The following is a 57,671-nucleotide window of genomic DNA, read 5'->3' as shown; positions in this document are numbered from 1 at the left end:
GGAACTCGACCGAAGGCGTCCAGCCGGCGTTGACCATGTCGAACTGGAGCGAGCGGCCAAGCATGTCTGCATGCTGGAGCGCCTTCGCTCGCCTGTTCCAGGGTTCGACCACCGCATTGAGGGTTAGCGAGACGCAGTGCGCCAACAGCGCCTTGCGGCTTGCTTCGTCGAGGCCGAGAAGGAAGTCCCACAGGCCTTCTGCCTCATCGGGCAAATCGCGATCCCACGCTTCGTGCCGCTCGGCGATCTCCTTGGCCCAGGGCGTCTCAGCAAGACCCTCGACCTGACTGAAGCTGCCGCTCTTCAGGCTGATCTCAAGGCAGGTGTCGGGCGCGAAGCGATAGAAGACCTGCAGGACGAAGGCGTGGAGTGCGGCGACGAAGCCATGTCGACGTCACCGGCGAGTGCGTTGCGCAGTGCCAGCGTCCGCTGCGCGGTCAGGTCGAAGACGAGTCGATCAGGCAGCGGCTTGATGCCATCGTCCTCGCTGTCGTCACTAGCGCTGTCGTTCACTGGATTGCCGTTGACGACAACACCATCGCCACAGTCGTCGCCACTGGATCGGGTTCCGCGGTCGGCGCGTCCTTCCTCGCCCTCATCGACGTCGCCGGTTTCGGTCCGCGGCTCGTCCTCCGATCGCACGAAACCGGCATCGACTTGAAGCTGACCATTCGCAGCGAGGGTCACGAACACACCGGCAATGGCCTTGTGGGCGGGATCGTAGCTTTGGGGACGATCATCGATCGCATCGAGCTCGGACCCAGCTGGTCGAGCTTCGCCTCGATCGCTTCGTCGGCATCGTCGGCCTTGGCATAGTCCGCATCCAGCTTGTCGTATTCGGCCTTCAGCGCATCGTAGCGTTCGATCTCCCCGGCGCTGAGTTCCTCCGCCTCGGCATAGATGCGCCGCATGCCGGAGGTATGGCCGTAGGGAAAGCTAATTGCCGCCTCGACCCATTTCCACCCTTCGGCGCGAATCGCCTCGGCATCCATCTTCAGCTTGTCGAAGACGAGCTGCTCGAGGAGCGCCGCATCCTGGAACCAGCCGCCGGAATCCTGCTCGAAGAGATCGCGCAGGATGACGCCGCCGGCCGCCTCATAGGCCCCGGCACCGACATAGACGGCCCGGCGATCATCGGCCCGGACCGTCGTCTCCGTCAGCAGGCGTCTGATGTAGTACGGCTCCTGCATGTGCGAGCTGGCAATTCGCTCCCAGACCTGCTCCTGGCGCGCGTGATCGTCCGAGATCGAGAAGGCCATGATCTGTTCGAGCCGGATTTCGTCCTTCTCGTAGAGGTCGAGCAGCTTGGGTGAGACCGATGCCAGCCGCAAGCGCTGCATCACCGTGGCTGGCGACACGAAGAAGCGCGCGGCGATCTCTTCCGGATCGAGGCCCTGATCGCTGAGTGTCTTGAACGCGCGAAACTGGTCGAGCGGATGAAGGTCTGCACGACGCAGGTTCTCTGCAAGCGAGTCTTCTTCGGCCGACGTCTCGTGCCTGCGGTTGACGATGCACGGGATCAGCTCATTCTTGGCCAGGCGCTTCTGCTTGATGAGGATACCGAGCGCGAGATAGCGCCGGCCGCCGGCGGGCACTTCGAACGTGCCGGTCTCCTCGCCCTCGCCGTCGAGCACGGGCCGAACGTTCAGGCTCTGGATCAGCTTCCGCCGTCCAATGTCTTCGGCCAGTTGCTCGATCGACACGCCGTCCTTGATGCGCCGAACATTCTTCTGCGACAGCATTAGCTTGTCATAGGGAATATTCTCGGCGGCGTTCATCGCGATCTTCTGAATGGCGTTCTTTGCCATGGTCTGGTTCTCCGTGACGGGCGGCCCGGGGCCTCTCCCTGAACCTCCAAACCCGTCTAGAAACTCCCTCCCTCCTCTGTCTCCAGGCCTCACGCCGCCGCCTGCCGCCTGCGGCCTGCCGCAGATTTTGATGGGTCGAAATAATGATGCCCGCCATGGTTTTGGCTTGCTGATCTCTTCGCGACGACGACGCCGAGGGCCCCAGGGTGTTGGCGTGGTCCATCTCCCGGCACATGACCGTCCGGAAAGAAAAGGCGCCGTCTTCGTGCTTTTGAGGACGGAGCTGGGATTAATGGAGATGACAGATGTGCGGCCGGCGCGCGGAGGTCCTCCACGCCAGGCGTCGGAAGGATCACGCAGCGAAATCGAGAAGCTTCTTGGCCTTGCCCGCCATCTCCAAACGATCAACCTGATACGACTTGTCGCGCGCGACCCGCGTGATGCCCTGTACGAAGTCGAAAATCGATTTCGGCGGCCAGCCTTCCTCAAGCAGCATAGTATCGATGATTCTTGCTGTGTCGGATTTGGAGAAGCAGCGCTTGCGCAGGAAGCTCTGGCGATCTTCATCATGCCGAGCGACGATCCGTTGCCGCGCCGTCTTGATGCCGTTGACGAACGGCGTAGGCGAGGAATCGGCAAACTGGATCAGCGCCAGTCCAGCTTCCAGAGCGAAACGGGAGGCTACGTACCTCAGTCGCTGCGTAGGATTTGATTTTCGCTTCTAACGCCGCTGCAACGAAGGCTCGTTTCGCTACCGGCGTCTGGGCTTCACCACAGGACCTGAAGACAAACATCCATAGCCAGTTTTGCGTTTCGCCAGACTCCAGCGAAATAGAACCAGTCACCGTCGGCGAGCGAGAAGCTATAGGCCTTGCCCCCGCTTTGGAGCCTGAACTCGGATGCCGGAACGAGGCAACGACGACTGGGAAACGTCTGACCGCGCAACGCGCCGTCGATACCAGCAGGGTCTCCTTAATGATCGCGCGAGCAGATGAAGACGCTGGAAATCGAGAACGGACGCCTCGAGTTGCGGGCGGTACAATCCGAACTTCGACATCTCCAGCGACACCACGACTCTCTACGCATCTGATCGCGATGGTTTTGTGTTCCTCGTCGACGATCTGAACCCGATGGAGCCCTTTTTGAAACGACACCTACCGCCGGCTCTTGCGTGAAAGAGTACCCCTCAGCGAAGGCGCTGGCAAATGGTGGCGCCCCCTCAATCGAAGCGGCTGAGTAGGATTGACAGGCTCCCGTTTTACGCCCGTGCTTTTCGTGGAGCGCTTATAGAAACGCCTGAATGTCAGCAGGAAATATCCAACTGCAATACAATAAGCGTGAGGACAGCCCGAGCGAGCGCCAGCCAAATGGAACCAGACGCCGTTGGCATAGGTGTCCCGCGCCCTTCGGCCGCGGGTTTACGGCATAGACCCGTCGTTCTGCGGTTGTGCATGGCCGCTTTACAGGTGGAATTGGTAGCGCTACGGTTTCAAGGTCGCGTGACCCAGGGGGATCTGGGGCAGACGTCGCCGACGCCAGTGGTGGATTGCCGCACTGCCGGCATCCGTTTCAAACCACGCCTGGTAGAAACGGCTCCCCATGACATTCGCAGGGGACCATCGGGAGGAGTTCGATGGCGTCTGTCGCGATTGGCGATGTCTACAAATCGTTCGGGGCCACCGAGGTCCTGCATGGTGTCAGCGTCGATATAGAAGACGGCGAGTTCGTCACGCTAGTCGGACCGTCCGGCTGCGGGAAATCGACACTTCTGCGGATGATTGCCGGCCTGGAAAAGATTTCGCGCGGCCATATCTCGATCGGCAGCCGGATCGTCAATGACGTTGCTCCGAAGGAACGCGACGTGGCCATGGTCTTCCAGAATTACGCGCTCTATCCGCATATGACGGTTGCGGAGAACATGGCGTTCTCGCTCATGCTCAAGGGTGTTCCGAAGGCGCATAGCGATGCAGGTGTCAAGCGGGCAGCCGAAATCCTCGGGTTGGTTGCTCTGCTGTCGCGCTATCCGCGGCAGCTTTCAGGCGGCCAACGTCAACGCGTCGCCATGGGCCGCGCGATCGTGCGCAATCCGCAGGTGTTTCTGTTTGATGAGCCGCTCAGCAATCTTGATGCCAAGCTTAGGGTGCAGATGCGCGCCGAGATCAAGGAGTTGCACCAACGGCTGAAGACCACGACCGTGTATGTCACGCACGACCAGATCGAGGCCATGACCATGGCTGACAAGATCGTGGTCATGCATGACGGTATCGTCGAGCAGATCGGGCCGCCGCTGGAGCTCTACGACCGGCCGAACAACCTGTTCGTCGCAAGCTTCATCGGTTCTCCCGCCATGAACATGCTCAAGGGAACTATCCTGACCGAAGGCACGCCGCGCTTCCAGGGCGAGGGAGGGATTTCGGTGCCTTTGTCCGGGCTGTCCTCCATCGGCAATGGCGAGCCCGTCGTGCTGGGGATACGGCCCGAGCATTTGCGGCTGGACGACAATGGCATTCCGATCACCGTGGTGGTCATCGAGCCGACCGGCTCGGAAGTACAGATCATCGGCCGGACGGCGGGAGGCGAGGACGTCGTGGCCAATTTCCGGGAACGCCATTCCTTCGCGCCGGGAGAAACCATCCGGTTGTCGGTCGAGCCTGGTCTCGTTCATCTCTTTCACGGCGAAACCGGCAAGCGCATCGATCAGCCCCCGCAGCGGTAAGCGACACGCAACGAGGAAAGACAGGAGGAAACGAGCATGAAATTCACCAGACGCGACGTGATCCGCACGACCGCCGGCGCCGCCGCTGGCGCCTTGGGGAGTCGGTTCGTCGGCTCCCCGGCCTTTGCCCAGGAGGGCTTGAAGTACAAACCAGAGGACGGCGCGAAGCTCAGGCTGCTGCGCTGGTCGCCTTTCGTGCAGGGCGACGAGGACCAGTGGCTGAAAAACACCAAACGGTTTACCGAAGTGACGGGGGTGGAGGTCCGCGTCGACAAGGAGAGCTGGGAAGACATTCGCCCCAAGGCTGCGGTCGCCGCCAATGTCGGCTCCGGTCCGGACGTGATGTTTGTCTGGTTCGACGATCCGCACCAGTACCCCGACAAGCTGCTCGACGTGACGGAACTGGGCGATTATCTCGGCAAGAAATATGGCGGCTGGTACGATGGGCCGAAACAGTATGCAGCGCACGAGGGCAAGTTCATCGGCCTGCCTCTGGCCACCATCGGCAACGCCATCGTCTACCGGGAAAGCTGGGTGAAGGAGGCCGGTTTCGCGGAGTTTCCGAAGGACACGGCCGGCTTCCTCGAGCTGTGCAAGGCACTCAAGGCCAAAGGCCATCCGGCCGGCTTCACCCACGGCCATGGCGTCGGCGACGGCAACAACTACGCGCACTGGCTGCTGTGGAGCCATGGCGGCCAGATGGTTGACGAGAAAGGCAAGGTCACGATCAACAGCCCCGAGACGCTCAAGGCGATCCAATATGCGCAGGAGCTTTACAAGACCTTCATTCCCGGGACCGAGAGCTGGCTCGACGTCAACAACAACCGCGCCTTCCTGGCCGGCGAAGTGAGCGTCATCGCCAACGGGATTTCCGTCTACAACACCGCCAAGGTCAACAAAGACAAGGATCCGAAGCTGACCGAGATCGCCAAGGACATGCGCACGACCAACATGCCGATCGGTCCGGTCGGGAAATCCGTCGAGCTGTTCCAGGTGACCACGGCCGTCATTTTCAACTACACGCCCTACCCCAACGCGGCGAAGGCCTATCTGCAGTTCATGTTCGAGGATCCGCAAATGTCGGACTGGATCGCCTCCTCGGCGTGCTACTGTTGCCAGACGCTCAAAGCCTTCGCCAACAATCCCGTATGGAAGGCCGATCCGAACAATGCGGCTTACGCGAAGGCCTCGGAGACGCTGCGTCCCAACGGCTATGCCGGGCCGCTCGGCTACGCCTCGGCAGCCACCATGGCCGACTATGTTCTGGTCGACATGTTCGCCAAGGCCGTGACTGGCCAGGCCACACCGCAGGAAGCGATGGAAGAGGCGGAAAAGCGCGCCAACCGCTACTATCGCGTTTGACCACAGCTGAGCCGGGCGGCCGACCGCGCTGCCCGGCTCGGTTTCGGCGGCGGCTTGCACCGCCATGCAACCAGACTTCACGAGGAGCCACCCATGGCCGTGAATTCCGCTGCGGTTCGGCCGCGCCCGTCGATCCTGTCGCGTCTGGCCGAAAGCCGCAATGTTCTCGGATTCGGCTTCATGCTGCCGGCGGCGGCGTTGCTGCTGGTTTTCCTGACCTACCCGCTCGGGCTCGGCGTCTGGCTCGGTTTCACCGATGCGCGCATCGGCCGCCCCGGCATCTTCATAGGCATCGAGAATTATGAATATCTGTGGAGCGACAGCGTCTTTTGGCTCTCGGTCTTCAACACGCTGCTCTACACGGTCAGCGCCTCGATCCTGAAGTTCGTGCTCGGGCTCTGGCTGGCGCTCATCCTCAACCAGAACCTTCCCTTCAAGTCGTTCTTTCGCGCGGTGGTGCTGCTGCCCTGGGTGGTGCCGACGGTGCTTTCGGCGATCGCCTTCTGGTGGATCTACGATTCGCAGTTCTCGATCCTGTCCTGGGCGCTGCAGCAGATGGGACTGATCGACCATCGCATCAACTTCCTCGGCGACCCGACCAATGCCCGCGCCTCGGTCATAGCCGCCAATGTCTGGCGCGGCATTCCATTCGTCGCAATCACTCTGCTCGCCGGCCTGCAGACCATCCCGCAATCGCTCTATGAGGCCGCCACCCTCGACGGCGCCAGCCGCTGGCAATTGTTCCGCCACGTGACCCTGCCGCTGCTAACGCCGATCATCGCCATCACCATGACTTTCTCAGTATTGTTCACGTTCACCGATTTCCAACTGATCTATGTGCTCACTCGTGGCGGCCCGGTAAATGCTACCCATCTGATGGCGACATTATCCTTCCAGCGCGGCATTGCCGGAGGCCAGCTCGGCGAAGGCGCGGCAATCGCCGTCGCCATGATCCCCTTCCTGCTGGCGGCGATCCTGTTCAGCTATTTCGGCTTGCAACGGCGCAGATGGCAGCAAGGCGGCGGAGACTGACATGACCGCGATCAAGCAAGCCGAGCGCATTGACACCGACGAAGGCGGCATGGGCTACCTGCAAAGCCTGCCGCGCCGGGTGGTGACGGTCTATCTGCCGCTACTGGTGTTCATGATCGTGCTCCTGTTCCCCTTCTACTGGATGACGATCACGGCGATTAAGCCGAATGCCGAGATGACCGACTACGCGAACCACAATCCGTTCTGGGTGGTTCATCCGACATTGCAGCACATACGCTATCTGCTGTTCGAGACCTCCTATCCTGGCTGGCTGCTCAACACGATCATCATCTCGACCGCCGCCACTTTCCTGTCGCTGTTGGCAGCGGTGCTGGCGGCTTATGCGATCGAACGCCTGAGATTTTCGGGCGCGCGCCAGGTCGGCCTCGCGGTGTTCCTGGCCTATCTTGTGCCGCCTTCGATCCTATTCATCCCGCTGTCGCTGATGGTGTTCAACCTCGGCCTCTATGACACACCGTTCGCGTTGATCCTCACCTACCCCACCTTCCTCGTCCCGTTTTGCACCTGGCTGCTGATGGGCTATTTCCGCTCGATCCCGTTCGAACTGGAAGAATGCGCTCTGATCGACGGCGCGAGCCGCTGGCAGATCCTCACCAAGATCGTGCTGCCGCTGTCAGTACCTGGCCTGATTTCGGCCGGCATCTTCGCCTTCACGCTATCCTGGAACGAGTTTATTTACGCGCTGACCTTCATTCAATCGTCGGAAAAGAAGACGGTACCGGTCGGCGTGCTCACCGAGCTGGTTCGTTCCGACGTCTATGAGTGGGGCGCGCTGATGGCAGGCGCGCTGATCGGCTCGCTGCCGGTGGTGGTGCTCTATTCATTCTTTGTCGAGTACTACGTTTCCTCAATGACGGGCGCGGTAAAGGAATAACGTCGTGCGACCGAACCTCAGCGCTCGCGAAGACGATGATCCCATCGTCGCCCGGGCAACAACGCCGATGCCCCTGCCAAATTGCAATCGTCATTTCCTACCTCTACCCAATCAGGAATGCGTCGGGCGATGGTGCTGGAGACCGCCCTCCTCATTTCCGGCTGCCATTTGGGCGATGTCGGCGCACGGCGTGGAGGCGAGCTAAAAGAGAGCCTCGTGGGCGGCGGCAAGCAGCGTGGGCGCGGCAATACGCTTGTCGCGGGTGATGGTCGCGGATCGGATCATCAACGCCGAGGTCCCCATTCGCACAGGAAGCATCATTCTCCAGATCCCAATTGCCCCTGTAACGCGATGCGCGTTCGTGGCAGAACTTTGGCATGGCACGCCTTCGCCCGCTGCTGGCCTTTTTAGCGCTCTATGCTGCAATGTATGCTGCATTCGGGACAGCGTCCCCGTTCTGGCCACGGTATTTTGAGGCGCGCGGTCTAACACCTGAAGAGCTGGGCGTTCTGTTCGGGCTAGGCAACGCAGCCCGGCTGATTGCCGGACCGCTCGCCAATCGAATAGCAGACCTTCTCGGCGCCCTGCGCATCACCCTGGCGGTCTGCATCGGGATCGCGGTGGCGGCGACGCTTGGGCTGGCCGCCGTGCAAGGCCTCTTCCTTCTGTTGGTCGTCTATCTGGCCCAGTCAGCCGGGCTGGCACCGATCACGACCCTCGCCGACGCCCTTGCGGCGCGCGCATCGGTGCGCGAGCCGGTTTTTGAATATGGTTGGGTGCGGGGTGCGGCATCAGCAGCCTTTGTTGCTGGCACTCTCGTGGCAGGCCAGGTGCTCGGAGTTTTGGAACTGGGTGCGATCATATGGATGTACGCTGCGCTGCTCGCCGGCGCGTTGGCTGCCGCCGCGCTGGTGCCGGAATCAGACACCGGCGCCGAGCGGGCAGCGGACCCTGTCGGGCAAAGCGTAATCGGCGGGCTGCGCGAGCTGCTCGGCCTTGCGATTTTCCGGCGCATCGTCGTGATTGCGGCGCTGATCTATGGCAGCCATGCCATGCATGACACCTTCTCGGTCATCCGCTGGACAGCGGCCGGGGTCGGTACGGCGGCGAGCAGCATACTTTGGTCGGAAGCCGTCGCAGCGGAGGTGGTGGTGTTCGTTGTGGTCGGGCCGATCCTGCTGCGCCGGCTTGGGGTGGCCGGGGCCGCTGCTCTGGCCGTGGTGGCCGGAATTCTTCGCTGGGTCGTGGAAGCAGAAACGGCGACGATTTGGATGCTTGCGCTCGTGCAACCGCTTCACGGCATTACGTTCGCCCTGCTGCATCTTGCCTGTATGCGTGTTATCGCCAGCAGCGTGCCCGCACATCTTGCCGCCACTGCGCAGGCCGTTTACGCGATCGGCCCGGGGCTGGCCACCGCGGGTCTCGTCTGGGTCTCAGGTCAGCTTTACGGAGCCTATGGCCCGCCCGGGTTCCTCATGATGGCGGCACTCTGTGTGCTGTCCCTTCCGCTGGTGACTCGACTTCGTGAAACGCCCCCATCATCGGATTGACATGTATGGGACGATGGTCGCGACGCCGGGCCTGTTCCATGCCTTCGGCTTCAGCGACACCGGCTCTTGCCCGGTTCAACCTTAAGCCCGTGCGCCAGTCGGCTTGGACGGTCACTTGGAAAGACAATCGAGCATGTGAGCGTAGATCGTCTGCGCATTGTCTCCGCGCTGATCGCCGTTACATCAAAATGTCAGGCTAATCTCACGCCTGCCGTGCGGGGGGGATCGTGAACCTCCGCCGGTCGAAGGCCCTATCATATTGTTCAACACCGTCGAGAACCTCAGGGCCTCTCTCAGTGTGAGGCCAAGAAGAATGCAGTCGCCGAACTCGGCCACGTTCTCTCGTACGGCATCCCAAACCAGCCATTCTCCGCTGGGGTCGCACAGCGGCTCGTAAGGGCCCCTGCCCATTAGGGTCACTTTACCGATCCTGACCTCCTCGACGCACCTGCAACGCCTCCTCGATCCATAGAGTAGAGCGTGCAGCCATGCAGCGGGTACGGCGTTGGCACCCCTGGTTTGGGGTGTGAGGACACGCTAGGCCGCCAGCAATAACGGGGCTTCGCCGTTTTTTCCCTCTGGCATCGCTCGCGCCCATTAGTATTATAAGTATCTAATATATTAATCTTGCGCTGCCAGTCAAACCTCGAGGCCACCTCGAGTTTTGTCGTAGGGTGCGACTGCGTTTTGTTGTCTGGCTGCTTGAGCCGCCTTTCGCGACCGCTGGTCCACGGACTGGCGTTGCGCGATTATTCACAGCGCGGCAGCGTGCTGAGTTTTGTAAAAGCAGCCGCAACGACAGCGAGACCAGTTCGGCCTCTTCACGAAGCAGCTTCGGTTCGTTCAGTGCGGCTTCGCAAGGGGTTCCGCATCTCCCATGGTTTCAAGCGATTCGACGGCCGCCGATCGTCCACCTGCCCGCGCAATCGCCGTGCTCGAAGACGCCGTTCGTCGCGGCATAAACATCAGGACTTCAGTCTTAGTTGAGCTATTGCTAATATGCCGATAGCTTAGCAGCGAGGGGGCGAATCCTAGCGCTCGTAGCTCAAACAGAACAGAGTGGAGGCTCGAATGGGCGATGACAAGCTCTGGCATGGTGCCATTCACGACCATCAGGTCGGATATTTCGCTTCAAAGAACGGTTTGACTACGGACCTGGCTTGGGAGTTGATCCTAAAATACGGCAACAACCGAAAGGCCGTGATTAAAGCTGCGCAGGATTTGCTCTGGCAACATGGCCGACCACCCGCATGCTCCCCTGTAGAGCCCCCACCGCCCTTGGCGAAGAGCGTGGGCCGACGAAAGCGGTAGCTTGCAACGCTAGCTGCGAGACTTTGGCGTTTGAAGACGGCCAAGGACTTCATAGGCAGAATGCGCTGTTCATCCGGTGGAACGGGACAAGTTGTGGCCGTTTGGAGGCTGAAACGCTCTAAAGCAGCCTACCGAGCGCAATGATGGCCTGGAAAAGCCAGTCTGAAAGCTTCCGACTACGCGGTAGCGTCCGACGTCGACCTTCTAACCGGCACGCTCGTTAGCTTGGGCGTGTGAATTTCCATCGGGGTCATGGCTGTCACTCCTCGACGGGCGCCGGGAGACTCTCTCCCGAACCTCCAACCCACTCTTCCTCTCTCAGATCGCGTGCCCCAGAAGCTCCGGCATTGCGGCAGCGGCCACGTCAGGGCTGACAGCCAGGGGAAGGCTTGGGCTTCAGGAAGTCGCCCACGGGACCAAGCGCCGCTTCACCTTCCGGAATCCGCTGTGCTTTCTTGCACAAGAAAACCGGGACCCACCGAGATATGGCGACCCTGCTGAAATTGCACAGGCAATTTGTGTTGAGATTGAGCAACTGCAAGTTCTCCCCGGCCCTAGCCAATGCATGTATAAACTGACCCAACGTCATGATACGCGAAGAGCGTGTCATGGTCGAAGCTGAGAGAGTGGTTGCATGTCGAGCAGGTTTGTCCGGCCCGTGGTGGTGCAAATTGGCCGGCATGACGGTGAGCGCGTCATATTCGATGTGAACGACGCAGCCACGATCCTGCTGCGGAGTTTCCCTCATCAGACGAAGAAGCGAAAACTGGCTATGGATGCATGTCTTCAGGTTCTGCGTGGTGAAGCCCAGACGCCGGTAGCGAGAGGAGCTTTCGTTGCAGCGGCGTTAGAGGCGAAAATCCTACGCGGCGACTGATAGCCAAATGGATAGCAGGCTCAATGGCTCCCAGAGTGACTGGCAGAGCCTCACGCCGTCGCACAGTGAAGACCGGGATTTGTGCAGATGAAGCAGAGCGCCGAGTCCTGCCGCCATGGGAAACAACCCGACGTTCATCTGCCTGACTCGACAACCGCCAGGAAGACGGCAATATTTGCGTCGATCGGAGATAACATATGCGAGATTTGCCAGGCGACATCGATGCGGACGTTGTGATCGAAGTCAGTCGGTTCCTCGATGATGCCGAGGATCTCGCGCCTTTGCCGGTGCATGAACTGGTCAAGCGGATTCGTACGACACTCCAGACCCGCCTTTCCGATCAAGCAATCGAAGAACTGGTGGTCGAGATGGCGTCGAAACGTGGTTTGCCTATGGTCTTCGACAAGCCAGCATAGTCAATTCTTCCAGAACACTTGGAAATATCGGCAAAGGCGGGCGGCGAATTGTCATTGCCTTCGAATGAGCGGCAAGAATAGCAGGTCGAGAAAACGGCCAGCCATGGGCTTGACAGCCTGTCATCATGGTTCTCATTTCACCGGTGAAGCGGCACAACGCGAGACTGCACAATCCTGGCAGCGAGATCGCCCACCAATCAGCGCTGGGCGTCGTCGTCAGTTTACCCGTTTCTCGCGCGCAAGAAAAAGGCCGGACCAAAGGTCCGGCCAAGTATGAAGGTCAAAAACCTCCAGAGGGGAACGCGCCGGACGATGGGAGGAAACATCCGACGCACCGCGCATGTAGGTCAGTAAAGGTGAGACTTCAACGACATGCCGGTAGGCCACCAGACTTGGTCATCTTGGTGCACTGAAGCTTTGCGTGCCTGATGCGCTTGCCGAGATCACATGGGTGGTTCAGCCAGCCGGGCCCAACAGCGGTCCCGGCAGGACGATCAGCTTCGCTGATGTTCGAGGGAGTGAAAGCATCGTTCCAAGTCGCAAGCGACACATGGCATCTGAAAGGCAAGAAGATCGGGTGGTTCGACTGACCCGGCTTGTCGGGCATCGCATCTCCTATGCGAGAGCAAAGCCCGCGCCGCTTGCAGGAAGCGCGGGCCGATCGGGAGCCCGGTGAAGATCCCGATCTTCGGCAACGATGGGGTTAGCATCGTCTGCCGCAGCACGAATAGTTAGAGATCACTAATGTTTCGTCAAGCCGACTTTGTAGGGGTGTCGAAACACGCCTGCAGCGTGCCTGCGTCCTGGCCGAGTGTCAAAGTCCGCAGCCCGCCACCTTAGAAGCGGTGACGGGCCAATCAGGAAGGGTAATGCTACGTTGCGCTACGTGTTCCTCAATCGTAGACCTTCACAATTTTTCGGGTTCCCGGATCCACAAGGACGGTTCGGTTGTCGATCACCGCATAGCGATATTTGACATTGGGGATTTCGTGAACCTCGACGGTTTCGGGCAGAGCCGTACCCACATTGAGTTCGACACCGGGAACCTTCACAGAAGCGAGCGGCTGCTTCTTAACATACTCCCTTATGACCGTGTCCTGTTCAGGCGTGACCACAACGTCCTGAGCTGCAGCTGCGCCGACGCCGGCAAGCAGCAGAACCGCAGCAGCGGCGATCTTGAAATTGGTTCTCATGTTTCAATGCTCCTATGGAGTGCGTTGCCCCGCCCAGCCGAACTTGATTGAATTCAAAATGTTCCTCCCCTGGACCTTAGTCCACGTAATGACTGGACCTAGGTCTGAGTTGCCACGGCAACGGTTCTGAGGTTCTGACCGCCACCTTGGTCGGCACTCGCCCAGTTCGAGCCGTCATTTGTCGCACTGTTGGGAGAACGTTTGCGCGCTTGTGGAAACGCCAAACAGGCGGCTTCATACCTGATGAAATTAGCTAGCTGTGAGCGCCTTTGCCGCTGGAAGCACTAAGAAGGGTCGAAAGCCTCTTAAATATCTCCGCGTTTCAATCGACCGCAGCCGCCTCCAATTTTCCAGCGCGGAGCAGGTAATGCTAAGCGACGGAGAGAGCGCCCGCCAATGCGGTGGCCAGGGACATCCTCTCTTGCCCTGTGTTTCAATCAAAACAAACGGTTATGAAGTTTTCAACTGTCCAGCGATGTCGATTGAGGTTCAACCAAATCCGTCTACGTTTTGGGGCGAGTTCGAGATCTTCGATAAAGCGTCAGGGCCAGCACACAGGAAAAGCAACTTAGCGCTCTCCAGCTCAAGCAGAAGCTATCTCCCGGCAGATACACCGATGGAAATGGACTTTATTTGGTTGTTGACCCATCGGGCGCCAAGCGCCTGGATACTCTGGGTCGTCGTCCAGGGACGGCGGCGGGACATAGGGCTGGGAGGTGTCTCGCTTGTCGGTTTGGCGGAGGCGCTCAAGGAGGCCAACCACATGCTCTATATGCTCAAGAACAAGAACCTCAGCGACGCGGAAGCCAGGATCACCTGATCCTCGCCACCTGAGATCGCATGGCGGGCAATCAGCGGCTGCAACCAAATCGACTGAAGCTCGTTGTACCTTGTCGAGTTCTGTACGTTTCCGACAAATCTCTTGCGATGTAGCGTACATTGGGTAAGATGGCCTGCGGGCGGCCTCTCGACTGGTCCTGCGATGAGGCGAGCCATGGGCAATAACGATCTGTCCGTCGTCCTGCGCGATGCTAGGTTTCTCCTGCTTCAGATCCGAAGGTCCGTCTCATCGGGCGGTCACATTGAGGCTGTGCCGGAGTTCGACGCGCTGGTTGGCGTGGCAGTTGACGAGGCCACGCGCAAGCTGTCCGCTTTGGACAATGAAAAACCAAAGCGAGGCGATTTGCCCGACTAGCGAAAACATATCCGGCCGAGCTGTCCGCAGTTGAACTGGCAGCGTATTGTCCCCGCTGATGGCCGCGAGCGCGGGATAACTGTGGGCGATTGCGAGGATTTTTGACATCAAGTTAACTCTCAAGGGGGCTTGACGGGTTCGAGAGATAGAAAAAGCGCGGCGTTGATCAAAACTGGCGATGCTCGAAACTTGCTGCGGGGCCAACCTTCTGGATGAGGCCTACCACGAAATGTACGTCCTTAACCGTTCATTGACTCTCGCCGCTTGCGATCTCTAAATCGTTTCTGAGGGAACGTTCTTGCACGTGCGTACTGGGAGGCGCTCGATGTTGAACCAGCTCGGCAATTCTTGCTTTTGTCCCGCTGATTTGCAGATCTGCCAACGGGTCTTCGACCGGCTTTGTGCCGAGCGAAATTTCGACCACACAAGCCAACAAGCAGAGCTCATAGCTTCGGCGGTGCTTGATCGCTTTCAAATCGGCCACTTAGATGAAGGCGAACTTTGGCTTGCCGTCCGTACGTGCAGCCTGTACCGGCGGGCCGTGGCAATGCTTCGAAGCGCCGACCACCCAGCTTTCTATCGAGGCGCCACCCGTGGCCCGGATTTGCCGAGCAGCCGGGCATATTCTGCTTCAGGCTCGCCATAAAAGCCACCGGCGGCAGCGATCAGGCCCTCTCGGTCGCGAACGGTGACTTCACCGCGGCGGGACTTGATGAGCCCGTCTCCCTCCAGCAGTTGCAGGGCGATCGTTACGCCCGGACGCCTGACGCCAAGCATCACCGCCAGGAAATCGTGGGTGATCGCGATTTCGTCGCCGATGATCCGGTCGTCGCACATCAGCAGCCATCTCGCCAACCGATCTTCCAGCCTCGCGCGGGCATTGATCAACGCCGTGGATCTGGTCTGGATGTGCAGGTAGTGAACATAGCGAAGCAGCAAGAGCCGGAGAGTTGGACTGCTTTCCAGCGCAGCCTTGAACGCATCCGCCTCGATGCCAACTGCCTCACTCGTCACCTGAATATAGCAATCGTGGGTTGCCCAGTCGACGCCCATGACCAAGGCGCAGGCGGTCATACCTTCGCGGCCGATAATACCTACCTCCGCATTCGCTTCCGGCCGAATTTTCGCCACGACAGATGCGATGCCGCTTTCGAGAAAGTAGACGCACTCAATGGGCTCGCCAGCCGATTCCAGCGGAGTCTTCAATTTAAGATGTCGGTTGTACATGTAGGGCTGAAGGAGTGCGAAATCGGCTCGGCTGAGGCGGCCTAACAGTTCGCTTCTGCTCTGGGTAACTTCCTGGTCCATGGCGCCCTCCCATAAAGGCAAGAGCGCTTGTCATCTCCCAGCCGCCTGCGCCCGTGGGAAATGCAGACGATGGCAAAGTGTACCATAATTCCGGCGAACCCGTACATTTTGCACTATTGCCGATTTGGGGACTCGCTGGACGCCTCCGAAACCCCGCTGTCTGTCGCTCGGGTCACGCGGTGATGTGATGGTTTTGCGTGTAGTGGTCGCCTCAGGCGACGTCCTCTGACCGCGCTTCGCCCAGCGCCTGCTCGACGGCGACATCCACCCGAAGTTCTTCGCCAAGATATACGGGCTGGTGGTCGACGCCGCCCAAGGCGTCTTCTGGTGCGTCATGAAGCGCTATCCGAAGAGTGCGCGGTGGCAAGAAGACGGCGGAGCAGATCAGCACCATGCACAAGGCCATCACCGGCAGAACCTAGGAGAGAAGATGTTCAAGAATGGTGAACCGGGCAGCCCAGGCGGTCCCAGGCACGTCCATACATTTCACGTCATTCAATCCAGCCTCGGCGTCGGGATCGGTGGATTTATCTCCCATCCTGGGCCCCCGCCGCAGGCGCTCTCTAGATCTCGGCTAACAGCCTGAGGCTACTGCCGCTCAAAACATATATTCAGGCCAATAACGCACCATGACCCACAGCGCCGCCGCGATCAGCGCCATGATGCCAGCGTATTCCAGTACGAGTCGGGGGGAAGGCATTGCCCTTTTTACGTACCGACATTTGGTTTAGCCAGTCATTTCCGGGCGAGTATCACCTAGAGTCCAGCAGCACCACAGCGGCCTTAAGCCCAAACCAAAGCCAAAGGTGCGCGGACATTGCCATGCAAGCTAATATGGCAGCAAGCTCGGCCCGCCGTGGCGGGCTTTCTGACTGGCCGGTGTCCAGGAGAGTTTGGCTACAGCAGCCTCACGGCTGGTTCAACACTTCTGCTCCGGTGGCTCCAGCAGCCTAGCGGCGCGCGATCAGCAGACAGAGCTGACGCAGGTCGCGATCATAAGTGCCGGCGCTGCCGAGCACGTCGACGCAGCGCTTCTTCATCCGCGTCAGCTGGCTGCCCGACATGTCGGCGACGACACTGGGCAGGCTGACGGTGCTCGCCTTGGAGGGATTGCTTGGGTTGGACAGACTATTTGGGTTCGTTCCAAGGCTCACTCCTAGACCGGCATTTTTGCCGTCGCCTACGCTCACTTTGGCACCGACGCCGATCCCCCTTGTGTCTCCAACTGTCGCTCCCAGTCCGGCGGTCACGCCGCTCGACCCGACCAATGTTGCGCCAGCGCCAGCATTGATGCCGCTGGAACCGCCGACCGAGGCGCCGAGGCCAGCGTTGACGCCACCGCTGCCGCCGATCGATGCGCCCGCCCCTGCGTTGATACCACTCGAGCCACCGATGGAGGCACCCGCGCCGGCATCGACACCGCCACTGCCTCCAATAGATGCCCCGGCGCCGACGCTGATTCCGGCGGCATTTGCGGGCATGCTCAAAACTGCAATGATCACACCACTCGCCAATATTTTGGCGGTTCTCTCGAATCTGGCCATGGCACTCTCCTGGTGGTTGCGTACTAACGACAACGAGCAAGCTGCCGGTTGTGCATCAGTACGCGCCGAGAGGCCTTCCGGTTTCCTAACGATGGATTGTTTCGGGTAACGCAGTTCTTAATCTCTGCACCAAATCCCTCACAATTAATTTCTCTTTTGTTAATATTTTAATCGTGGCTAATGCAGAGATAGCTTAAGTTTCGGCGGAGAGACATTTTCCGGAAATTCGGTTGGTTACCGTGCCATAGATTTGGACGCCGGCCGGTCTGTCATTTGGGTTAGAGGAGGATACACTCCGCCGGAACGTCGGCAGCCATTTAGACCGACTCTTCAATAAGTGGTTGTATTGAACAACCTTTCCGATATGCTTTGTGGCGCTTGGTCATCACGTGGGGGGCACCCGCGACAGGTGAAAGGGGCGTAATGGCATGCGTTAAGGGCACTCTGGAGAAGGGAACCGTGCATGCTTAAGAGATTTCTCGCATCGAGTATTGCGGCGCTTGCCGCAGTCGCGCCGCCGGGTCCAGCGTTCGCCGCGACGGCAACCGGCAACATGACGGTTCGCATCACGATTCAGGCCGAATGCAAAGTTCAGACTGCCAGCGATCTGGATTTCGGCACGAGGGGCGTCATTGATGCGAATGTAGACCAGACCAGCACGGTTGGCGTGCAATGCACGAGCGGCCAAACATACAATGTCGGCATGAGTGCCGGCGGCGGCGCCGGCGCGACGGTTGCCGTTCGCAAGATGACCGGCCCGGCGGCGGCGACTCTTAACTACACGCTCTATCGCGACACCGCCCGCACGCAAATCTGGGGCGTTACGATCGGCGCCGACACGGTCACGGGAACCGGCACCGGCAGTGTCCAGAACCTTACCGTCTATGGGCGGGTGCCGCCGCAGACCACACCGGCAGCCGGCGTTTATACCGACACCGTCGCGATCACCGTTACCTACTGACAACAGCAAAGCGAGAACGACATGCGAACCATGCTTTCAAGCATTGGCGCGGCGGCCCTTGTTCTGCTGTGCGCCGGATTTTCACAAGCCGCCTCGTTGAGAGTGGCTCCGACCAGCCTCGAAATGATTGCACCGGATAGTGCTGCGGTTCTCAACCTCCACAATGACGCGAAGCGGCCGATCAACGTACAGGTCCGCGTCTTCAGATGGACGCAGGTGGATGGCGTCGAACGGCTGGAGCCGACATCGGACGTGGTGGCCAGCCCGCCATCGACCAAACTCGGCGGCGGCGCCGACTACGTCGTTCGGGTCCTGCGGGTCGGCAAGGCGCCGGTTCGAACCGAGGAAAGTTATCGCGTTGTCGTCGACGAGCTGCCGGACCCGTCGCGCCGACAGGCTGGGACCGTGACCCTGGTCCTGCGGTATTCGATCCCGGTCTTCTTCCGTAGTCCCGACGCTTCGACGCCGAACGTATCGTTCAGTCTTTCGCGCGCCGGTGGTGGGCTGATCCTCAAGGCACGCAACGACGGTGATAGCCGACTGAGACTGTCGAACATCACTCTGAACCAGGGAGCAAAGAAACTCGGGAGTCGTAGCGGACTTGTCGGCTACGTTTTGGGTGGGGCATCAATGCAATGGCCGATCGGCAGCGGCAAATCGCTGTCCGGAAGCTCTGTGACGCTTAAGGCGCAGAGCGATTTTGGACCATTCGATGCCAAAGTCGCCGTCCAGGATCGTTAGCGCCGCGGTTGCTGCCGTGCTTGTGACTTTTGGTTGGTCGCAGGTGAACTCGCAAGAAATACCGTACGAACCGGCGAAGGACATTTCCAATTCGGTTCGGTCCCCTGAGCGCGATCTCTATCTGGAAGTGTTCATCAACGACGTTTCGTCCAAGTTGATCGGCAACTTCAAGGAACTGCCTGACGGCGGCCTTGCCGCCACGCCGGCAGAGCTGCAAGAGGTCGGCCTCAAGCCACGCGAGGAAGCGACCGGCGGTGATGGCCTGGCCAGGCTCGATCGATTGCCGGGCGTCTCCTACCACATCGATGAGACGGCGCAGCGGCTCCACGTCACCACCATTGATGATGCCCGAGCCGCCCGTACAATCGATGTCGGTCCGGCGGAAAAGCAGGATCGGCTGAAGCCGCAATCGGGCTACGGGGCCGTCCTCAACTATTCCCTCTTTGCAAGCTCGAATACCCTCTTCGACAAGAACGTCGAGTTGTTCCAGGGCGTTTCCGGCGCGTTCGATGCGCGCGCCTTCAGCCCATACGGAACGCTGGCCCAGTCATTCATTGCCGGCTACTCTGAAGGGGAACTCCAGGACTTCACCCGCCTGAACACCACCTGGAGCTATTCGGACCCCGAACGCTTGGTCACCTACAGAGCGGGCGATTTCGTTTCCGGCGGCTTGTCATGGACCCGACCTGTCTATCTCGGCGGCATCCAGGCGCAGCGCAACTTTTCCCTTCGTTCGGATTTGGTCACCCTTCCGCTCCCCTCGTTTGAAGGCACCGCCGCCGTGCCTTCGACCCTGGAGGTCTATACCCAGAATGTACGCACCTACGCCGGCGACGTGGCGGCAGGGCCATTCCAGGTCGTTAATTTGCCGGTGTTCACTGGCGCCGGAGAGGCACGCGTGGTGCTGCGAGACAGTCTTGGACGGGAAACCACGGCAACGCTTCCGGTCTACGCATCCAGCATGCTCTTGCGAGAAGGCCTGCTCGATTTTTCGGCCGAGGCAGGAATGCCAAGGCGGAATTTCGGGGTCGAATCCAACGACTACGACCAGCATGTCATGGGCGTCGCCACCACCCGCTACGGGCTGACCAACTGGCTGACGCTCGAGGGCCATTTCGAGGGCGGGCAAGACCTGCTCAACGGCGGATTGGGTGTCGCCTTCCCGCTCGGCCCATATGGCGCCGCCTCGGTAGCGGTCGCGGGAAGCCACCATGACGGGAACACCGGCTCGCTGGTGAACGCAACGCTGGAACTAAGCTACGAAGGTTGGTCGCTATACGGCAGGGTTCAAAGAGCATTCGGCGACTACGAGGACATCGCGTCGGTCACAGCCGAACCCGAATTCTCGGGACCGGATGGTCTTCCCATCTTCAGTCCCGGCGTTCCGCGCGCGATCGATCAGGCAACCTTGTCAGTGCCGATGCCGCTCGATCTGTCGAGCCTCAATCTTTCCTATACCCATCTCAAGGACGCCGCAGGCCAACGCAGCCAAATCGTCGGCCTCTCCTACAGCCAGCAAGTGTTCAAGCGCAGCACGCTCTACGCGACAGCGTTCACGGATCTTGAAGACCGCAAGAGTTTTGGTGTGTTCGCCGGTATCTCGGTCGCGTTCGATGACGGCATCACCGCCTCAACCGGGGTCGAACAAGGCCCTGATGGCATGAATGTCGTCGCCGACGTCGCCAAGGCCGAGCGGCTTGAGAATGGCAGCATCGGCTGGCGCGCGCGGACCTCGGAAGGAGATGTCCCCAATCGATCTGCCGCAGTCAGCTATCGCGCTCCCTTCGCGCGCTTCGAGACCGGCGTCCAACAATACGACAAGGATGTCCGCGCGACTGCGCAGATGGACGGAGCCATCGCCGTGGCAGGTGGCAGCGTATTTGCGACGAACCGCATCGACGACGCTTTTGCCGTCGTCGATGTCGGCACGCCGAATGTGGAGGTTGCGCGTCAGAACAGGCCTGTTGGCAAGACCGACAGTCGTGGCCGTATTCTTGTGCCCGATCTCAATTCCTATGAAGCCAACGCCATCTCGATTGATCCGAAGAACCTGCCGGTCGATGCCGACGTTCCAGCGACCAAGGAAACGATCGTTCCAGCCGACCGCAGTGGGGTGGTGGTCAAATTCGGGGTATCGGAGACGCCGGCGGCAGCACTTGTCACCTTTGTCGACAGCAGCGGTGCGGTACTTGAGGCAGGTCTGAAAGGCAAGCTGGACGGCGCCACCGAGGAATTTGTGATCGGCTATGACGGTGAGGCATACGTTCGCGGGCTTGCTTCTCACAACGCAGTTGTCGTCGAGCGGGCTGACGGCAGCACGTGCCGCGCCGAATTCACTTTCAAACCAGCAACTGGCCAGCAGGTCGTGATCAGGAACGTCGTGTGTTCGTGAAACTGTCCAACTTCCGGAATTTCGTCGTCGCGGTGCTAATGCTGCTGCCCGGCACCGCCTGGTCGCAAAGCTGCAGCTTTGGTGTGTCGGACCAGAGTTTCGGTTTCATCGATACGCTCTCCGGCGCGCAAACGAATTCAACCGGGACCATGAGCGTCACCTGCAGCGGCACGCCGTTGGCACGTATCCTGATTTGTCCCAATCTGGGCGCGGGCAGCGGCGGTGCGACGGCGGCCGCGCGCCAAATGCTCAGTGGATCGAACGTCCTCAATTATCAGCTCTATTCCGATTCGGCCCGTAGCGTCGTTTGGGGCACCTACTCCTGGGCATTCCCGGCTCGTGCGCCCGCACTTGCATTGACGTTGAATGCTATCGGAACCGGATCGGGAACTGCGACCATCTATGGCGCCGTCCTTGGCAGCCAACCAACGACGCCTCCCGGAAGCTATCTGTCGGCTTTCTCCGGCAGCAATGTCGAATTCCGATACCGATACACCACTTCCAGTTCCTGCGGCACCGGAACGGGCACGATCTCGCGGCCAAGTTTCAACGTGACCGCCACCGTTGCGGCAAACTGCCTGGTCGCCACTCAAAACATCGATTTCGGTGCTGTCGGAATTCTCGACGCAGATATCGACTCGACCGGCCAGGTATCGGTCACCTGCACGCCGGCTACCACTTATACTGTCTCCTTGAGCGGTGGCACTACGGCATCGCCGCCAACTTCGCGCAAGATGTCGAAAGGCGCCGAAACCGTCACCTATGGCCTTTACAAGGACCACGTGCGAACCCAGCCCTGGGGAGACGCAGCGACACCGGGAAGCACTGTGGCGGGGACCGGCAGCGGTGCGGTACAGAACCTGACCGTCTACGGCCGCGTGCCGCCGCAGGCGACGCCCTCGGCCGGTGTCTATACGGATACGGTGGTGGTCACGGTCACGTATTAGGTCTGATGACCGGCTCGTGTGATTTGGAATTCCGTTCATCCTTGTTTGTCTGCCGACGTTGCTTGCGCGGCCGCAGCCCCGGTCAACCCCAGAGCTGCAAAACCACCGATGCGTGCGCGGGGTTTTCGGAGCATGTGACTAAGAGCCACCCCCGACGGAATGGTTCCTGGCGCCACGAAATCCGCTCTCAAGCAATCAAATCTTCAGGATGAGCTGGCATGCTTGCTCATTCGGACGTTCGCGACCGGTCGGATGGATTATTCAGGAGAAGAGCTTAGGCCCAACCATTGTGTCACATCTGGTGAATCTTGACATGCAGGACGACCCTGCCTTGACCAGCGAAGTGGACCGCCTGCTAGCGCGTCGCACGCGCGAAATTCGCCTCAAGGGCGAGATAAACCGCCTGTTCCGAGAACGTATCTGGTCGCAGACGGCGAAGACCATCCGCGCCTGGATGGTCTGGGTAGCTTTGTTGGATGTGCTGACCATGGCCCTCAACATGCTGATGCTTCCAGCCGCTATCGCGGATTCCATGCTATTGCCTAGTGTGATCCTTCCGCCTGTCGCCGTTGCCGTCGCCCTTCTCTGGCGAAAGCCGCAGGCGCGCTGGATACAGGGGGCGTCGCTGATTGCAGGCATGTTCCTCATCTTGTTGTCGGTTGCCCTGGTCGGCGTTAGCGCCGGCGGCGAATTCTACGAACGCCATTTGAACATCATGCTCTTCGTGGCGATTACTTCCATTATCATATTCGGCATCCCGCTGGCCTGGACGGTGACCATTGCCGCCTTGGCGCTCAGTATTTATCTGGCTTTTCAACTGCAGAATCCCGCCATTGACTTTGGAAGCGCCGTGGCGGCGACCCTGTTTTTCGCCAGCGGCATTTTCGCAACCGTCGCCGCGCGTCGCGTCATGACAATTCTGGCTCAAAAGACTTTCCTGTTTGAGCTTCGCGACAGGCGCAGGGTCGCGGAACTGGCAAAAGCCAATGATCGACTGGAACTCCTGGCGAAGACCGATCCGCTCACAGGCATCGCCAACCGGCGTTGGATGACCGAAACGCTCGACCATTTGTGGGGAACTGACAAACGATGCCTGGATGGCGCGGCAATGCTGATGTGCGATATAGACTTCTTCAAGAAGCTGAATGATCACCTCGGCCATGCCGAGGGCGACCGATGTCTGGTCGAGGTCGCGAACATCATCCAGGAGAACGTCAGGCGGGATCGCGATCAAGTGGCCCGCTATGGCGGCGAAGAGTTCCTGGTGCTCCTGCCTGCAGTGAGTGAGGATGAGGCGATCTCCGTGGCCGAGAGAATTCGCAAGAGCGTCGAGGACGCCGGTTTGCCCAACCCCGGATCACGTTTATCACACCGCGTCACCCTTAGCATCGGAGTAGCGGTTCAAGCGTCTGAAGAGGCCATTTCGCCGGAGCAATTACAGCGTCAAGCGGATGCTGCACTATACTTGGCGAAGCAATCGGGCCGAAATCGGGTACTGTTGCACCGAGCGCAGTCTCCAGAGCGCAAAGCTATTCCCTCGGCAACATAATCCCGTCGGGGATCCCGGCGGCGCGGTGCGGGCAGGAACTCAGCGCCTGGCGAACGCGGTGCATTGTGGACGCGTGTCGGACAAAGCCGGCCTCGGAGCCGCCGTCGTTCTCATCGTAATGGTCGGCGGAGCGCGTGATTGGTTGATTGGCGAACGCGGCGCTTGGCGGCTCCGTTCAGTATCGATTTCCGAGAGGCGCATCGGCCAGCACATGACGACATCGCCCGCCCGATAAAGTAGCGGTCGGCGAGCTTGCTACCTCGACAAAATCATGTCGAATCCGGAAGAGGCGCAACATCCGTCGCGTCTCAAAAGTGCCGCTCCATCAGTTTCCCGAAAATTCAGTCCGCGTGCTATACGTCCGCGCCGTGTTCTGCACCACTTTCATAAAAGCTGAACGCGCCGCGTCCACCATGTTTGCTGTGGTAAAGGGCGAGGTCGGCTTTCCGCAAGAGCTCGTCCAAAGACAGACCATCGTCTGGTGCAACAGATATCCCAACGCTGGTGCCGATCGAGACCGTACGCCCGCAGACCTCGAACGGCTCCTGCATTGCCGTGACCAGACGAGTTGCCAGGACCGCAGCATCTGACGCGCGATGAATATCGGTCTGAACAATGGCGAACTCGTCGCCGCCGAGACGAGCGACCGTGTCGTGCTCGCGAACCGACGCGCGCAAGCGGTCGGCAACCTGCTTTAGAAGTTCGTCCCCTGCCTGGTGCCCAAACATATCGTTGACCGGCTTGAAGCGATCGAGGTCCAGGCAAAGGACGGCTATCGTTCCGCTGCGCTTCGTCTTGGCGATTGCGTGTTGAAGGCGGTCATTGAACAACGCGCGATTGGGAAGATCCGTCAGATGGTCGTGGTGAGCCATATGGGCAACCAACTCCTGATTTCGCCGTTGCTCGGTAACATCCAGATAGGTCGTTACAAACCCGCCCCCCACGAGCGGAACGCCACGGACTTCCATCACCATGCCGTTCGGTCGGGTACGAGTGTAGCTGTGCACCGTTCGCTGTTTGGCCAGTTCAAGGCGTGATGTGATATGGTCCTCTACGCAACCCGGACCGTATTCGCCCCTTTCGGCATTGAACCGGAACAAATCCTCCATGTTCGGAAAGCCATATGTGAAAAGCTCCGGCGGGTAGTCCAGCATCGATTTTTGCTGTTCATTGCAAAGGACCATCCGCAGATCATCGTCAAAGAGCGATATGCCTCCCGGGAAATTGTCGACGACTGCCTCGAGCAGTCGAATCCGTTCCCGCAACAGCCAATCAGACGGGTTTTCCTCCCCTTCGGGCTGTCTGTCTTGGACTGCCTTTGATGCTTGCAAAGCTGACATACGTTTCTCATAGACGGTTGAGGCGCCCATTAGCATTACGGGATGTTTCTTTAGATCGCGTTTAGCAAATTCGGGATTGGCCGCTGCCTGCGCCGAGAGCCCCCATGTGGTCCATCACGCCCGCATCCGGTGCATGTGAGCCTTCAAGTGAGGCCTTCCTCCGGCAGCACCAGCTAAGCGCACCCGACATGACGCGCTCGACCGCCAAGGATCATCCAGGGGCATGTCTGTTTGTCGATGAACGGCAAAAACGGGCGCGTTTGCAGGCCGGCAGCTTCTCATCGCGTGTTCCGCCCGGCTCATATGGTCGCGCGCCGACCTGCTGAAGTCCGAACAACATTTCTCCTATCGCCGTCCCTAAATTCGGGAAAGGCGGAACCGTTTAGTCTGAGCTAAGGTATAGTCGGTCTCCGCAAGTTCTCTAAGTAAGTATTGGCTAAAAATGCAGAACTTCCAGGGATCGTTCCCAGAACCAATGCGGTTCCATCGGACCTTTGCGTGCATAGAACAAGACTTTGGTCCGGCCTCTGAGATACAGAAGGTGGGGCGCAATTCCAGGAATAGCCGTGACCAGCGAGGACTATGCTTCTGCTTAGCTCGAATCTCGGGTTGTCCGGAAATGGCTCACTCTCGATCAGCGCCACGAGATCGTATGGCTCGACAACAGCTCCAACCACGCGCCAGACGGTGAACCAGATCTGCCGACTGCTAGCGCGGCGTGGTGGAGTGAAGTCCGAATCCAACCGGCAAGCTCGGAAACTTCCGGTTGGAAAGTAATTTAGACGTTCCCGCTCAATCACCCAGCAGAAAGAGCAGCACCCGGCAGGATCTCTCGACGCCACCTTGATTGGTTTTGGAAAAGTAACGTGAGGAACGCTGTCGCGAACTATCTCGGTGGGGAAGGTTACAGAAATCCGACATGGTTCAGTAACGCCCATGAAAAATGTGGGGTGAAGCGTGGGGTGCGGCGCTTCATTTCCCCTATTCGCCTGTAATTTCAACTATTTGTCAGGTGATCTGGCGGAGAGAACATCTAGCGTCATGACCTTGGAGCGGCAGATGCTCCGTTGTAGGATCTGAACGTCTCGAAATGGCGTTACTTGCTCGTTCAGGGGCCGCTACCGTTGATTGCTAGCGGCCCTGGGCAGCCCTGCGGAAACGAGCCGCAATCAGAATCACCATCTGTTCTCGTCGTTCGTGCTACAATTGAAGATGAACGTAGAGACCGACGGCGGCGCTTGGCAGGGTAACATCCCTGCATTCCCCTACGGCTGGTAATCCTTTTGGTGCAATTGCGTGAGCGCTGAAGTAAAATTACACTTCGGCTTACGTGGGGAAAGGCGCCATGTGCGGCGCAGACGATGTGCCCCCCAAAGCCCCGCCGCCGCATGGGTGCATGTCCCCACGGCTTCGCCTGAAAGGTAAAAACCCGCCGTCACAACAGCGGGTTTTTATCGTTTCGGGGCTACGCAGCTACTTGCGTATGATCCATTCCAGCAACTCAGGATCGATGTCATCGCTATCCGTGAAGTCGCTTATCAACTGCTCAGCAAACATACGCCATCGATCTTGAGGGATTTTCTCTTCGATGACGAGTCTTATGAAGGCGCTGCGCAGGACGTCGCAGTCGAAAGGCGATACCTGATTAGATAACTGCTCCATGATGCCAACTCCCCATCAGAGGGCGGGAGCTTTGCGAACTCTCAAGCACCGACGCCCTGTAACCCAGTTGGTGACGACTTCGATTCATAAGCGCATCCGACGTAGGCACAATGGGATTCCACCGTACGTTTTTAACCAAACCGAAGTGCCTGGATTGCCCGGCTTCGGGCGAGCGCTAGCTTGGCGGGGGCGGCTATGAGTAGCCCCAGCGCCGACGCGGGTTTCACTGTTGTCTCACCGGCAATACCGCGCCTGCCGTTTTGCCGGGTCTGTCAAATATGTAATCGCCTTAGCGTTGTTTGGCATACTTTTAGCGCGATGCCCTCTTTTGAGTTGCCTTTGATAGTTGCGAACGCAAAGAGGGCGGGGTCGCGCCCGCCCTCTTCGCGTGAGTTGCAGCCGTGGCTACTTACCCGACAACTGCTTGGCGTTCTCGGCCGTGATCGCCGTCGTGTCGACGGTGACCGTGGGTTCCACCGACGAGGCGCAATCGAGCAGGATCTTCTTCGACATTTCGATCGCTTCCTTGGCGCCGGTCGGATAGGTGAAGGTCGCCGCCCAATCACCCTTGGCGACGGCTTCGATGCCGCCCGCAGGTCCCGGCAAGCCATCGGTGCCGATGATCTTGACGTCCTTGCCGGCGCCCTTGGCGGCAAGCAGCGCGCCCGCCGCCATCATATCATTCGAGGCGTAGAGCACCTTGATGTCGGGATGCGCCTGCAGCATGGCGGCGAAGGCGGTCTGGGCTTTGTCCGGCACCCAGTCGGCGGCCTGCTCGGCCACAACCTGGATCTTGGCATTCGCCTTCACGCCGTCCTTGAAGCCGTTCAGCCGTTCGACCGCCGGCGTGGAGCTTGGCAGTCCCTCGAGCACGGCTGCCTCGCCGCCGTCCGGCAGCAAGGTCTTGGCGGTATATTTGCCCGCTTCCATGGCTATCTTGTAGTTGTCGCCGCCGATAAAGGCGGTGTAGTCCTTGCCAGGATCGCCAACGGTCTTGCGATCGAGTTCGATGACCGGGATACCGGCATCCATGGCACGCTTGACGGCAGGCGTCAGCGGTGCCGCCTCAAAGGGCGAGATCAGCAGGAGGTCGATCTTCTGCGTGATGAAGTTGTCGACCTGCGAAGTCTGCGTGTTGACGTTGCCGGCGCCGTCGGCGATCTGCAGCGTGAAGCCTGGCACTTGCTTGGCAGCCGCGGTCAGCTCGTCATTGACGTGCTGGCGATAGGGTTCTGCATTGTTCGCCTGCGAAAAGCCGATGATGAACTGACCGTCCTTGGCGCAGGCCTTGACCATCGGGCCGGCAGCTTGGGCGGCTCCCGCCATGCATAGGCCAGCGCCTGCCAGAAGCGCGGCCTTGAGCGCACGCCTTCTTCTTGTGGTTTTCATATTCACTCTCCTCCTCGTCGGGCCGGGGCCAGACCTTGGTTGACTGACTCTTACTTGCCGCCGCCTTCGTCCTAACGGCCCAAACCCTCGCGGCGGCGAACGAGGGATTGAAGCACTGCCGCCAGCACGATGATCGCGGCGGTCGCGAGCAGCTGCATGGCGGGGGTAATGTTGTTGAGCTGAAGGATGTTGGCGAGCGCGCCGAGCATGATGGTGCCGGCAACGGTGCCGACCATCGAGCCGGCACCGCCGAACAGGCTGGTGCCGCCAATGACCACTGCGGCGATTGCGGTGAGCTCGTAGCCCATGCCGTCATTGGCGCTGCCGAAATTGAACTGGCCGGCATGCACGATGCCGGCAAGTGCGGAGGCAAAGCCGGTGATGGCATAGACCGAGATCTTCACCATCGACACCGGCACGCCGGAAATGCGCGCGGCGCGCTCATTGCCGCCGACGGCAAAGACATAGCGGCCGAAACGTGTGGTGTTGAGCACCACCGTGGCGATCGCGGCGAAGGCGATGAACACGATGGTGGCCACCGGAACGGTGTTGCTGAACAGGCGTTCGCCAAGCACCGCGAACACCGGGGGCGCCAAGCCAGGCCCGTCGCCATAGGAAATGTTGATGTACTGATTGCCCGACACCACCAGCGCCAGGCCGCGCGCCGCCTGCAGGCCGGCCAGCGTGACGATGAACGGCTCGAGCCGGAAGCGGCTGGAGATGGTGCCCTGGATCGTGCCGAAGACGATGCCCATGACCAGCACGGCAAGGATGGTCGGGATGAGGCCAAAGCCACCCGAAATCATCATCGATGCGGTCACCACGCTGGAAAGGCCAAGCACGGCGCCGACCGAGAGGTCGATGCCGGCGGTGATGATGACGAAGGTCATGCCGATGGCGATGATGCCGGTTTCCGACACGGCGCGCACGATGTTGGCGATGTTGTCGGGGTTGAGGAACAGGATCTCGCCATGCCGGCGCGGCGAGAAGATGATGCCGCCGATCGCCACCAGGACCAGTCCAATCAAGCTCTGAAAACGCACGATGAGGGCCAGCGGGTCGCGATGCTTTGCTGCCGGCACGGGAACCACAGGCGCCCCTGCGATCAAAATCTTGTCCTGCGCCATCAGGCCTCCCTGCCGTTTGCCGCGGCAAGCACCGTGTGCTCGTCGACGCCGCCGATGAATTCCGCCACATTGCGCCCCTGGCGCAGCACCACTATGCGATCGCACAGGCCGATCAGCTCCGGCATCTCGCTGGAGGCGACCAGGATGCCGAGCCCTTGCGCGGCGAGTTGCCGCAGCCGCGCATAGATCTCGCCCTTGGCGCCGACATCCACGCCGCGTGTCGGCTCGTCGAGCAGCAGCAGCCGGGGATTGCCGAGGATCTCCTTGGCCAGCACCACCTTCTGCTGGTTGCCGCCCGAAAGTGCGCCGACGGCGATGTCAGAGTTCTTCGGCCTGATGTCGAACTGGCCGAATGACTGCCTGACCGCATCAGCCTGGCGGCGCGGCGACATCAGGCCTGCCGGCGAGATGCGGCGGATCACCGACATAACGAGGTTGAGGCCTACCGCCATTGTGAGCATCAGGCCGCTGCCTCGGCGATCGTCGGTGACGAAGGCGATGCCCGCGTCGCGCGCGGCCTTGATCGAATTCAATTTCACCGGCCGGCCGTCAATGGCGACCTCGCCTTCCCAACGGCCGGACAGACCGGCGCCATAGAGCGCGCTCAGCAGTTCCGTACGCCCTGCCCCCATGATCCCGGCCAGCCCGACGATCTCACCGGCATTGACGTCGAGCGAGATGCCGGTCGGCGGCTGCCATCCGGCACTTTCATGGGCAAGCCGGAAGCTCGCGTCGCGCAGGCTAAGCAGCGTCTTGCCGGCGATCCTGGTGCGTTCGGGATAAAGCTCGTCCAGCGGCCGCCCGACCAGCAGCCGAACCAACTGCGCCTGCGGCGCGCGCGGCTCGGTGACGCCCGCAACACGGCCGTCGCGCATCACTGTCACCCGGTCGGCGATCAGCGGCACCTCTTCCAGGCGATGCGATATATAGACGATGCCGACACCGCTGCCGGCGAGCTTGCGCATGATGTCGAACAGTCTTTCGACCTCGCCGACCGTCAGTGCCGCCGTAGGTTCATCCATGATCAAAACGCGCGAGGCGTAGGACAGCGCCTTGACGATTGCCACGACCTGGCGCTGACCGATCGACAGATCGGCGACCATGCTGGCCGGATCTATGGCAAGCTCGATGGCTTCCAAGCGTTTGCGGGCCTCGCCCCGCATCGCCGGCACGTCGAGGAAACCGCCCGGCCGTATCAGTTCGCGGCCAAGGAACAGATTGGCCGCGACGTCGAGCGTCGGCACCAGGTCGAGTTCCTGAAAGATGGTGGCGATGCCGGCCGCCTGCGCCTCGCGCGGATTGTCGAAGGCTACCTGCTTGCCGTCGATGAGGATGCTGCCCTCGTCCGGGATGTAGACGCCCGATAAGAGATTCATGAGCGTCGACTTGCCGGCGCCGTTCTCGCCGAGCAGTGCGTGGATTTCCCCGGCCTTGAGGTCGAAGTCGACGCCGCGCAGCGCCTGGACACCGCCGAAGCGCTTGACCGCACCGGTGACGGAAAGCAGCGGCGCGCTCATGCCGGCCTCGCACAGGATTGGCGGGCCTGCAGCGTCGCCTGCAGCCGGACCGCCTGCGGCTCCAGGCCGCTCGACGCAATGCGGGCGCAGAGCAAGGCCGCGGCCTGCCGGCCGATCTCCGTGCAGGGCTGCGCGACGAGTGTCAGTCGCGGCTCGAAGCAATCGGCCCATTCGAAATCGTCGAAACCGGCAAGCGAGATATCCCCTGGTATCGAGAGACCCCTTTCGCGGATTGCCCGTACTGCTCCGATGGTCGTCATATTGTTGCCGGTGATCAATGCCGTGGGCGACGACGGCAGGGACAGAATGGCGTGGGTTGACGCCGTGGCGCTCACCGTGTCGACGTTCTCGCACGAGACATACTGCGGCAGGCATTCAAGTCCATTGGCGGCAAGCGAGGCGCGAAAAGCCTCGATGCGCTCACGCGTCGTCGCCAAGCCCGGCTGGCCGGCGAGATAGCCGATGCGCTTGTGACCGAAGGAGGCGACGTGGTCGATGAGCGCCCGCATCGCCGTTTCGTTGTCCACACCGATCTGGTCAAAGCGCTGATCGGCGAAGCGGTCGATAAGCACGCAGGGCAGCTTCTTCTCGGCCAAATAGTCGATGGCGCGCTGCGGCGCGCCCGACGGTGCCAGGATAACACCGTCGACCCGCCGCTGATGGAAGGCGCGCACCACCGACAGCTCGCGATCGGGATCCTCCTGCGTGTCGGAGAGGAACACCATGAGGCCAAGACGCGCGCATTCGGCTTCCACCGCGCAGATGATGTCGGTGAAATAGGGGTTGGAAATCGCCGAGATCGCCAGGCCGACGCTGTTGGTCGAGGCCATCTTCAGCGATCGGGCCAGCTCGTTGGGCTGATAGCCCATCGCGGCAATCGCGTCATTGATCAGCCGCGCCTTCTCCGGCGAGACAAAGCGGGTCCGGTTGATGACATGCGAGACGGTCGAAACCGACACGCCGGCGCGGCGCGCGACCTCAGCCATTGTCGGCATGGCGGCTCAATTGGAGTGCTGGCAAGCGCTCCTCCCTGATGACGCGTTTCCGGTCCGCTCTTATTGGTTTCTGGCGGATTTGGGACTAAGATAGCGCTGTCGAAACGTTTGCGCAATCGCTTCGATGACGATTTTCGACCAAATTTGCGCCCGCAATTTCAATCGACTGACCGGTGGAGGGGCGGCAAGATCGCGGGGCCAATGCGAGGCGGCCGGTTATTTTCCTGGCAGTAGCGTAGCAGCGCGATCACGAATGCGGCGTATAGGATTGGACGAGTCCCGCACGCCTAAGCCACGGACGACATAGAAGACCGAGCGCTTCTGCACGTCCACGCCGCATGTGATCCAATGACTTCGCGCGGCAGATCGCCGCCCGGATAGGGCAGGCGCTTTGCCGTCACCTCTTGCCACTCGGGCGCTCGCCAACGCCGCCGAGCGTGTAGTACTCGCCGAAGCCGGCGTTCGTGGCCAGGCTTCATCGAGCACGGCCGAGCCTTGTTCCTGACAAGATTGCTGTCTGCGTTTTTCACATCACCCGGTTTTGCGGGCAAATTTCGGAACTATGCCTTTCGCCTGCGGTTTATGGGAGGAAGGGACCGAGTTCCGAAGGAGAAATCAGATGAAACATCTTCTGATCACGAGCATGATCGCGCTCGGCGTCGGGTGCGGCGCCGCGATGGCGCAGACCGAATCCGCGCAGCCGAGCGGAGGCGACAATTGCGCCGCCGGCCAGGCCGACTGCCAGAAGGGCGGCAAGGCGGGCGAGCAGCCCCAAAGCAAGATGAAGTCGCAGACCGAGCAGAATGCCCAGGGCAAGGCCGGCGCCAACACCGAGGAGCAGGCCCAGGGTAAGGCCAAGGTGAAGACCGATGAGCAGGCCCAGGGCAAGGCCGGCACTAAAACCGAGGAGCAGGCTCAGGGTACGGCCAAGGTGAAGACCGATGAGCAGGCCCAAGGCAAAGCCGGCACCAACACCGAGGAGCAGGCTCAGGGTACGGCCAAGTGCCAGACCGGCATGGCCAACTGCCCGAAGGGTTCGAAAACGAATGAGCAGGCCCAAGGCAAGACCAAGATGAAGACCCCTGAGCAGAATGCTCAGGGCAAGACCGGCACCACCACTGAGCAGAACGCCCAGGGTACGACCAAGATGCAAACCCAGCAGAACGCCCAGGGCAAGACCGGTACAACCACTGAGCAGAACGCCCAGAGCAAGACCGGCGCCACCACTGAGCAGAACGCCCAGGGTACGACCAAGATGCCGACCCAGCAGAATGCCCAGGGTAAGACCGGTACGACCACCGAGCAGAACGCCCAGGGCAACGCCAACGTCCAGACCGACCAGAACAAGACGGCCTCGATCAACAACGTGACGGTCGAGCAGAAGACGCAGATCACGCAGATCATCCACGAGACCCACGTCCAGCCGGTTCGCGATGTCGGCTTCGACATCTCGGTCGGCGTCCAGGTGCCCCGGCATAAGATCCGCCTGCATCGGCTGCCACCGCGTATCGTCGAGATCGTCCCGGCTTATGAACGCTACGAGTATTTCGTGCTGGCCGACGGACGCATCGTCATCGTCGATCCGGATACCTACGAGATCGTGGCTATCCTGGAGGCCTGATCGGGACAACATCGCGAAAAGCAAAAAGACGCTGCCGTGCCGCAAGGCACGGCGGCATCTTTTTGCTCTGGCATCGAAGGTCCACTCGCGTCGGAAAGGACATGCAAGTTGTCATAAAATTGAAGCACACAACCGACAGCAAGGCCGCAATGACGACTGTAATACTCCGGAAGATCCGTACCGACAAAGCTGGCGCGGAGCGGGCTGCGACAACAACGCTGTTAAGGAGGCCTGCATTAGCCGCGGAAAACCGTGAGCTGAGATACTCAAGGATCAATAGCGGAACAGCTGCTTTACCCCATGTGGCTCCCAATCGCGGACGATCAGGTTGCGGCCCCAAGGCCGGTCGTTCAGGCATTGGCTTCGATGAGGGCTTCTGCCGCCCTCATCCGGCCACTTCGCTGGCGCTCCTCCCACAAGAAGGAGGGAGGTCGTCTACGCAGCGCTCCACCTCGTATGCGATTGCCGTCCCTGCCCCTCACCCGGCTTCATCGCGGCGCACGCGCAGGCCGTCGACGAAGACATCGACGAGGCGGATGACGGTGGCCTGCCAGCCGGGCTGGTCGCGCGTGTAGCACATGCCGATCAGGGCGCGCATGACGTCCTCCGGCGCGATGTCGTCGCGGATTTCGCCGGCGGCGACGGCCGCCGCCATCAGATTGCCGACGGAGCGGGCCGACTGCGCGGCGGAATGGGCGTAGAGCTCGGTCGAACTGCCGGCGGCCGGGGCAAGAGCGGCGAGCATGCCCTTCTTGGTGGCGACCATGCCGACATTGGCATGCAGCCAGCGGCGCAGCGCCTCCAGCGGCGGCGCCTCGGCGGCGAGCGTCACGGCCAGATCGACGAGTTGGTCGACCTCGCGCCGGTAGACCGCCTGAAACAGCGCCTCGCGCGTCGGAAAATGGCGATAGAGCGTACCGATGCCGACGCCGGCGGTTCGGGCCACAGCCTCCAGGCTGGCGTCCGGGCCGCCGGCGCTGAACACGTCATGCGCCGCGACGAGCAGGCGGTCCCGGTTGCGGACAGAATCGGCGCGCGGTTTCCGGCTTGCCTTTTCGGTTTTCTCGCCCATCTACCTTTCATTCCCAATTTTTTGCTTGCAAAACGGAGGCACCCTCCGTATAACACATCTCGGGCAGCCGGTGTGGATTGTTGATTGTAGCCTCGCGCCCTGCCTCCCGAAAGGCTTGCTGTCTGCGTCGCACAGCCGACCCGCCACGTCGATAAATTTCTGAGACATAATCCATCGGAGCGAACATGACTTTGTCCGTCACGTTAACTGTCAACGGCGCCCGCAAGGACGTTGCGCTGGAAGACCCGCGAGTGACACTGCTCGACCTTCTGCGCGAGCGGCTTCATCTTACCGGAACGAAGAAAGGCTGCGACCGCGGCCAATGCGGCGCCTGCACGGTGCTGGTCGACGGGCGTCGGATCAACGCCTGTCTTGCGCTGGCGGTCAGCCTCGACGGCGCCGATGTGCAGACTATCGAAGGTCTCGCCGAAGGCGACCGGCTCGACCCGGTGCAAGCCGCTTTCATCGAACATGACGGCTTCCAGTGCGGCTTCTGCACGCCGGGCCAAATCATGAGCGCTGTGGGCCTCATCGGCGAGGGCGACGCCGGCAACGACCCGCAGCGCATCCGCGAGAGCATGAGCGGCAATCTGTGCCGCTGCGGCGCCCATACCGGCATCATCGAGGCCGTGCTCGACGCACAGCAGCGCCTGTCCACCGAAGAACGGAGTGTCGCATGAACCTGTTTGATTACGTTCGCCCGGCTTCAGTGGCCGAAGCCGTCGCCGCCGCCGCCGAACCCGGTGCCGCCTATCTCGCCGCCGGCACGAATCTGCTTGACCTGATGAAGGGCGGCGCGTTGCGTCCCGGAAAGCTCGTCGATGTCACAAGGCTGCCCGGCCTCGACCGCATCGAGCGGCTTGCCGACGGATCGCTGCGCATCGGTGCCATGGTGCGTAATGCCGATCTCGCCCGCGATCCGGCCTTCGCCGCCACCTATCCGGCCGCTGCCGAGGCGCTTCTCTCAGGCGCCTCGCCGCAATTGCGCAATGCCGCCACCGTCGGCGGCAATGTGATGCAGCGCACGCGCTGCGCCTATTTCCATGACGCGGCCAGCGCCTGCAATCGACGCGACCCCGGCGCCGGCTGCGACGCGCTGGGCGGCGAAAACCGCAGCCATGCCGTGCTCGGCTGGTCCGACGCCTGCATCGCCACCCACCCGTCGGATTTCTGCGTGCCGCTGGTCGCCCTCGACGCCGTGGTCGAGATCGAGGGACGGGACGGCCGCCGCGAGGCGCTTTTGGAGGATTTCCATTTGCTTCCGGGCGCGACGCCCGAGCGCGAAACCAACCTTGCGGCGGGCGAACTGGTCACCGCGCTGCGCCTGCCAGCCAGGGCAGCCGGTTTCCGTGCCTACTCACGCTATCTGAAACTGCGCGAGCGCACTTCGTTTGCCTTCGCGCTGGTCTCGGCCGCCGCAGCCTTGCGGATCGAGAATGGCAGGATCAGCGAGGCCCGCCTGGCGCTCGGCGGCGTTGCTGCGAAACCGTGGCGCGCCCGCGCGGCGGAGGCGCTGCTGGTGGGGGCCGCGCCGGACGGTGACGCCTTTGCAAAGGCGGCTGCGGCCGCGCTGGCCGACGCAAGACCTTCAGGCGACAACGCCTACAAGATCGAACTGGCGAAGGGGGTGGTCAAACGCGCACTGCTGCTTGCGGCGGCCGGAACGCCGGTCCGCATGCCGGCGCTGCCCGGATCCGTCTTTGCTTCCGACACCGGAGTCGCCTTCCATGCCTGAGACCATTCCCTTTTCCGCCCCCCATGTCCGCATGGGGTCTTCGAGCGGCCAGCCGCTAAGCCGCCGCGACGGCGTGCTCAAGGTCACTGGCGCCGCGACCTTCGCCGCCGACAACCATCCTGAAAACCTGCTGCATGCCGTGGTCGCGGTCAGCACCATCGCGCGCGGCCGCGTCGCCTCGCTCGACGTGGCGGCGGCGAAAGCCCATCCCGGCGTCGTCGAGGTGATCACGCCGGCCAATTGCCCGCCGCTGGCGCTTGACCCGGAAGACAAACACTCGCTGTTCGACTTCCGCTTCGACGCCTTGCAGAACGACCGCGTGCGCTATGCCAAGCAGCCGATCGCGCTGGTCGTCGCCGGGACGCTGGAGGCCGCGGCCGAAGGCGCGCGGCTGCTCGCGCCGACCTATGAGGCTGAGACCGCGCATGTCGGCTTCGACGACGGTGAGCCCTACGATCCGCCGGCGGTGGGAATTGGCAGCCCGCCGAACTTCGACAAGGGCGATATCGCCGCCGGTCATGCCGCGGCGGCCCACAGGATCGACACTGATTTTGAGACGCCGCCGCAATATCACAACGCCATGGAACCGCACGCCATCGTCGCCGAATGGAATGGCGACCGGCTGACCATTGACACGCCGAATCAGGCCATCGTCATGTCGCGCGCGGCTTTTGCCGGCTATTTCGGCATCCCGGTCGAGAACGTGTTGCTGCGCAGCCCCTTCCTCGGCGGCGGCTTCGGCTCCAAGGCGATCATGAACGGCCACTACATTCTGGCCATCCTGGCCGCGCGCATGCTCGGGCGCCCGGTCAAGCTGGCGCTGCCACGCGACCAGATGTTCGGGCCGGTCGGGCATCGCGGCGCGACGCGTCAACAGCTCCGCCTTGGCATGGATGCGCAAGGGCGTCTGGCCGCGCTGGAACACCGCACGGTGGCAATGACCAGCAGCTTCGACGATTTTATCGAACCGGCGTCCAACGCCTCGCTGAACCTTTATGCCAGCCCGGCAATCTCGACCCGGCATTCGGCGGTGCGCGTCGATATCGGCACGCCGGGGCCGATGCGGGCGCCGGGCGAGGCCACCGGCTCGGCGGCGCTGGAATGCGCCATCGACGAGGCAGCACTTGCCTGCGGGCTCGACCCGCTGGAATTCCGTCTGCGCAACTATGCCGAGACCGATCCGGCCTCCGGCAAGCCGTTCTCGGCCAAGTCGCTGCGCGAATGCTATGCGCGGGGCGCGGAGAAATTCGGCTGGGCCGGGCGTCCGATTGAGCCCAGGCGGATGCGCGACAAGGGCGGAAACCTTGTCGGCTGGGGCATGGGCACGGCGCTGTTCCACGCACCGATGTTTCAGGCAGAAGCGCGCGCCACGCTGCGCGCCGACGGCACAGCGCTGGTCGAGACCGCCGGGGCCGACATGGGCCAGGGCGCGTGGACGGCGCTGGCCCAGATCGCCGCCGACGGGCGCGGCCTGAGTATCGATCAAATCGAATTCCGCTCAGGCAATTCGGAGCTTCCCGACGGCGGCGTCGCCGGCGGCTCGGGTCATACCGCCACGGCGGGCACCGCGCTCCACAACGCCGGCACCGACGCCATCGCCAAGCTGGCGGAACTTGCCGTCAACGCCCCTGATTCGCCTTTGTTCGGTGCCGGCAATGCCGGCGTCGAGGCGCGCGGCGGGCGGCTCCATCATCGCGCCGACGAAACCCGCAGCGAAAGCTATGCCGACATTCTGGCGCGGGCCGGCCTGAAAACCCTGGAAGGCATGGGCGCCGGCGGGCGTGATTCAGCGGACGCAGAGGCGCGGGCGATGTTCTCGCACGGCGCGGTGTTCGCCGAGGTCAAGGTCGACGCCGATCTCGGCCAGGTGAAGGTGACGCGGCTTGTCGGTGCCTTTGCCGCCGGGCGCATCATCAACCCGAAGCTGGCGAAAAGCCAGCTCTATGGCGGCATGATCTGGGGCCTTTCCTTCGCACTGCATGAAGAGGCGGTCCACGACCGCCGCAGCGGTCGGCCGATGAACGCCGACCTTGCCAGCTATCACATCCCGGTCCATGCCGACATTCCCGATATGCAAGCGCTGCTGATCGACGAGGACGACCCATATGTGAACCCGCTCGGCATCAAGGGCGTCGGCGAGATCGGCATCACCGGCACGGTCGGCGCCATCGCCAACGCCATCTGGCACGCGACGGGTGTAAGGGCGCGCCGCTTTCCGATCCGCATCGAGGACATTGTCTGCTGAGGAGGTTCGCTGCTAAGGCCCGGCCCTGTATCCGAGCAGATCGCCGGGCTCGATAGCGCGGAGAGCCCTTCGCTCAACCTTACCTGCGGCGAGGGACCGGCGACGCTCCTTGTGGATGTCGGTGAGATGGACAAGCTCATCTCACTTCAATCGCTTGCGCTCCCGGACGATATAGCAAGCCAAGTTAGGGGCTACGCGCATCGACTTTGACGGCCCAGGTACATGGCACTCGCGTGCCAACGGAGATGACGGCTTGCGTCCTGCGCAGGGAAAAGGGGGCGTAACTAGTCTTTAGCCTACAAGTCTACGCATAAGGAGTAGACTCAACATCTATATGATAATATCAAAATACAGTTCGGTCTAAAGTGGAAATATCGGTTGCAATGGCGCGATAAATCGTTAACGCTTATCTTTAGTGAGAGGCTTGGTTCTAACGACCGACTTGCCAGTTCGGTTGGCAATGCGGAATTTAGCAACGTCGACGGTTACGTCGGGTCGCATTGCTGTCGGTTGCAGCGCTGCCGAGAAACAGACACATGCACAAGAGTCTTCGGCAGCGCCGTGGCAGAGTACCGCTGCCGGCTGCCTCGCATTCGTTAATCTAAAAGATCCAGCTTCCACTGACCGGCTGATCAAAGATCGGCGGGCAATCCTTAACTTGCGCTGCGGGCTGGTGCCAGAGGTGGTCTGTGCAGCGCGTTGTGTAACTTTGGCTCTGGCAAAACGAAGGGAGGATCAAATGTCCAGACATTGGTTGATCTTGGCGGCTGCGGCCGCATTCATGGGCAGTGCACTTGTGCTCGGGACGGGTGCCGCTTTCGCCTCTGGGTCGTCAGCGGACTGCGAAGCCGCCGGCGGAACGTACACTAAAGACGGCCCGAACTCTATCTGCGTTTACCCTGAAACCACTAAGGATGTGAATGGCAACGCCAACGGAACCGCAACGCAGGATACGACCACCGGCCAAGGCAATCTCGGCAACGATCCCGTCACCACGTGCACGGGCAACCCGGGGCATTGCAAGTAGTAACGGGCCCCTTTGAGGTGCCGCCCCAGGGCGGCACCTCAATGATCACACATGGGATGAGGCGGGAGCATCGACCCACGCTTTCGCCTGTTGGCCGATCAACTCTGCGTCTCCAATTGGTTCTGACAATGATGCGCATTGTGTTGCTAGCAACGGCGTTCTTGGGCGCGGCCGCGATACCATCGAGCCAAGCGTCGCCGTCGCCGTCCTCGGTGCTCGGCCAGTTGCCATCAGGGCTTGATCGGCTGGCAGCTTTTTTGTCTTCCTCCTCCGGCGATGTGAACGCACACTCCTACCGCACAGCAGCCGTGGAGCGGGGCGACATTGTCACAACCGTGCAGGCAGCTGGCACGCTGAACGCGCTGGTCCTGGTCGAGGTGGGCTCGCAAGTATCCGGCCTGGTCAAAGAGCTTTATGTCGATTTCAACTCCAGCGTGAGGGAGGGCCAGGTCATCGCTCGGGTGGAGCCAGAAATATACGAGGCAAAGGTGGCGCAGGCCCAGGCCGAGCTTGAGATGGCCGAGTCGCTTGTGCTGGTGCAGCGAGCGCAGGTTGAGCAGGCACTGGCTGAGGTGGAAACTGCCGAGGCAAGGCGCACCTCCGCGAAGGCTGAAAGCCTGCGCGCCCAAGTTGGGCTTGACGGTGCGGCACAGGATATGGAACGCAAGCGCCCCCTCGCTCAACGCAAGGTCATCGCATCCGGCGAATTGGAGCATGCTGAGAACGCCTACAGATCGGCCGAGGCGCAGGCAACTGCGGCCCGTGCGGATGAGCTGTCGCGGGAAGCGTCGGTCCGCGCGGCTCAGGCGGCGCTCCACATGGCAGAGGGGCAGCTTGCGAACACTTTGGCGCAGGTGAAGCAGAAGCAGGCAATCCTGCGTCAGGTGCAGATCGATCTTGAGCGTACCTATATCCGTTCGCCAGTCACCGGCACGGTAGTCAACCGAGCCGTCAGCGGTGGCCAGACTTTGGCGGCCAGCCTCCAAAGCCCGGTCCTGTTCACGATCGCACAGAACCTCGCGCAAATGCAGGTCGAAGCCTCAGTGGTGGAGGCTGATATCAGCCGCTTCTCGATAGGGCAGCCGGTCACCTTTACAGTCGATGCCTATCCCGAGCGCGTCTTCGCCGGCACCGTAAAGCAGATCCGCAAAGCACCGCAGATCGTGCAGAACGTCGTCACCTACGTAGTGGTGATCGCTGCCGAAAATCCCGACGAGCTGCTGCTGCCCGGTATGACTGCCAATTTGCAGGTGGTGGTGGCACAGCAGAAAGATACCTTGAAAGTGCCAAACGCCGCTCTGCGCTTCCGGCCACGGGGCGGCACCCTAGAGGAGGCCCGTCTGAATGAGACTCCCCTATTAAAATCGGTTGAGAACGGCGTGGAGTCGGGATCGATTGGGCAAGTCTTTGTACTGGGACGGGACGGCAGGCCGGCACCGGTTGCGCTTCGAATCGGGATCAGCGACGGCCGAATGAGCGAGATTCTGGCTGGAGAGCTGGCCGAGGGGCAGCCGGTCATTACCGGGTTCGCCGCGTCACCAGGACGGGATGCCGAGGCCTCTTCGGTCCTGGTTCGCTTCCGGCTGCAGTGAGGCACCGGGGATGGTCCTGATCGCGGTCGAGGCTCTGCGTCACAGCTACCGCATCGGCGGCGGACTGGTGTGGGCGCTCGACGGCATTAGCCTGAACATTGAACAGGGCGATTTCGTCGCCGTGATGGGAGCTTCAGGTTCCGGCAAGTCCACGTTCATGAACATTTTGGGGTGCCTCGACAGGCCAGCCGAAGGCAGTTATCGGCTTGACGGCATTGATGTCGGCCGCCTCCGCCAGGATGCGCTCGCGACAATCCGCAACCGCAGCATTGGTTTCGTATTTCAGTCTTTCAACCTGCTGCCGCGCACCAGTGCGCTGGAAAATGTTGAACTGCCGCTCGTCTATCGTCGCATGCGCGCCGCCGAGCGCCGTCGCCGCGCTCTCTCGTTGCTCGAAAAGCTCGGCCTGGCCGACCGAGCGAGCCATACACCAGCGGAGTTGTCAGGCGGACAGCAGCAGCGCGTTGCCATTGCCCGCGCTCTGGTCACCGAGCCTTTGGTCCTGCTTGCCGACGAGCCAACCGGAGCGCTCGACAGTCAGACCGGGCAAGAGATCATGGCGATTTTCCGCCGTCTCAATGGTGAAGGGCTCACCATTGTGCTGGTGACACACGAGCCGGAGGTTGCTGCCAATGCCGGTCGCATCGTGACCTTCCGCGACGGGCGCATGGTGGCCGACCATCCCGCTCCGCAGCACGCATGGCATTCGGGCTCCCAAGGCCGTCTGTCGCTGGTCTACAACAATGCCCAGTAGCGCGAGAGCGGCTTTGCGATCGATGCGCGCCCACCGCCTGCGCAGCGCCCTTACCATGCTGGGCATCATCATCGGTGTCGCCGCTGTGGTGGTAATGATGTCCATCGGCAATGGCGCTCGCGAACGCATCGCGGCTCAGATTCGCAGTCTCGGCACCAACCTTATCAGCGTCACTCCAGGCAGCGCACGCATGGGCAGCGTTCAGCTTGGCAGTGGTGCCGCTCCGCGCCTGAGCGAAGGCGATGCGGTGGCGATCGAATCGGAGATCCCGGGCGTCATTGTTGCGGTGCCGCTCCTTTACAGCCGGGCTCAGTTTACGGTCGGGAACTCGAACTGGCAGGGTGTTCTTCGCGGTGTCACTCCAAGCTATTTCATCGCGCGGGAATGGGCCGTCATGGCCGGGCGTGAAATGATTTGGGAAGATGACAGGCGCGCCGCCAACGTGGTGCTTCTTGGGACCACAATGCGGGAGAAGCTGTTCGGCCATGCCGACCCCGTTGGGGCCCTGTTGCGCATACGCGATGTGCCGTTCACCGTCATCGGTGTGCTCGAGCGCAAGGGCCAGAGCGTGTGGGGCGACGACCAGGATGATGTTGCGCTGGTTCCAATAACGGCAGCTCGGCGTCAATTCGTTGGCACCAGCCGTGCCAATCCTTGGCAAGTCCACAATATCACGGTCAAGTTCGCAGAGGGCGTGTCGGCCGAGGACACTATGGCGGCCATTCATGACCTGCTGCGTCAGCGGCACCGGCTGCAGCCGGGCCAGGAAGAAACCATCATGGTGAGCAATCTGGCCGAGGCGGCGGAGGTTGAGAAAACGGCAACGAACGCCGTATCACTGCTTCTTTTCACGGTCGCGTCGGTATCTCTGGTGGTCGGCGGCATCGGTATCATGAACATCATGCTTGTGACGGTTACGGAGCGCACCCGCGAGATCGGGCTGCGGCTCGCGGTGGGCGCGCGCCAAAGAGATATCCTTGCTCAGTTTCTCGTCGAGGCCATCACCCTTGCTTTGATGGGTGGCATCCTCGGTGTATCCATCGGGATCATCGCGGCGGCTGCCATTGGCACATTCGCTCAATGGCCGGTAGTCATCGATCTCAGCGCGGTGCTGCTTGCCGTCAGCTTCGCCGCCTGCGTGGGCGTCTTCTTCGGTTATTATCCCGCCCGCAAGGCTGCACGGCTTCAGCCTATCGAAGCCCTGCGCGCCGAGTGATCCTGCCACCTCGTGCATCAAACAGCGCTTAGTCTCGCTCTGCGGTTCCGTGATTGAGTACCATCACGCGCGCTCCGGTGGGAGAGATGCGGACCGGCAAAATTTCGTCGTTAGCGGTCAGGGCACAATCGGTCGATTGGAAACGAGTTCATCCCCATCTGGACCGGGTTTATTGCTGCAACAGATTAGCACTGATGCGAACGAATGGGTGCTCAAGCGCTCAGCACCGCTCGTACTCAAAAGCGTGCCGGTCCACGGCACTGGCCGAAGTGATGCTGCCGAAGCCATCGCTAGCTGAACTAACTGAATGAAGGCTTCCCGCGGTTCCGCGACGTCCATGTTGAGCGGGGAATGACCGGCTTCGGGTCAGATCGCGTCGATGCATGGGGGCGCGTGAACGTCCGCTTCTCACATTCCAAGCCGCAAGTCCGCTTCTGATGCGGTGGACGGCTCTCCTCCCTCCTACGGCATGATCGCGGGATTAGAGCTGGAGGGGCGCTATAGTGAGCAACGTTACCGACAATCGGTCTGGATATTGCGAAGTCCGTTTTTCAAGTCCACGGCGTGGATGCGGCCGTCGGCCGCGAGAGGGCGTTAGGGGAGAAGCCTCAAACACCGCTGCGAGATTAGAAGGCAGGAAGAATTGTCTAGCGACCGGACCGCGCGGCGGGGCCTTTGAGGCGTATCTTTGGGACGGATACGAACAGCATACTCCTGCGCAGCCAAGGTTAGGGTCCGGGCCTCCCATCCCGTGCCGAGCCTCGGGCCGGCGTCGCTCCTGGTTCGCTCGGGGAGCGCTGGGGGAGCCGCGTCGCGTTTCTCGGCGTTTGCAGCTCGTCCGTTGGCCAATGCCCGCCCGACCAGAAACTTGAGCCCAGCGCCCGAGGATACGACCGGTCCGCTGGGTCCGATCATTTCTTATTCTAAACGCGAGGCAGAGTCGGTCGAGAGACAGGTAAGAGCAAGAATTACCGCGGGCCCGGACCGGCCGGACCGGCAGCGCCCCGCCCTGTCTCCATCGGCGTGATCAAACCAGGTTAGCTGCGAGAAGAGGCCTATAGAAGTGGCAAGGGAGGCTGCCTCTGGGGTAGCGCCGCTTGACCTTCAGCTGTGCCGCGTGCACCAACGACCAGCAGGAGGGACACCCCCGGTCAAAAAACGGCACCCTTGAGTTCTCTGCGGGTCGCACGATCTAGGGGTCGGTCAGAGGCGCTCCGTCGCAAGTTGTGCTATCCTCTCTCACCCCAAGCTTGGCAAAATAGGAACAAACGGCAAGCAATGGGAGTGCTCGATGACTTTAGCTAGCGCGACGAAGCATGCTGCCTTGATTACGGCCGCTGTGGTTTTTGGTGCGGCCGGTGTGATGCTTGTTCGGCCGTCATGGTCGGCGGCGGCACCGCCGATGGGTGGTGGCTACACCAATGTCATTCCGATCCCGGTCAATGATCCGGCGGTCAAGGAAATTGCGGGCGCGCTTTTCAAGCCCCAGGGCACGGGACCGTTCCCGGTAGTAGTCTACATGCCCCCCTGTGGCGGGCCGAACTTTCCCCCTGAGTTTCAGCAGGAGAAGTTCGTGACCGAAAGACTGCTGTCGAAGGGCGTTGCGATCTTCATAGTCGATACGCATACGCCGCGCGGGGAAAACGATAACTGTGCCAAGTTCGTTACTGTGCTAGCGGATGTCCAGAATAGAAACCAAGCTGTTCTTCAGTTGATCACGCAAGGCGGCGTAGACGCCGTAGCGGCGGTGAAGGTCGTCAAGGCAATGCCCGACATCGACCCCAAGAAGGTCTTTCTGATGGGATTTTCGGCCGGCGCGACGGCCGCCCTATATGCCACCGATCCCAATGCACCGGGGGCACACGATACTAGTATTGCCGGCGTTGTGGCGTACTATCCGTTATGCTACGAGAACGCCAAAGCGTCCGCTCCGACTCTGATCCTGATCGGGGATAAAGACGACTGGACAGGCCCTGTGGCCGCCTGCCAAGCCCTCGAGGGCAAGACCAATTTTGAGGTAGTCGTTTATCCGGGCGTTACTCACTCCTTCACCATGCCGTTTGAACAGCCCTTCGACCTCGCAGGGCACCATCTTGCTTACGACGAAGCGGCAACAAAGCAAGCCGCGGAACAAGCAGAGGCATTCATCGCTGCGCATCTGAAATGAAGTCGCGGCAGGGCTGTGCGAATGGGTGATCCCAGCCGAAGCCCATTCCGCCGATCCGCAGCCAGTGTGGCGGGATCGGCCGCTGCCGACCTCAATGCGCCCACTCTCGGCCATTCTGCCGGCCCCTGTTGTTCCCCGGAAGCGGACATAGCTGATGTCAACGCCACCGGGCGAGTTGCGCCATCAGCGGACATTGGATTTCCATGGCCAGACGCCACAGTTGGATCCCATTCCGGAACCTCGGAGAATCGATGTGTGCGGCCATCCGATTGTGTGAAAGGTCTCTACAACGACGATTTCGCTATCGCCTTTCTCAGACCGCCAAATCGACGGCGGTATGCTGCGGGCGTCATGCCGACGCTGCGGCGGAATAGCCGGCTGAAAAAGCTGGCGTCCTCGTAGCCGATCTCGCTGCTCACCGCTTCTAAAGGAAGGGCGCCGGTCTCCAAATGCTGCTTTGCTTCTTCCAGCCGCAAGGTATGAACGTATTTGATCGGCGTATATCCGGTCGCCTTTCGGAAGCGCCGGATGAAGCTGCGCTCCGGGAGGCCGCTGACCTCGGCCATCTTAGCCACCGGGGAACGAACCGAATAGTTGTCGGCGATCCACTGCTGGCTCTTTCTCACGAGCGCGTCCTCCGCTGCGGGGGACGATGTGAGCGCGGCGAACGGTAACTGGCCGAAGTCATGCCAGGTGACGAGATAGATGCGTGCCACCTCCATCGCCTGCTTGAGCCCGACGAACCTTGCAATGAGAACCAGCGCGAGGTCCTGCCAGCTCGTGCCACCTCCCGCGAGGATGATGCGGTGGCCCGCTCCCTCCGTAATGAGCACCCGCGCTGCGTTGACGCGGACCTTCGGATAGTAGTCAGAGAGCGAACGGATGTAGCCCCAATGGATCGTCGCCTCCAGCCCGTCGAGCAGGCCGGCCTCTGCAAGCAGGAGAGCGCCCGAACAGGCGCTTGCCATCAGGGCGCCGCGCTGGTGGCAGCGCTTGAGCCATTCGACCTCCGGGCCGAACAGGCCACCGATACCGCTGCCCGGCGTCACGAAGAAGTCGGGGATGCAGACGATGTCGGGATCCGGACATTCGTCGAGCATGCAGTCCGGCCGAATCCAAACGTTGTTGGACGCGCGGAACCCCTCGCTCTGCCGCGCCACCACGCGGGTCTGCATGCGCTGCGCGCCGGCCTCGCCCCGCGTCAGAAAACCCCAGTCGCGTCCCGCCGACGACAGCAAATCGACCATACCGAATAGGGTCGAAGCCGTGACCTCCGGCACCGCAAGCAAGGCGACCGTAATCGGACGAATGTCTTCGGCCATGGCAGAAAACACCATTTTTGCGCTGAAATGACTTTAGCCTGTTGCAATGCGCGGGGGTAGCTTCCTGGCCGGACAGGAGAACAGCATGACCCTCATCGACCATGCGGCCCGCGCCGCGACCGAACCATCGCGGCCTCTGAACCTGCTCATGCCCAGCGACGAGGGGTACGACGATGCCCGCGTGGTCTGGAACGGGATGATCGACCGCAAGCCCGACTGCATCGTGTTGTGCCGCGATGTGGCCGACGTGGTCGCAGGCGTCGCCATCGGGGCGGAGCGCAGCCTGCCGGTCTCGATCCGTTGCGGCGGTCACAACGTCGCCGGCTATGCGGTCTGCGACGCCGGCGTGATGCTCGATCTTTCGGCGATGCGCGAAGTGCGCGTCGATCCGGTCGGGCGGCGCGCCTGGGCTGAGGGCGGCGCGAGATGGGCTGATGTCGACAGGGCCACCGCGCCGTTCGGTCTCGCGACGCCTGGCGGCCTCATCTCCGAGACCGGCATCGGCGGCCTTACCCTGTCAGGAGGGATCGGATGGCTAAGGGGCAGGCATGGACTATGTGTCGACAATCTGATGGCGGTGGAAATCGTGACTGCAGACGGCCGGCTGGTTCGCGCGAGCGAAACCGAGAACCCGGATCTGTTGTGGGCGCTTCGCGGTGGCGGCGGCAATTTCGGGGTCGTCACTGAGTTCGAGTTCGCGCTGCACGCGATCGAGCCGGAGCTGATGTTCTGCGCGCCCGCCTATCCGGAGGAGCGTGCCGCGGAAGTCCTGCCGCTTTGGCGCCAGTTCATGGAAGACGCTCCCGACGCAGTGAGCGGCCTCGCCGAATTTTCGACCTTGCCCGACGATCCATCGCTGCGCGTCGAGGCGAGGGGCCGGCGGGTCATCGCGCTGGCGACCGTCTTTGACGGTCCGGCCGATGAGGGTGAGCGCGTGCTCGCGCCGTTGCGCGGCTATGGCGAATGTCTGGCCGATTTCAGCGGCCGGATGCCCTACGTGGCGATCCAGAGTCTCTATGACACGCTTTTTCCGAAGGGCCGCGATCGCTGCTACTGGAAGTCACTCTATCTGAGGTCCTTCGATGACGCGGTGATGCACACCGTCCTCAGCGAGGTGGCAGCTCGCCCTTCCGAAATGACGTTCGTGTCCGTCTGGCGCTTCGCCGGCGCTATGACGCGTGTCGCTCCGGAGGCGACCGCCTTCGGCAACCGCGGCATGCCATGGATGCTGAGCATCGATGGCATCTGGTCGAACAGGAGTGATGATGAACGCAACATCGGCTGGGTGCGCCGGTTCTGGTCGACGATGCAGAAGCACGGGACAGGCCGCGTCTACTTGAACTTCCCCGGGCTTGGCGAGGATGCCGGCAACCTGGTTGCCGCAGCTTTCGGCAAGAACCTCACTCGGCTCCAAGATGTGAAGCGCCGTTATGACCCCACGAATCTATTTCGTATGAACCAAAACATCATTCCAGCCGAATGAGCGCGCGTTGAAAAAGGTAGTAAAGGCTCCCAAGCTGGCGCCAAATCGCGATCAGATCACAAAGAGCCCCGGCATGTTCCGGGGTGGTTTTTGTTGCCGCAATAGTCATTCCCCTACGGCTGGGTAATCCTTTTGGCGAAATTGCGCGGGCGCTGACGTGCCCTTAGATTGCGGTTGTCCCCGTGAAAGAGTGACCAGTGCGGCAGCCCTCTCCACAAGCCGCGCCGCACTGGTCATGCTCCCTACGAGTTGTGTAGCTAGGCCGGCTATCCCTTCGTCAATAACCTTTCGCATCTGCGGCGCGTTCGGCTCGTGCACCGCCTGCTTATGAGCCAGTTCAAGGCCATGCGACCTTTGAAGCGTATTCCATTCGCCCCAACGTTGCCGATTGTAAGCGGTTCCTCGATTTGGTGATCTGCCGGCCTGTCACGATTATATTCCTATGATTTGGCTCGGTTGGTCCAAGGGACAATCGCCGCTGCAAACATGAACAAAAAGTGAACAGGTAGAGCCTTGACCAGAGAGGAATATGTTCCTTATTCGTGGCAGTATCTGAGCAGAAAAGGCTATGCGGAAGCGCCGAGGCACGCCGACTGGTGAGGCTATGCCTGAATTGGAAACAGGGCTCGGCGGACTATTGATATGGCTCGCGGCGACGTCATTGTCGCGTTGCTGCCCCTCATTGCTAACAATGAGGCGCTTCAGCGACAACTCGCTTTGTACCGTATAGCCCTGTAGAAGGGGTAATTCGCGCGGCCGACACAAAGTTTAGTCGCTAAATGTGGACGCCGCCGAGGACATTTCAGACCGGAGGTTAGGGCCGGGAGGAACGCGCATCGAAACCGGGGGCCGATCTCCGGATGCGATGGTCAGCAGCCGCTTGCACGCTGTCGTCCGACGCCGGCCCGGGATGATGTTGATTGCCTACGACGGCCGACATGGCGTGGAAAAGATCCCGACACCCGGCAAGCCGACGGTGGCGCTGCCGCAAACGGTTATGCAGGCCCCGTACCAAGAAAATGCTCACAGGATCCTGAGGTGAGAGGCCGGCCGGACTCATCAAGCGCTACGGAAAACGGCTCTGTTCAGCTTGCACTTTTCTGCACCAGTGGCGACCGGGGCCGGTCCTGCGAGATTAGAACTCCACAAGTTACCGAGAAATTGAGAGACTTGGACATGCATGACTTGATCGATTTCCTTCAGGCGAATGCGACGTTGGTAATCGCCAATCCCGCACCCTTTGCAATCTTGGCCTTGCTCTTTGGCAGCGGAGGGTTCGCCGTGGGCCGCTACTTTTTGACAGAACGCATCGCCAATCTTGAAAGCCGTATCGCACGGCGTGATGACGAGATAGAGCAGCTGAAATCTCGGAGCACCACCAACAAGACGGAAGGATCGCTGATCCCGATCATAGGCACCTCGGCAAGCGGAAACGAAACGGCCCCGCTGTTGGGAAAATGGCCAGATCGGCGCCAGTCGGGCAAACTGTCAGCCCCGCCGCGTCACAAGCCAATCGAACGGCTATAGACGACCCGGCACCCTGAGAGGCGTGGGATCAGCGGCCGATCTTCTGACACTCTTCGAGCATGCCGCCGAATGCCTGGCAAAGAAAGACTTGGCCCAACTCGTTCGACCTGTCATCCAGGCCCATCCGCCTGTTATAGGCCGACACTTGGTCCCTCAATTGAGACACTCGGCCAGCTCTATGGCCGCTGGAGTAAGCCCAGCCGCCTACAGCGCATGGATCGCTACATAAACCAAGACACCAAGGGGCACCCTGCTGCCGCGCACCTTTTTCAGGCAACAATTTAACGACGCGTTGCGTGAGTTATCATCTGCGTTGCTGCTTCCTCGAGCACTCGCTCATCGAAAGTCCAGGTCTGGAAAACGCTTTCCTGTGGGCCAGGCTGCCGGTGCGTGCCCCCGAGGTGAGGTGTTGCCAAAACCGCTCCGGAAGACCAGCGAAAAGCACACATCATACACCTGGACCACCCGATGAAATTGCGACAGTGCGTTGGATCTATGATGAATACGCGCCATCTGCAGCTCGACGGGCCGTATGGGCCTGTTCCATCATCCAGCGCCTAAAAGGCAGTTTGAACGTTGCCTAAACCTGCCAACCTAACGGACTGGCGCTGGAATTTTGTTACAATTTCATCGACATTGTGTCGAATGGCGCCTTGTTGCTATGGCACGATCCTTGAAGCTCGAAGGCGAGCCTCAATCAACGCCCGAGAAACCATGTTTTGTTTCGTGAGGCCCCGTGCCCCCGTTCCGCCGCAATGCGGCCGCACGGGACGAGCCATAGGGATTTCAGGCCTTCAAGGGAGACCTCACATGACCTTTCACAAAACCATAGCCGCCGTGCTGATGACCGCAGCACTGGCAGGCTGCGCACAGACCGAGGGCCAGCAGCGGGCCGGAACCGGCGCGTTGATCGGCGGCGCCGGCGGCGCCCTCGTCGGCCAGGCAATCGGCGGCAACACCAAGAGCACGGTCATCGGCGCGGCCAGCGGCGCCCTGCTCGGCGCGGTCGTCGGCTCAGCCACCACCCCGCAGCGCCGCGGCGAGCAGATGTGCCCCTATCAGGATCGCTACGGCCGCATCTACACGGCACCTTGCGACGACCGGTACTACAACGGCGACTACTAACCAGAGATGGTATCTGATTGTCGTCGTCCTCGGTTCGGAAGTTAAGGACGCGCGGCAAAGCAGCCCGAGAAGCCGCGGTCGCGCATTCTTTCTCATCGCCGCCGGAACGCGGCGCTACGACCGCCTCTGTCGCCTTCGGCAACATCTCCGCCTCAAGGGGAGATTGGCAGCGCCCCTACTCGGCTGGCGTCCTCTCGGGCGCTGGCCAGGTCTTGCGGCCAAAGCGCTGGCCGACAAAGCAGCCCGCCTTCTGGCCGGGAACCTCGTTCAGATCATAGGTGACCCCAGGACAACGGGTCACAGTCGGCAGGACGATTGCAACGACGATCGCGAAGCGAGCGGCGCCGCCAGTCGTGGCCATATGGCTGATGACGAATGCCGCGATAGGCTGCAACACCAGCAGGTGGATCAGGTGACGCTGAAGGAATGGTAGCCAAGGGTCACGAGTCGCGGCACGACGGCGGCCGCGATCGAAACCATGTGCGAAGCGGGCTTCGAGGCGGCGGTGTCGAAGGGGACTGGCGGCGTTCCTGAAGTCGATCGCGACGGGCAAGGCGTGAGCGGCGCCGGTCATCGTGACATGAAAGGCGGCAATGCGCCGATCGCCGACACCTCGCCTGTGCGGTCTAATTGGTCTGCCGGCACGCTCGAGGCATATTCGTTTTTTAAATATGACCTGGGAGAGGCATATGAATAAAAAGGTCGAACAGGCGAAAGGCTGTTTCCGGCTCACAGCGGTGGCTCGGCGCGGCCGACCTCAACGGCAACATGGATGAGAACTGGCTCCCCAGCCACGGACCCCTGTGGCATTCACCGTTGTGCCGCTTCCAAAGCTATGGGTGCTTCCGAAGGCTTGGCCGATTCGAACCGCCGCCCAGGTCAGAGCGGCGACATTGAAACAAATGCGTTCACCCGCGACGGCCTGCCGAACCAGTTAGGCAGAAATTCAGCAATATTGTATAAAATTGGCATGGCTTCACGCTTAAGTTGTATTGGCAAATTCCCTCATTCTACCTGTTAATCGATCCGTGGAGATTTTTTCTCTGTACTACATGGTTATTCCGTGAAACTATCATTTGAATAACAAGTTGGTTCGGCAGTGATCGGTCGAACGCGCATCGACGGTTTCAGGCAAGGTCACGCACTACGAGGAGGGTCTGGGTTATGGCGACGATCGTCAACGCTATAGGCGTTCCTCTTCCCTACAGTGGATCTTCAAGTCATTGGTTCTCGGCCTCAGGGGCTGGATCGGACTTGTACGGCACCCCCGGAAACGACACCTTCTACGGAGCATCTGGTGTCAATGTCACCATGCACGGTGGCTATGGCGACGACATCTACTACCTCTACGCGGCAGGCAACAAGGTGGCGGAGGCCGGCAGCCAGGGGATCGACACGATCAGCACATGGATGAGCTACACGCTCCCGGGCAACGTCGAGAATCTGGTCGTAACCAACGCCAACAACTATGCATTCGGAAATGGATTGGACAACATCATCACCGCCAAGGCCGGCCACCAGACGCTGGACGGCGGCAAGGGCAATGATGTTCTGATCGACGGTGGCGGCGGCTACGACACTTTCATCATCGCGAACGGCAACGGAAGCGACCTGATCGCCAATTTCGCCGCGACCGACACCGTCCGTCTCGATGGCTATGGGTTCATGTCCTTCGACGTCATCCACGCGAACATGATTCAGGCTGGACCGAATGTGATCTTGAATCTCGGATCCGGCGAGATCCTCGAGTTCAAAGACAGGACCATCGACAAATTCCAGCCCAGCCAGTTCGAGCTGCCGATCAACAAGGTCGGAATGACCCTGTCCTTCAACGACGATTTCAACGTACTGAGCCTTCATAATAGCCAAGGCGGCACGTGGGACACCAACTTCTGGTGGGGGGCGCCCAACGGCAGTACCTTGACCGGCAATGGCGAGTTGCAGTGGTATATCGACGCCAGTTATGTCCCGACGAGCTCCGTCCACCCGTTTAGCGTGAACAACGGCGTGCTCACCATCACTGCCGCGCAGACACCGGCGGATATCAAGCCGCTGATCAACAATTACGAGTACACATCCGGCATCCTGACGACGCACGACTCCTTCTCGCAGACTTATGGCTATTTCGAAATGCGCGCCGACCTGCCCGAGCACGCCGGCGCCTGGCCGGCCTTCTGGCTGCTGCCGGAAGACGGCTCGTGGCCGCCGGAATTGGACGCGGTGGAAATGTACGGCCAGAAGCCCAACTCGCTTGTGATGACCGCGCACTCCAACGAGACGGGAACGCACACCAAGGTCTCGACCACGGTGAACGTCATGGATACCGCAGGCTTCCACACCTATGGCGTGCTGTGGACACCGGACAAGCTTATCTGGACGTATGATGGCGTGCAGGTTGCGGAAGCGGCGACACCGTCCGACATGAACAAGCCCATGTACATGCTGGTCGATCTTGCTATCGGCGGGCAAGCCGGCGCGCCACCGGACCATCTCGCCACGCCGGCCGAGATGAAGATCGACTACATCCACGCCTATACGCTGGACGCTGTGCAGGCCAACCCCCTGCTCGTCAGCAGCAGCAGCAGCACCACCACGCACAGCGTTGCCACGCACAGCTTCGGCAACAGCACACTGCACCACGGTGGTTCCGAATTTGGGGGCCACGTGTAAGATCAGGCGACCGGTTCGATGTCTCGGGATCATGCAGCGGCGGCAGAAATGACTGGATCGTCGAGCCTGCGCGCGGTGTTCCTGCGCGCCATCGCCGATGTCGGCGTCTTCTCGCTGCTGATCAACATCCTGGTTCTGGTTATCCCGCTCTATTTGCTGCAGGTCTATGACCGCGTGCTGCCGTCGTCCAGTGTGGAGACGCTTGTCTATCTGTCGGCCATCGCGGTCCTCGCGCTTGCTTTCCTCGGCTTGCTCGACGCAGTGCGTGCCGTTTACACGCAGCGCGTCGCGGCCGCCGTCGACAGGAAGCTCGGCGCGAGGACATTCGCCCTTTCGCTGGCGCCCAAATATGCCAGCGGCCGATCGCCGCTGCGCGACCTCGCCTCGGTCTGCGCTTTCATCAGGTCGCGCGGTGTGGCTGTGCTGTTTGACCTGCCCTTTGCACCCGTGTTCCTCGCGCTCCTCTATCTCATCCATCCCGTCCTGTTCTGGCTGACGCTCGCCGGCACGGCGCTGCTCGTTGCGCTGGTCGCGGCCAACCAGCTTGCCATCGGCAGGAAGGATGCGCTGTCCACGGAGCGTTCGGCGCTCGCCAGCCACGCCGAGCAGGTCTTTGCCCGCAATGCGGAGACGCTGCGCGCCATGGGCATGGTCGAGAATGCCGCTCGCGTCTGGGGAAGGCATGTCGGGGCAGCGCTCACCCTTTATGACCGCTCCTCGAGCGCCAACGCGATCTTCAGCGCCGCCTCGCGGGCGCTGCGCATGATGTTGCAGCTGGCGATCCTCGGCGCCGGTGCCTGGCTGGTGATCGAGGGGCAGATGACGCCCGGCATGATCTTCGCCTCCTCGCTGGTGTCGTCGCGCGCGCTGCAGCCGCTCGACCAGTTGATCGGCTCCTGGCGGCAGATCGTCGACGCCAGGCGAGCCTGGAAGCAGCTGGAGACGGCACTTGCGGCGCATCCGACTGAAGCGCGCAAACTGACGCTGCCCGACCCGTCGGGGACGTTTTCGGTGCAGGACGTTTTCTTCATGGCGCCGAATGCACGGCCCGGCACCGAACCCATCCTCAAGCGGCTGAACTTCGCGGTTCGCGCCGGCGAAGCTATAGCGATCGTCGGCCCGAGTGGCGCCGGCAAATCGACGCTGGCGCGATTGCTCATCGGTGCTGTGCAGCCGACCGGCGGCTCGGTCCGGATCGACGGCGCCGATCTCCGGAACTGGGACCAAAGACAGCTCGGAAAGCAGATCGGCTACCTGGCCCAGGAGGTGGAGCTCTTCCCCGGATCGATCGGCGACAATGTCGCCCGCTTCGACCCGCAGGCGGCGGATGCCGCTATCGTCGAGGCCGCGCGGCGCGCTGAGGCGCATGAGCTGATCCTGGCGCAGCGCGACGGCTACCAGACGATTATCGGGCCTTCGGACAGGACGCTCTCGGGCGGCGAGCGCCAGCGGATCGGGCTGGCGCGCGCCTTCTATGGCGGCCCGCGGATCCTCGTGCTCGACGAGCCCAGCTCCAATCTCGACGGCAGCGGCGAAACGGCGCTCGAAGCGATGCTTGTCGCGGCGAAAGCCGCGGGCGTCACGACTATCGTGATCACGCATCGCCCGTCCATCGCCACGGCCTGCGATCGCGTGATGGTTTTGCGCGGCGGCATCATCGAGGCCTTCGGCCCGAGCGCCGAGGTGCTGCGGCAGCCTGTGGTCAGCAATGGCGTCGCCAAGGGTGTTCCGGCCCGGCCGAGCACGGTGGTGACCGGGTCCTTCGCGCCGACGATTCGCACGCACGACATCCGCTTCGGTCCCACACGATGACGGCCGAGAGCCTTGCCAGGAACGGCCAGCCGCGCACCGACATAAGGCGCGTGGCCCTCACCGGCTACGTTGCCATAGGGCTGCTGGCGGGCAGCTTCGGCTATTGGGCGGCCACCGCGCCGCTCTCCGGCGCGGTGATCACGCAGGGCACGATCTCCGCAACGGGCGGCAACATCCACATCCAGCAGCCCGAAGGCGGCATCGTCCAGCAACTGCTGATCCACGAGGGCGATCGCGTGCAGCAGGGCCAGGACCTTGTCATCCTCGACAAGACAGCCGCACAGGCCGAGCTCAACCGGCTGACCAGACAGTCGATCGCGCTCGAGGCGAGCATGGCGCGGCTGGAGGCCGAACGCGACGGGATGGACAGGCTGGCGCCGATCAACGAGGCAGCGCCGGCGTCGTTCCAGCAGGATTTCCAAAAGCTCATCCGTGAACAGCAAAAGGAGTTCGATGCAAGGCTCGCTCGGTTCCGGTCGGAACAGTCGATCATGGCGCAGCGGGTCGCCATGGATCGCGAGTCGGTCGTGGGCCTGGACGCCCAGAAGCTTGCCATCGAGCAGCAGTCCGAGGTGGTAAAAAAGGAGCTCGGCATCAAGACTGGCCTGCTCGACAAGGGCCTCACCAACCGCACCGAATATTCGCAGCTGCTGCGCAGCGAAGCCGATCTCGTCGGCCAGGCCGGCGCGCTGGAGGCAAATCTTGCCGCGGCCAACAGCCAGATCGTCGAAGCCCAGGTGCAGGTCGAGCGCCTGACCTCGCAACGCGTGGAAGAGGCGCTGACCAAGCTCAACGAGGTCCGCACCAACCTCGCCGATATCGGGGAACAGATCAGGGCGGCCGAAGCGGTGCTTCAGCGCACGACGATCAAGGCGCCGGTAGCCGGAATCGTGGTGTCGTCGATCTATAATTCCAAGGGCAGCGTGATCGCGCCCGGCGAAAAGATCATGGAGATTCTGCCCACGGCATCGGGTCTCAACGTCGATGCGAAGCTGCGGCCGAAGGATGTCGATCAGGTGCGTGTCGGCCAGCGAGCGAAACTCAGATTGTCGGCGCTCAACATGCGCCTGACGCCCGAGGTTTCAGCCACAGTCACACAGATCTCCGCCGACCGGCTGGTCGACCAAGTCACGCATGAACCCTATTTCCGCGCCAAGCTCAAGATTGCCGACGCCCTGCCGCCCGGCGTGAAGGCCGAGCAGCTTTATCCCGGAACGCCGGTCGAAGCCTTCATCAATACCGGCGACCGGACTTTCTTCGAGTATCTCGCACGGCCGATGATGGACTCGTTTGCGCGGGCATTCGCCGAGCGGTAGCTTCATGCGCCAATTCACATTCCGATTTTGATTTCATTTCCGATAGGTGCATTATGCGCCATGCGATGCACGATTCCTTGCGGAGCGGTAAGCGTTGTCCTCAGCGTGCGTAATTGCTCACGTCCCAACGTTTGGTGCCGGGGACGGCTTAACGGGCGGCAGCTATTTTTGGTGAACCGGGCGGCGAGCACGGTGTTGGCCGTGTTGCAGATCGAAGTCGTCCGGGTTGAACTCCTGGCCGATCCAGTCGATCCGTTCGGCGTGTTCGGGCTGGGTGAGATTGGCCAGAATGGCCAGCAGCTCCTCATAGCTCCAGACGCCGCCCACTTTGGCGTGCACGAGAGGGCGTGACACAGTTTTAGCTGATTTGGTTGCCCGCCGGTTGCGTCATGGCAGCGTGCCCATTTGGCCGACGCGATTGCGATCGGCAGCGCACGATCACGCGCTGCGCTTGACGCTCTCCGGCGCCGGCCCGCCGCCCGTGTGGCCAAAGCGCTGGATGACAAAGCGGCCCGCCTTCTGGCCGGGAAGCTCGATCAGATTGTAGGTGATCCAGGACAGCAGGGTCACCGTCGGCAGGACGACGGCAACGACGGTCGCGAACCGCAGCGGCGCCGCCGCACCATGGCCGTATTGGCTGATGACGAACACCGCGACAGGGCTGCAAGACCCGGAGATGAATCAGGTAAACGCTGAAGGAAGGCTCGCCCGTCAGATGAAAGACCGGGGTGGTGAGCGTCATGGCCATCGCCCTCGCCAGCGTTCCCGCCGCTTCCGGCAGCATGCGGTACAGCACCAGCGCAAAGAACCCCGCCGCCAGCGCTTCATGCACCAGAAGCTTCCCCGGGTGGCGGACAAGGAGTCGCGGGCGCGGCTGATCGAGTCTTCTGCAATGGCCATGTGTGGCTCCTGGATGTGGGTTGAGTGTGCGTCGCAAAACGTTCTTGTGCGTTGCAGCAATCCATGCGTAGATGGACGAAGTAACGCGGATACGGAATGACCAAAACGCCAGAACCAAGGGCGGAAACGGCCCACTTCGACGCTTTGCATGGTCTCCGGGGCATCGCTGCTGTTGTGGTGATGCTAGGCCACTTCACCGAATTCACGGGCCGGCGATATGATCTGGCGCCGTCCGGGTTCCTCGCCGTCGACCTGTTTTT

At 61.3% G+C, this 57,671-nt stretch carries 43 protein-coding genes and 2 pseudogenes (1 of these 45 running past the window's edge); 29 read left to right on the top strand and 16 right to left on the bottom strand.

Annotation, left to right across the window (positions count from 1 at the left end; genetic code table 11):
- Both NKH57_RS18150 and NKH57_RS18145 read right to left on the bottom strand, forming a co-directional pair.
- Positions 1–1,808: pseudogene (locus tag NKH57_RS18150) on the bottom strand (ParB/RepB/Spo0J family partition protein); it reaches 341 nt to the left of the window's first position.
- Between the two features lie 352 nt (positions 1,809–2,160).
- Positions 2,161–2,499: pseudogene (locus NKH57_RS18145) on the bottom strand (hypothetical protein); the annotation flags it as partial.
- A 942-nt stretch (positions 2,500–3,441) separates the two neighbouring features.
- On the opposite strand from NKH57_RS18145, the gene NKH57_RS18140 reads away from it, so the two are divergent.
- The 7 genes from NKH57_RS18140 to NKH57_RS18110 all read left to right on the top strand — a co-directional run bounded on the left by NKH57_RS18140 (position 3,442) and on the right by NKH57_RS18110 (position 11,967).
- Positions 3,442–4,524, top strand: a complete 1,083-nt coding sequence (locus tag NKH57_RS18140; RefSeq protein WP_023761785.1) for an ABC transporter ATP-binding protein — start codon at positions 3,442–3,444, stop codon at positions 4,522–4,524.
- 36 nt (positions 4,525–4,560) lie between these two features.
- A complete protein-coding gene (locus tag NKH57_RS18135) occupies positions 4,561–5,886 on the top strand; it encodes an ABC transporter substrate-binding protein (protein WP_352945853.1) in 1,326 nt (441 codons plus the stop codon).
- Between the two features lie 93 nt (positions 5,887–5,979).
- Positions 5,980–6,918 (top strand): carbohydrate ABC transporter permease, encoded by a 939-nt coding sequence (locus NKH57_RS18130; protein WP_023761783.1) that lies wholly within the window; start codon positions 5,980–5,982, stop codon positions 6,916–6,918.
- A 1-nt stretch (position 6,919) separates the two neighbouring features.
- A complete protein-coding gene (locus tag NKH57_RS18125) occupies positions 6,920–7,813 on the top strand; it encodes a carbohydrate ABC transporter permease (protein ID WP_352486268.1) in 894 nt (297 codons plus the stop codon).
- 377 nt (positions 7,814–8,190) lie between these two features.
- The gene (locus NKH57_RS18120) at positions 8,191–9,363 is read left to right on the top strand and encodes an MFS transporter (RefSeq protein ID WP_352945850.1); all 1,173 of its coding nucleotides are present in this window, start codon (positions 8,191–8,193) and stop codon (positions 9,361–9,363) included.
- Between the two features lie 1,945 nt (positions 9,364–11,308).
- Positions 11,309–11,551, top strand: a complete 243-nt coding sequence (locus NKH57_RS18115; RefSeq protein ID WP_352945848.1) for a DUF982 domain-containing protein — start codon at positions 11,309–11,311, stop codon at positions 11,549–11,551.
- Between the two features lie 197 nt (positions 11,552–11,748).
- Positions 11,749–11,967 carry a hypothetical protein gene (locus NKH57_RS18110; RefSeq protein ID WP_352486264.1) on the top strand — a complete coding sequence of 73 codons (219 nt, stop codon included), beginning with the start codon at positions 11,749–11,751 and terminating at the stop codon, positions 11,965–11,967.
- Positions 11,968–12,860: 893 nt separating this feature from the next.
- Here the strand turns inward: NKH57_RS18110 and NKH57_RS18105 are convergent.
- Positions 12,861–13,160, bottom strand: coding sequence for a DUF1236 domain-containing protein (locus tag NKH57_RS18105; protein WP_352945846.1), 300 nt, complete (start codon positions 13,158–13,160; stop codon positions 12,861–12,863).
- Positions 13,161–13,527: 367 nt separating this feature from the next.
- On the opposite strand from NKH57_RS18105, the gene NKH57_RS18100 reads away from it, so the two are divergent.
- A complete protein-coding gene (locus NKH57_RS18100; protein WP_352945844.1) occupies positions 13,528–13,980 on the top strand; it encodes a hypothetical protein in 453 nt (150 codons plus the stop codon).
- Positions 13,981–14,154: 174 nt separating this feature from the next.
- Positions 14,155–14,355, top strand: coding sequence for a hypothetical protein (locus tag NKH57_RS18095; protein ID WP_023761775.1), 201 nt, complete (start codon positions 14,155–14,157; stop codon positions 14,353–14,355).
- Between the two features lie 576 nt (positions 14,356–14,931).
- On the opposite strand, the gene NKH57_RS18090 is transcribed toward NKH57_RS18095, so the two are convergent.
- The gene (locus NKH57_RS18090; protein ID WP_352945842.1) at positions 14,932–15,663 is read right to left on the bottom strand and encodes a Crp/Fnr family transcriptional regulator; all 732 of its coding nucleotides are present in this window, start codon (positions 15,661–15,663) and stop codon (positions 14,932–14,934) included.
- 950 nt (positions 15,664–16,613) lie between these two features.
- A complete protein-coding gene (locus NKH57_RS18085) occupies positions 16,614–17,207 on the bottom strand; it encodes a hypothetical protein (protein ID WP_352945840.1) in 594 nt (197 codons plus the stop codon).
- A 463-nt stretch (positions 17,208–17,670) separates the two neighbouring features.
- Here NKH57_RS18085 and NKH57_RS18080 point away from each other — a divergent pair, with 463 nt between their 5' ends.
- The 5 genes from NKH57_RS18080 (at position 17,671) to NKH57_RS18060 (ending at position 23,797) form a co-directional block, all read left to right on the top strand.
- Positions 17,671–18,168 carry a Csu type fimbrial protein gene (locus NKH57_RS18080; protein WP_352604555.1) on the top strand — a complete coding sequence of 166 codons (498 nt, stop codon included), beginning with the start codon at positions 17,671–17,673 and terminating at the stop codon, positions 18,166–18,168.
- A 21-nt stretch (positions 18,169–18,189) separates the two neighbouring features.
- Positions 18,190–18,909: a fimbrial biogenesis chaperone gene (locus NKH57_RS18075; protein WP_352945838.1), complete on the top strand. Its 720-nt coding sequence runs from the start codon at positions 18,190–18,192 to the stop codon at positions 18,907–18,909.
- On the top strand, positions 18,881–21,301 hold the full coding sequence (locus tag NKH57_RS18070) for a fimbria/pilus outer membrane usher protein (RefSeq protein ID WP_352945836.1): 2,421 nt from the start codon (positions 18,881–18,883) through the stop codon (positions 21,299–21,301). Before NKH57_RS18075 ends, NKH57_RS18070 begins: the two co-directional genes overlap by 29 nt.
- Positions 21,302–21,339: 38 nt before the next feature.
- Positions 21,340–22,248: a Csu type fimbrial protein gene (locus tag NKH57_RS18065; protein ID WP_352945877.1), complete on the top strand. Its 909-nt coding sequence runs from the start codon at positions 21,340–21,342 to the stop codon at positions 22,246–22,248.
- A 313-nt stretch (positions 22,249–22,561) separates the two neighbouring features.
- The gene (locus tag NKH57_RS18060) at positions 22,562–23,797 is read left to right on the top strand and encodes a GGDEF domain-containing protein (RefSeq protein WP_352945834.1); all 1,236 of its coding nucleotides are present in this window, start codon (positions 22,562–22,564) and stop codon (positions 23,795–23,797) included.
- Between the two features lie 353 nt (positions 23,798–24,150).
- Here the strand turns inward: NKH57_RS18060 and NKH57_RS18055 are convergent, their stop codons facing one another.
- From NKH57_RS18055 to NKH57_RS18030, 6 genes are all read right to left on the bottom strand, one after another.
- Entirely contained in the window at positions 24,151–25,137 is a 987-nt protein-coding gene (locus tag NKH57_RS18055) for a diguanylate cyclase domain-containing protein (RefSeq protein ID WP_352945832.1), read from the bottom strand.
- A gap of 1,473 nt (positions 25,138–26,610) precedes the next feature.
- Positions 26,611–26,799, bottom strand: coding sequence for a hypothetical protein (locus NKH57_RS18050; protein ID WP_352945830.1), 189 nt, complete (start codon positions 26,797–26,799; stop codon positions 26,611–26,613).
- 405 nt (positions 26,800–27,204) lie between these two features.
- Positions 27,205–28,188, bottom strand: coding sequence for a substrate-binding domain-containing protein (locus NKH57_RS18045; RefSeq protein WP_352945828.1), 984 nt, complete (start codon positions 28,186–28,188; stop codon positions 27,205–27,207).
- 71 nt (positions 28,189–28,259) lie between these two features.
- A complete protein-coding gene (locus tag NKH57_RS18040; protein WP_352604567.1) occupies positions 28,260–29,315 on the bottom strand; it encodes an ABC transporter permease in 1,056 nt (351 codons plus the stop codon).
- Complete coding sequence (locus NKH57_RS18035) at positions 29,315–30,832, bottom strand: sugar ABC transporter ATP-binding protein (RefSeq protein ID WP_352945826.1); 1,518 nt, start codon at positions 30,830–30,832, stop codon at positions 29,315–29,317. Before NKH57_RS18035 ends, NKH57_RS18040 begins: the two co-directional genes overlap by 1 nt.
- Positions 30,829–31,827: a LacI family DNA-binding transcriptional regulator gene (locus NKH57_RS18030; RefSeq protein WP_352945824.1), complete on the bottom strand. Its 999-nt coding sequence runs from the start codon at positions 31,825–31,827 to the stop codon at positions 30,829–30,831. Before NKH57_RS18030 ends, NKH57_RS18035 begins: the two co-directional genes overlap by 4 nt.
- Before the next feature lie 619 nt (positions 31,828–32,446).
- Here NKH57_RS18030 and NKH57_RS18025 point away from each other — a divergent pair.
- The gene (locus NKH57_RS18025; protein WP_352945822.1) at positions 32,447–33,448 is read left to right on the top strand and encodes a DUF1236 domain-containing protein; all 1,002 of its coding nucleotides are present in this window, start codon (positions 32,447–32,449) and stop codon (positions 33,446–33,448) included.
- 478 nt (positions 33,449–33,926) lie between these two features.
- Here the strand turns inward: NKH57_RS18025 and NKH57_RS18020 are convergent, their stop codons facing one another.
- Positions 33,927–34,520: a TetR/AcrR family transcriptional regulator gene (locus tag NKH57_RS18020; protein WP_352832915.1), complete on the bottom strand. Its 594-nt coding sequence runs from the start codon at positions 34,518–34,520 to the stop codon at positions 33,927–33,929.
- A gap of 185 nt (positions 34,521–34,705) precedes the next feature.
- On the opposite strand from NKH57_RS18020, the gene NKH57_RS18015 reads away from it, so the two are divergent.
- The 7 genes from NKH57_RS18015 to NKH57_RS17985 all read left to right on the top strand — a co-directional run bounded on the left by NKH57_RS18015 (position 34,706) and on the right by NKH57_RS17985 (position 45,256).
- Complete coding sequence (locus tag NKH57_RS18015; RefSeq protein ID WP_352832918.1) at positions 34,706–35,200, top strand: (2Fe-2S)-binding protein; 495 nt, start codon at positions 34,706–34,708, stop codon at positions 35,198–35,200.
- A complete protein-coding gene (locus NKH57_RS18010; protein WP_352832920.1) occupies positions 35,197–36,255 on the top strand; it encodes an FAD binding domain-containing protein in 1,059 nt (352 codons plus the stop codon). Before NKH57_RS18015 ends, NKH57_RS18010 begins: the two co-directional genes overlap by 4 nt.
- The gene (locus tag NKH57_RS18005; RefSeq protein WP_352945820.1) at positions 36,248–38,500 is read left to right on the top strand and encodes a xanthine dehydrogenase family protein molybdopterin-binding subunit; all 2,253 of its coding nucleotides are present in this window, start codon (positions 36,248–36,250) and stop codon (positions 38,498–38,500) included. The genes NKH57_RS18010 and NKH57_RS18005 overlap by 8 nt, the downstream gene beginning before the upstream one ends.
- A 1,155-nt stretch (positions 38,501–39,655) precedes the next feature.
- Positions 39,656–41,119, top strand: a complete 1,464-nt coding sequence (locus NKH57_RS18000) for an efflux RND transporter periplasmic adaptor subunit (protein WP_352832926.1) — start codon at positions 39,656–39,658, stop codon at positions 41,117–41,119.
- A gap of 10 nt (positions 41,120–41,129) precedes the next feature.
- Complete coding sequence (locus NKH57_RS17995) at positions 41,130–41,873, top strand: ABC transporter ATP-binding protein (RefSeq protein ID WP_352832928.1); 744 nt, start codon at positions 41,130–41,132, stop codon at positions 41,871–41,873.
- A 55-nt stretch (positions 41,874–41,928) separates the two neighbouring features.
- Positions 41,929–43,089 (top strand): ABC transporter permease, encoded by a 1,161-nt coding sequence (locus NKH57_RS17990; protein ID WP_352945817.1) that lies wholly within the window; start codon positions 41,929–41,931, stop codon positions 43,087–43,089.
- Between the two features lie 1,291 nt (positions 43,090–44,380).
- The gene (locus NKH57_RS17985) at positions 44,381–45,256 is read left to right on the top strand and encodes a dienelactone hydrolase family protein (protein WP_352945815.1); all 876 of its coding nucleotides are present in this window, start codon (positions 44,381–44,383) and stop codon (positions 45,254–45,256) included.
- A 284-nt stretch (positions 45,257–45,540) separates the two neighbouring features.
- Here the strand turns inward: NKH57_RS17985 and NKH57_RS17980 are convergent, their stop codons facing one another.
- The gene (locus tag NKH57_RS17980; RefSeq protein ID WP_352945813.1) at positions 45,541–46,578 is read right to left on the bottom strand and encodes a GlxA family transcriptional regulator; all 1,038 of its coding nucleotides are present in this window, start codon (positions 46,576–46,578) and stop codon (positions 45,541–45,543) included.
- An 85-nt stretch (positions 46,579–46,663) separates the two neighbouring features.
- Here NKH57_RS17980 and NKH57_RS17975 point away from each other — a divergent pair, with 85 nt between their 5' ends.
- The 3 genes from NKH57_RS17975 (at position 46,664) to NKH57_RS17965 (ending at position 50,713) form a co-directional block, all read left to right on the top strand.
- Positions 46,664–48,061: an FAD-binding oxidoreductase gene (locus NKH57_RS17975; protein ID WP_352832946.1), complete on the top strand. Its 1,398-nt coding sequence runs from the start codon at positions 46,664–46,666 to the stop codon at positions 48,059–48,061.
- A gap of 1,176 nt (positions 48,062–49,237) precedes the next feature.
- Positions 49,238–49,588: a hypothetical protein gene (locus NKH57_RS17970; protein WP_352832949.1), complete on the top strand. Its 351-nt coding sequence runs from the start codon at positions 49,238–49,240 to the stop codon at positions 49,586–49,588.
- Positions 49,589–50,398: 810 nt separating this feature from the next.
- Positions 50,399–50,713 (top strand): YMGG-like glycine zipper-containing protein, encoded by a 315-nt coding sequence (locus tag NKH57_RS17965; RefSeq protein WP_352945810.1) that lies wholly within the window; start codon positions 50,399–50,401, stop codon positions 50,711–50,713.
- Between the two features lie 175 nt (positions 50,714–50,888).
- Here the strand turns inward: NKH57_RS17965 and NKH57_RS17960 are convergent, their stop codons facing one another.
- Positions 50,889–51,110, bottom strand: a complete 222-nt coding sequence (locus NKH57_RS17960; RefSeq protein ID WP_352832955.1) for a hypothetical protein — start codon at positions 51,108–51,110, stop codon at positions 50,889–50,891.
- Positions 51,111–51,191: 81 nt separating this feature from the next.
- On the opposite strand from NKH57_RS17960, the gene NKH57_RS17955 reads away from it, so the two are divergent.
- From NKH57_RS17955 to NKH57_RS17940, 4 genes are all read left to right on the top strand, one after another.
- On the top strand, positions 51,192–51,410 hold the full coding sequence (locus NKH57_RS17955) for a hypothetical protein (RefSeq protein WP_352832958.1): 219 nt from the start codon (positions 51,192–51,194) through the stop codon (positions 51,408–51,410).
- Positions 51,411–51,877: 467 nt separating this feature from the next.
- Positions 51,878–53,383 (top strand): endo-1,3-1,4-beta-glycanase EglC, encoded by a 1,506-nt coding sequence (gene eglC / locus NKH57_RS17950; RefSeq protein WP_352832961.1) that lies wholly within the window; start codon positions 51,878–51,880, stop codon positions 53,381–53,383.
- A 48-nt stretch (positions 53,384–53,431) separates the two neighbouring features.
- Positions 53,432–55,195: a type I secretion system permease/ATPase gene (locus tag NKH57_RS17945; RefSeq protein WP_352832964.1), complete on the top strand. Its 1,764-nt coding sequence runs from the start codon at positions 53,432–53,434 to the stop codon at positions 55,193–55,195.
- Positions 55,192–56,511 carry an HlyD family type I secretion periplasmic adaptor subunit gene (locus NKH57_RS17940; RefSeq protein WP_352832967.1) on the top strand — a complete coding sequence of 440 codons (1,320 nt, stop codon included), beginning with the start codon at positions 55,192–55,194 and terminating at the stop codon, positions 56,509–56,511. Before NKH57_RS17945 ends, NKH57_RS17940 begins: the two co-directional genes overlap by 4 nt.
- Positions 56,512–56,673: 162 nt before the next feature.
- Here NKH57_RS17940 and NKH57_RS17935 read toward each other — a convergent pair whose 3' ends face one another.
- Together NKH57_RS17935 and NKH57_RS17930 are read right to left on the bottom strand one after the other, a co-directional pair.
- Positions 56,674–56,838: an IS1096 element passenger TnpR family protein gene (locus tag NKH57_RS17935; protein WP_352731591.1), complete on the bottom strand. Its 165-nt coding sequence runs from the start codon at positions 56,836–56,838 to the stop codon at positions 56,674–56,676.
- 111 nt (positions 56,839–56,949) lie between these two features.
- On the bottom strand, positions 56,950–57,162 hold the full coding sequence (locus NKH57_RS17930) for a hypothetical protein (protein WP_352832970.1): 213 nt from the start codon (positions 57,160–57,162) through the stop codon (positions 56,950–56,952).
- Positions 57,163–57,671: the final 509 nt, after the last annotated feature.

Source organism: Mesorhizobium sp. M1050 (genome assembly GCF_040318715.1).
GTDB lineage: Bacteria > Pseudomonadota > Alphaproteobacteria > Rhizobiales > Rhizobiaceae > Mesorhizobium.
Note: the sequence above shows the minus strand (reverse complement) of the source record. Positions and strands in the feature narration are given on the sequence as shown.

Coding starts and splice junctions, on each gene's coding strand:
- NKH57_RS18140 (WP_023761785.1), top strand. CDS start 3,442: ATGGCGTCTGTCGCGATTGGCGATGTCTACAAATCGTTCGGGGCCACC.
- NKH57_RS18135 (WP_352945853.1), top strand. CDS start 4,561: ATGAAATTCACCAGACGCGACGTGATCCGCACGACCGCCGGCGCCGCC.
- NKH57_RS18130 (WP_023761783.1), top strand. CDS start 5,980: ATGGCCGTGAATTCCGCTGCGGTTCGGCCGCGCCCGTCGATCCTGTCG.
- NKH57_RS18125 (WP_352486268.1), top strand. CDS start 6,920: ATGACCGCGATCAAGCAAGCCGAGCGCATTGACACCGACGAAGGCGGC.
- NKH57_RS18120 (WP_352945850.1), top strand. CDS start 8,191: ATGGCACGCCTTCGCCCGCTGCTGGCCTTTTTAGCGCTCTATGCTGCA.
- NKH57_RS18115 (WP_352945848.1), top strand. CDS start 11,309: ATGTCGAGCAGGTTTGTCCGGCCCGTGGTGGTGCAAATTGGCCGGCAT.
- NKH57_RS18110 (WP_352486264.1), top strand. CDS start 11,749: ATGCGAGATTTGCCAGGCGACATCGATGCGGACGTTGTGATCGAAGTC.
- NKH57_RS18105 (WP_352945846.1), bottom strand. CDS start 13,160: ATGAGAACCAATTTCAAGATCGCCGCTGCTGCGGTTCTGCTGCTTGCC.
- NKH57_RS18100 (WP_352945844.1), top strand. CDS start 13,528: ATGCTAAGCGACGGAGAGAGCGCCCGCCAATGCGGTGGCCAGGGACAT.
- NKH57_RS18095 (WP_023761775.1), top strand. CDS start 14,155: ATGGGCAATAACGATCTGTCCGTCGTCCTGCGCGATGCTAGGTTTCTC.
- NKH57_RS18090 (WP_352945842.1), bottom strand. CDS start 15,663: ATGGACCAGGAAGTTACCCAGAGCAGAAGCGAACTGTTAGGCCGCCTC.
- NKH57_RS18085 (WP_352945840.1), bottom strand. CDS start 17,207: ATGGCCAGATTCGAGAGAACCGCCAAAATATTGGCGAGTGGTGTGATC.
- NKH57_RS18080 (WP_352604555.1), top strand. CDS start 17,671: ATGCTTAAGAGATTTCTCGCATCGAGTATTGCGGCGCTTGCCGCAGTC.
- NKH57_RS18075 (WP_352945838.1), top strand. CDS start 18,190: ATGCGAACCATGCTTTCAAGCATTGGCGCGGCGGCCCTTGTTCTGCTG.
- NKH57_RS18070 (WP_352945836.1), top strand. CDS start 18,881: ATGCCAAAGTCGCCGTCCAGGATCGTTAGCGCCGCGGTTGCTGCCGTG.
- NKH57_RS18065 (WP_352945877.1), top strand. CDS start 21,340: ATGCTGCTGCCCGGCACCGCCTGGTCGCAAAGCTGCAGCTTTGGTGTG.
- NKH57_RS18060 (WP_352945834.1), top strand. CDS start 22,562: ATGCAGGACGACCCTGCCTTGACCAGCGAAGTGGACCGCCTGCTAGCG.
- NKH57_RS18055 (WP_352945832.1), bottom strand. CDS start 25,137: ATGTCAGCTTTGCAAGCATCAAAGGCAGTCCAAGACAGACAGCCCGAA.
- NKH57_RS18050 (WP_352945830.1), bottom strand. CDS start 26,799: ATGGAGCAGTTATCTAATCAGGTATCGCCTTTCGACTGCGACGTCCTG.
- NKH57_RS18045 (WP_352945828.1), bottom strand. CDS start 28,188: ATGAAAACCACAAGAAGAAGGCGTGCGCTCAAGGCCGCGCTTCTGGCA.
- NKH57_RS18040 (WP_352604567.1), bottom strand. CDS start 29,315: ATGGCGCAGGACAAGATTTTGATCGCAGGGGCGCCTGTGGTTCCCGTG.
- NKH57_RS18035 (WP_352945826.1), bottom strand. CDS start 30,832: ATGAGCGCGCCGCTGCTTTCCGTCACCGGTGCGGTCAAGCGCTTCGGC.
- NKH57_RS18030 (WP_352945824.1), bottom strand. CDS start 31,827: ATGCCGACAATGGCTGAGGTCGCGCGCCGCGCCGGCGTGTCGGTTTCG.
- NKH57_RS18025 (WP_352945822.1), top strand. CDS start 32,447: ATGAAACATCTTCTGATCACGAGCATGATCGCGCTCGGCGTCGGGTGC.
- NKH57_RS18020 (WP_352832915.1), bottom strand. CDS start 34,520: ATGGGCGAGAAAACCGAAAAGGCAAGCCGGAAACCGCGCGCCGATTCT.
- NKH57_RS18015 (WP_352832918.1), top strand. CDS start 34,706: ATGACTTTGTCCGTCACGTTAACTGTCAACGGCGCCCGCAAGGACGTT.
- NKH57_RS18010 (WP_352832920.1), top strand. CDS start 35,197: ATGAACCTGTTTGATTACGTTCGCCCGGCTTCAGTGGCCGAAGCCGTC.
- NKH57_RS18005 (WP_352945820.1), top strand. CDS start 36,248: ATGCCTGAGACCATTCCCTTTTCCGCCCCCCATGTCCGCATGGGGTCT.
- NKH57_RS18000 (WP_352832926.1), top strand. CDS start 39,656: ATGATGCGCATTGTGTTGCTAGCAACGGCGTTCTTGGGCGCGGCCGCG.
- NKH57_RS17995 (WP_352832928.1), top strand. CDS start 41,130: ATGGTCCTGATCGCGGTCGAGGCTCTGCGTCACAGCTACCGCATCGGC.
- NKH57_RS17990 (WP_352945817.1), top strand. CDS start 41,929: ATGCTGGGCATCATCATCGGTGTCGCCGCTGTGGTGGTAATGATGTCC.
- NKH57_RS17985 (WP_352945815.1), top strand. CDS start 44,381: ATGACTTTAGCTAGCGCGACGAAGCATGCTGCCTTGATTACGGCCGCT.
- NKH57_RS17980 (WP_352945813.1), bottom strand. CDS start 46,578: ATGGCCGAAGACATTCGTCCGATTACGGTCGCCTTGCTTGCGGTGCCG.
- NKH57_RS17975 (WP_352832946.1), top strand. CDS start 46,664: ATGACCCTCATCGACCATGCGGCCCGCGCCGCGACCGAACCATCGCGG.
- NKH57_RS17970 (WP_352832949.1), top strand. CDS start 49,238: ATGCATGACTTGATCGATTTCCTTCAGGCGAATGCGACGTTGGTAATC.
- NKH57_RS17965 (WP_352945810.1), top strand. CDS start 50,399: ATGACCTTTCACAAAACCATAGCCGCCGTGCTGATGACCGCAGCACTG.
- NKH57_RS17955 (WP_352832958.1), top strand. CDS start 51,192: ATGTGCGAAGCGGGCTTCGAGGCGGCGGTGTCGAAGGGGACTGGCGGC.
- eglC (WP_352832961.1), top strand. CDS start 51,878: ATGGCGACGATCGTCAACGCTATAGGCGTTCCTCTTCCCTACAGTGGA.
- NKH57_RS17945 (WP_352832964.1), top strand. CDS start 53,432: ATGACTGGATCGTCGAGCCTGCGCGCGGTGTTCCTGCGCGCCATCGCC.
- NKH57_RS17940 (WP_352832967.1), top strand. CDS start 55,192: ATGACGGCCGAGAGCCTTGCCAGGAACGGCCAGCCGCGCACCGACATA.